Genomic DNA, 57,444 nt, shown 5'->3' with positions numbered 1-57,444 from the left:
GGCGCTCTGAGACCTAACACGAACCCTTGCCCATAGTGCGATCGCGCGGCCGGAGCCGTGGAAAGGAACGACGGGAGGTTCCTGAACCCGAGACCGAGGAAATCCGCCGAATCGCGCTCGTCGCGGTTTTCTCCGATGACGAGATCATGAATAGAGTCGTTCTCAAGGGAGGCAACGCCCTTACGCTCGTCTACAACATTGGTGGACGCACATCAGTTGACCTTGATTTTTCGATAGAAGGTGACTTCGAGGATGTCAGCGGTCTTCAGGGACGCCTCTTTGCCGCACTCACGGCGCGATTCGAGGCTGCCGGATACCACGCGTTTGACATGACGCTAGAGCCGCGACCGCGCAACCCGTCCGCCGACCGTTTGGAGGGCCGCTGGGGTGGTTACCAGGCAACCTTCAAGGTGATTCGAATACGCGACGCCGTGCGCCTTGGGTGGAGACTTCAAGATCTACAACGCCAAGCCGTTGCATTGAGTCCAAACCAGGTGCGAACGTTTAGGATCGACTTTAGCAAGTACGAATTCGTCGGCGAGAAGCTGGAACGCGACATCGACGAGTTCCGGATTTACGTCTACTCGCCAGCAATGCTGGTTGTGGAAAAGCTCCGCGCACTCTGTCAGCAGTCTCCGGCCTACGAGTTGAACACAACGCCCAGTCCGAGGGGTCGAGATTGCTACGACATCTATCAGATCATGCAAGCATTGGGGGTGAACTTGCGTGATCCAGAAACTATCGACCTCTTGCGGTACTCGTTTGACGCGAAGGCGGTGCCGCTTGTCTTGCTCCGCGACATACAAACGCAAAGGGAATTCCATCGCGCGGACTGGCAATCGGTTCGAGCCGCGGTCGCGGGAGAACCTGAGGAGTTCGACTTCTATTTCGATTTCGTGCTTGATCGCGTACTGGAACTAGAGGCCCTTGGGGTAGTAGACGCGCCACGCTGAATCGAAGTCCGGCTGCCTCATTCCATGCGCCACATAGAACTTGAACCGAACTGGAAACTGTCGAAGTAAGGCGAGTTGTTGTTCGCTGTAACCGGCCCGTGACATGAAGAAACCGATCGCCTGATGGTACGGGTATACGTGTGCCAGTTTTCTCAGCGTTGCAACGAGTACGTTGACGGAGATCCTCGAACGGGCGCGCTCAAAGGCGGCGAGCACCTGCGGCACGCCGCCCGAATAGTTTGGACGTACGACGATGTCGACAAGTGTTCGCTCAATGTTTGTGGCGGCGAGTTCCTCGCCATCGTTTACAAGAATTCGACCAACTTCAAGGCGCCCCGAACTTTTTCCGCTCAGAACGGTGATACGTCGCCCTTCGAACTCGTAGACCAGCTGCGACTCTCGCGCTGGACGAGAAAACGCCAAGTCGATGCCGCTCTGAGTAAGGCGTCCCTGAGAGGGTTTCGGAGACTGTTCCCGATTCACGTACATGACCGACGGTACCTGGTCGGTCAGATCGTGAAGCACCATCGCCGAAAGGTGCGACAGGTAGAGATTCCCGTAAAGCGAAAGCGCTACACCATACTCGGACGCGTTTCGCCACGCGTAGCGTGTCACCACGCGGCCAGACCGACTGCGCAGCCGAATGATCCGAAGGCCCTTGTCAGAAAGCGCCTCGACTAGATCGCCGAATTTGAACGACGGTCCCAATCGCCACTGTTGGCCATGTTCAAACATCAATTGGTGAAGTTGGTCCTCGGAAAGAGTCCGTCGCGGAATGCTGTCCAGGTGCTTGGCAATATTTGAAATCAACGGTGGTCTTGCCGCGAGCTTGGATTTCGCCATTCCAAGTTCCTTCGTTCCTTGCTGTAGGTATATATACTACAGCAAGGTTCGGCGACACATTTGGAAATAAAATGCTGAAACAGGGGGCTTTCTGGGTGTGGCCGCAATAAATCGCGCTGCTCGGACGCTTAGGTATATATACCTAAGCGTCCGGGGTGAGCTACACTTTCAAAAAACATGGTAGATCAGGGCAAAAACTAGAAGGTGCCGTAGGAACGATGGTATATATACCGTCGTTCCCTCGTCGTATCGTTTGCCGCTCGCGTGCACCGATGGAGGCACAACCTCCGGCACTCCGCCGCGCGGCACCTCCGCCGTGCTGGGGTGGACAAGAGCACGATCAAGGAGATCGGCGGCTGGAAGACCGATGCGATGTTCTATCGCTACGACATCGTGGACACGCAAGATCAGCGAGAGGCGCAGCGAAAGCTCGCCTTGCACCTCGGCTCCCGTCACGAAATCGAATGTGGCGGAAATCAAGACCGACGGAACGGTCCGGTAAGAGCGATGCCTTCTTCAGCCGGTCACGCACAAAACGCGCACAATCCCTCCCGCGCGCATGGAGCGTGGCCGCAGAGTCCTGCCAGTCAGATGGAAATCTCAAAGGATCTGGTTGGTAGCGCTACGGGGATTCGAACCCCGGTTTGATGGCTGAGAACCACCCGTCCTAACCCCTAGACGATAGCGCCGTCGCGGATTCTAGCAGGCGACTTCCGCGGTTGCACTCTCGTACTCGCTGCCTATATTTGGCCAAGGTCCGCCTTTTTCCGCTCACGTGGGGTGCGCTTGATCTCGGTCGCCGTCGTCCTCCCTCTTGTCCTCGCCGCGGCCGCGGGAGCGTTCGTTCTCGGGCGGCTGCAAGGCAAGCGGAGGGGCCGGGCGGCGGTCGCGCGCGAGCGCGACGAGCTGCGCGCGATCCTCGAGATCACCGAGACGATCACCGGGTCGCTCGACCTTCGCACGATCATGGGAGTCATCGTGCGCAAGGTGGGCGAGCGCGTCGGCGCGCATCGCTGCTCGATCGTCCTCGTCGACGAGGGGGCGCAGCGCTGCTTCGTGCTCGCCGCGAGCGACAACCCCGAAGCCGACATGCTCGCGATCGACATGACGAAGTATCCGGAGATCCGCCGCGCGGTCGAGACCCGCGAGCCCGTCTACATCGAGGACGTCGCGAGCGACCCGCTCCTCGAGCCCGTGCGCGATCTCCTCCTCCGCATGGGCTACCGGTCGCTCCTCGTCATGCCGCTCGTTTTCGGGAAGGAAGTTCTCGGGACGCTCTTCCTGCGCGCCAGCCGCGAGGTGCCGTTCACCGAGCGCGAGATGCGGTTCTGCCGGGTCGCCGCCGCCGCATCGACGAACGCCCTCAAGAATGCGCTCCTCTATCGCGACGCCGGGACGGAAGCGGCGCGCCACCGCGCGACCGGCGAGAAGCTCCGCCGCGTCCTCGACGGCACGCCGGACGTCATCGTGGCGGTCGACGCGCGCGGCATCGTCACCGAGTTCAACCGCGCCGCCGAGGACCTCACCGGGATCTTCGCGCGCGAAGCGGTGGGACGGCCTCTTGCCGACATCGTTCCGGATGCGGCGCCGCACGCGGCGACCGGCAGGAAGGGACGCGACCTCCTCCTCACACGGCCCGACGGCGAGGAGGTCGAGATCCACCTCCTGAGCGCGGCGCTCCGCGATCCGAACGGAGGCACGGCCGGGCACGTGCTCCTCGGGCGCGACGTGACCGATCTTCGCCGTGCGGAGCGCAGCCTCGCTCAGGCCGATCGCCTCTCGAGCCTTGGCGAGGTCGTCGCCGGCGTCGCGCACGAGCTCAACAATCCGCTCTCGGCGGTCCTCGGGTATGCGCAGCTCATCCAGGGCGATGAGCGGCGCGAGGATCTCGACCGCGACCTCGGGCGCATCGTCGAGTCGGCGCGGCGCTGCCAGAAGATCGTCGTGAACCTGCTCTCCTTCGCGCGCAAGCACCGGGCGGAGAAGAAGGCGCAGGACCTCGCCGCCTGCGTCCGCAAGATCATCGACCTCAAGACCTACCACCTCCGCGCCTCGAGGGTCGACGTCACGCTCGAGACGGCGGAGCCGTTGCCGCTCGCCCTCTTCGACTTCCATCAGATCGAGCAGGTCGTCCTCAACCTGATCAACAACGCCGAGCAGGCGATCGAGGCGACCGGCGGCCCGGGGCGGATCACCGTGCGCCTCACGGCGACGGCGGACGAGGTCGTCCTCGAAGTGGAGGACAGCGGGCCCGGGATTCCGCCCGCGGTCCGCCATCGCATCTTCGATCCGTTCTTCACGACGAAGGAGGCCGGCAAGGGGACCGGGCTCGGCCTTTCGGTCTCCTACGGAATCGTCGAGGAGCACGGCGGGAGGATCGCGCTCGCGCCCGAACAGCCGGGACACGGCGCGCGCTTCACGATGACGCTGCCACGCGCGTCGGGACCGATGGCCGCCGCCGAGCCGGCCGCGCACCCGCCCAGCCGCGCTCTCGCGGGGCGGCGCGTGCTCGTCGCCGAGGACGAGCCGTTGATCCTCGACCTCTTCTCACGCGTTCTGCAGCACGACGGTGCTCTCGTGACGACCGCGCGCGACGGTGAAGAGGCGTGGAGCCGAATCCTCGAGACCGACTTCGATCTCATCGTCGCCGATCTGCGCATGCCGCGTCTCGACGGACGCGCGCTCTACGAGCGGGTCGCGGAGGAGCGTCCCTCCCTCCTGCGCCGGTTCGTCTTCGCGACCGGCGATCTCGTCCGCCAGGAGAGCCTGCGCTTCCTCGAGGGTCTGCCGAACCGGATCCTCGCCAAGCCGCTCGACGTCGACAACGTCCGGGACGTCCTCGTCCAGGCCATCCGCGCCGGAGGCACCGCTCGCGCGGCCAGCTAACGCGGCACGGCTCGGTTCTCGCTCTCGAGCGCCGCGATCGCGGCGCGCATCGCCTCGGTGAGCGCCGCGACCTCATTAGAGGGGACAGCTTCCGAAACTCTGCTGTCCGAGTTTCGGAAGCTGTCCCCTCTGAGAGGCGGCCCGACGCGGATCGTGATCGGGACGAAGCGCGGCCATTTCGCGTAACGCGAGAGCGCTTCGTAGCTCCCGTGGATGTGCATCGGGACGACCGGCACGTCGAAGCGGCGGGCAAGGACGGCCGCCCCTTCGTGGAACGTCTTCATCTCGCCGTCACGTGAGATGCCGCCTTCCGGAAAGATGCCGACAAGGCCGCCGCGAGAGAGGACCTCCGCGATGCGCCGGTACGAGCGCACCATGCTCCGCCCGCCGCCGACCGGGATCGTGCCGAGCCAGCGGAGGGCCCACTGGAGCTGCGGCTTCGCGTAGAACTCGCGCGACACGAGCCAGCGTACCGGCCGGCCGCACCGCGCGCTGATGAGGAACGGATCGAGGAACGAGGCGTGGTTCGAGAGGACGATCGCGGCGCCGCGGTCGGGAAGATGCGGCCGCCCGACCATCCGCAGATGGAAGCCGGCCGTCAGGACCGGAGCGAACGCGACGCGGAGCGCGACCGAGGTGGCGGCGAGCCGTGCCTCGGTGAGCGTCACTCCTCGTCGTCGTGCGGGAACAGCTCGCGCTCGAAGAGCGGCGCCGGACGGACGCTCGGCGACGCGATCGGGTGCTCGACCGGGATCGCGATCGGCATCGCCAGAGGATCGGGCGCCGGCTTCGGACCCGGGGTGATGCGCTCGGGAGCCGTGGGCGCGATTCGCACGCCGGCGTGATCGTCGCGCGTCGTCGGCCGCCTCGAGATCGTCGCGCGCGAGGGGGCGGCGATGGTCTTCTTTGCGACGGCTTTCTTCGCGACGGCTTTCTTCGGAGCCGCCTTTTTGGCGGGCGCCTTCGTCGTCTTCTTGGGGGCCGCTTTCTTCGCGGACTTCTTCGGCTTGGCGGCCTTCTTGACGGCCGTCTTGGCGGCCGCCTTCTTCGCCGCCTTCTTCATCGCCTTCTTCGCGGCTTTCTTGGCCGCCTTCTTCGCCTTCTTCTTTGCCATGGGATTCTCCGTAGACAGGGCGGCGATTATAGCCGCCCGACCCGCACGCCGTAGCGCGCCTGGAGCGCGGGCACGAGGTAGTTCTTGACGGCCTCCGCGAGACGGTACTTCGGTGCGTGGCCCCAGTCGCGCCGGGCGCGGGAGTCGTCGACGCTCTCGGGCCACGTGTCGACGATCGCCTGGCGCCACGCGACCGGCTCGAAGACGATCTCGGCGTCGGGGTAGTGGGTGAGGACCGCGTCCCTGATCTCGGCCGCGGAGGGGCTGAACGCGCCGATGTTGTAGACCCGCGTCGTGAGCTTCGCCGCCGGCGCGGCGTCGAGCCGGAGGAGCGCGCCGACCGCGTCCGGCATCGTCATGAACGGCATCCGCGTGTCCGCGGAGACGAAGCAAGCGTACGGGTGGCCCTGGGCCGCGGCGTGGATCATCTCGGGCGCGTAGTCGCTCGTGCCGCCCGACGGCAGGGTCTCCGCGGAGATGAGCCCGGGGAAGCGGATCGCGCGGAAGTCGAGCCCGGGCGTCCCGTCCTTCCGTGCGCGTGCGGTGAAGTACGAGCCGACCATCTCGTCGTAGAGCTTGTTACAGCCGTACATGCCCGCGGGCTGGTTCCACTGATCTTCGGCGACCGCCCCCGCGCGCGCCTTGGCGGCGGCATCGGGCAGGCCGTAGACGGCGATGCTGCTCGGGAAGAGGAACCGCACGTCCACCCCGGACTGCCGCGCGCGCTCGCGCCCGAGCCGGAAGAGGTCGAGCGTCGCGCCGACGTTGATCTCGTGCGCGAGATCGGGATCGCGCTCCGACTTCGAGGAGAGGAGCGCCGCGAGATGGAAGACGACCTCGGGGGGATGCTCGCGGAACAGGCGCGTGAGGAGCGCCGAGTCGGCGACGCTTCCCGTGACCGCCTCGGCGCAGAGCGGCCGCAGGCCTTCATCGAGCGGATTGAGGTCGAGCGTGACGAGGTCGTACCCGGCCCTCGTGAGCTCGGGGAGGAGCAGATGTCCCATCTCCCCGCCGGCCCCGGTCACGAGTGCGATCCGCCCCGCCATGCCTCAAGAGGATAGCAGCGGAACGAGGACCGCCGTGCCCCGGAAACCGTCCCCCGCGAGCGCCGCCAGCGCCTCGTTCGCCTCCGCGAGCGGGAAGCTCGCGACGCGGGGACGGAGAGGAATGGCGGCCGCCTCGCGGAGGAGCGCCTCGCCGTCGGCCCGCGTGTTGGACTCGACGCTCGTCAGGGTCTTCTCGTGGAAGAGGTGCGGCCCGTAATCCATCGCCGGGATCGGGCTCATGTGGATGCCGGCGAGCGCCACCGTTCCTCCTTTGCGGAGAGCGGCGAGCGCCGGCGGCACGATCTCGCCGGCCGGCGCGAAGACGATCGCCGCATCGAGCGCGACCGGCGGGACGTCCGTGGCGCCCCCGACCCACGCCGCGCCCAGCTCCTCGGCCGCCGCCCGGTGGGCCTCGCCGCGCGTCGCGACGTAGAGCGAGCATCCGCGCGCCTTGGCGAGCTGCGCGACGATGTGCGCCGAGGAGCCGAAGCCGTAGAGGCCCAGGCGGCCACCGGCGGGTACGCGCGAACGCGCGAGCGCCCGGTAGCCGATGATCCCCGCGCAGAGGAGCGGCGCCGCCTCGTCGTCGGCGAACGCCGCGGGGATCGCGTACGCGTAATCTTCATGGACGACCGCACGCTCGGCGTACCCGCCGTCGGCGTCCCATCCGGTGTAGAGCGACCGCTCGCAGAGGTTCTCGGCGCCCATGGAGCAGAAGACGCACGCGCCGCACGTGGCGTGCAGCCACGCGATCCCGACGCGGTCGCCGAGCTTGAAGCGCATGGCTCCGTCGCCCGCGGCGTCGACGCGTCCGACGACCTGATGCCCGGGTACGAGCGGGAGCCTGTGCGGCGGAAGATCACCCTCGATCACGTGCAGGTCGGTGCGGCAGATGCCGCATGCGGCGACGCGGACGACGATCTCGTGCGGGCCGGGGAGGGGATCGGGGAGGCTGCGCGGTGCAAGAGGCTTGGTCGCGATGCCCGCCTGGCGGTCGAGCACCATCGCGTTCATGGCTGGGGAGCAGGGATTCGAACCCCGATTCTACGGTCCAGAGCCGCATGTCCTACCATTGGACGACTCCCCAGCAGGACCTCGGCACTATACCAAACCGGCTGAAACGAGGTCGAGAAGCCGCCGCATCCTTCCGAGCGCGCGCTCCCGACCGAGCAGCTCCACGACCTCGAAGAGGCCGGGGCTCGCCGTGCGGCCGGTCACCGCAAGGCGCACGGGATGGATGAGCTGCCCGGCCTTGAGCCCGCGCTGCTCCGCGAGGGCGCGGAGCGAGCTTTCCAGCGCCGCCGCGGACCAGTCCGGAAGGGCCTTCCACTCGTCCGCCAGGGCGCCGACGGCCGCCGGATCCTTCATGTGCTTGCGCACGCCGTCGGCGTCGTAATCCAGCGCGTCGTCCGCCACGAAGAAAAAGCGAGCGTCTTCCGCGATCGCGGCCAGGGTTTTCACGCGGGGCTGGAGCAGGGAGAGGATTCCGCGCAGCCGGGAATCGTCCCCCGGGGCGAATCCCGCATCGACGAGCCGCCGTCGCGCCTCGGCCTCGAAGGCGGCGCCGCTCATCTCGGCGACGTAGAGCCCGTTCAGCCATTCGAGCTTCGCGCGATCGAAGACCGCTCCCGACTTCCCGACGCCGCCGAGGTCGAACGCGGCTCGGAGCTCGTCGCGCGTCATCTTCACCCGCTCGTCGCCGGGGTTCCAGCCGAGGAGGGCGAGGAAGTTGAACATCGCGTCGGGGAGGATCCCTTCGTCGCGGTACTCGAGGACGGAGGTCGCGCCGTGCCTCTTCGACAGGCGCTTCTTGTCCGTCCCGAGGATCAGCGGCAGGTGCGCGAACGTGGGCGGCTCGTTCCCGAGGCCGCGGTAGATCAGGATCTGCTTCGGCGTGTTCGAGATGTGATCGTCGCCGCGGATGACGTGCGTGATCCTCATCGCCACGTCGTCCGACACCACCGAGAGATTGTAGGTCGGCGTTCCGTCGGAGCGCAGGAGGATGAGATCCTCGATGACCTCGTTCGGGAACGACGTCGCGCCGTGGACACCGTCGTCCCACGCGGTCGCGCCGGGCGGGACCTCGAGGCGCACGACGAACGGCTCGCCGGCGCCGGCACGGCGGTCGGACTCCGCGCGCGGGATGCCGAGGCAGCGCCGCGGGTAGATGTAGCCGCCGCCGGCCTTCTCCGCGGCCTCGCGCTCCGCCTTGAGCGTCGCCGCGTCGCAGAAGCAGCGGTACGCCTTGTTCTCATCGAGGAGGCGGCGCGCGTCGGCGACGTGCTGCGCGCGATGCGCCGTCTGGAAGAACGGCCCCTCGTCGGGAGCCATGCCGAGCCAGGCCATCCCGTCGAGAATCGCGCGCACGAGCTCTTCAGACGAGCGCTGCTCGTCGGTGTCCTCGATGCGGAGCACGAACACGCCGCCGTGATGGCGCGCGTAGAGCCAGTTGAAGATCGCCGTCCGCGCGCCCCCGACGTGCAGGTATCCGGTCGGGCTCGGCGCGAAGCGGACCCGGACGCTCACGACCCCTTCTTCTCGATCTTGGCCCACGTGTCCTTGAGCGTGATCGTGCGGTCGAAGACGGGAGCCGACGGGGTCGACTCGGCGTCGACGCAGAAGTAGCCGAGGCGCTCGAACTGCACCGTCGTCCCCGGCGGAAGCGCCGCGGTCGCCTTTTCGACGTACGCGCCGGAGAGCGTGACGAGCGAGCCCGGATTGAGGTGCGCGCGCCAGTCCTTCCCGTCGCTCTCGTCGTTCGGGTTCTCCGCGGTGAAGAGCGACTCGTACAGGCGGACGGACGCCTGCACCGCGTGCGCCGCCGAGACCCAGTGGATCGTTCCCTTGACGCGCCGTCCGTCGGGAGCGGCGCCGCCGCGGGACGCGGGATCGTAGGTGCACACGATCGTGTCGCCGTTCACCCCGGTGCACTTCACGAGATACGCTCCGCGCAGCCGCACCTCGTTCCCCGGGAAGAGCCGGTGGTACTTCGGCGGCGGCGTTTCCCGAAAATCGTCGTCGTCGATGTACAGCTCGCGCGAGAACGGCACGCGGCGCATGCCGGCCGAGGCGTCCTCGGGGTTCACCGCGACCTCGAACTCCTCGACCTGGCCTTCGGGGTAGTTCTCGATGACGAGCTTGCGGGGCCTCAGCACGCTCATGACGCGCGGCGCGCGCTTGTTGAGATCCTCACGCACCGCGTGCTCCAGAAGACGCACGTCGACGATGCTGTCTCGCTTCGCGACGCCGATGCGCTCGCAGAAGGCGCGGATCGCCTCCGGCGTGTAGCCGCGCCGGCGCATCCCCGAGAGCGTCGGCATCCGCGGATCGTCCCAGCCGGCGACGTGCCCCTCCTGCACGAGGAGGAGGAGCTTCCGCTTGCTCATCACCGTGTAGGTCAGGTTCAAGCGGGCGAACTCGATCTGTTGAGGCTTCCCCTTCGTCGGGCAGTTCTTGACGACCCAGTCGTAGAACGGGCGATGGTCCTCGAACTCGAGCGTGCAGATCGAGTGCGTGATCCCCTCGATCGCGTCGGAGAGGGGATGCGCGTAGTCGTACATCGGGTAGATGCACCACGCGTCGCCGGTGCGATGGTGCGACGCCTTCTTCACGCGGTAGAGCGCCGGGTCGCGCATGTTGATGTTCGGCGACCCCATGTCGATCTTCGCGCGGAGGACGCAGGCGCCTTCGTCGAACTCGCCGCGCTTCATCCGCTCGAACAGATCGAGGCTCTCGGCCGCCGGACGATCGCGGTACGGGCTGTTCTTCCCCGGCTCGGTCAGCGTGCCGCGATGCTCGCGGATCTCATCCGCGGAGAGCTGGTCGACGTACGCGAGGCCTTTCTCGATGAGCCCGACCGCCTGGTCGTACAGGGTCTGGAAGTAGTCCGACGCGTAGTAGAGGCGGTCGGCCCAGTCGAAACCCAGCCAGCGCACGTCCTTGATGATCGACTCGACGTACTCGACTTCTTCCTTCGCCGGGTTCGTGTCGTCGAAGCGGAGGTTGCAGGTGCCGCCGTAGTCGAGCGCCAGGCCGAAGTTCAGGCAGATCGATTTCGCGTGGCCGATGTGGAGGTAGCCGTTCGGCTCCGGCGGGAAGCGCGTCGCGACCTTCCCGCCGTGCTTCCCCGTGCGGTTGTCCTCGTCGACGATCTGGCGGATGAAGTCGCGATACCCGCCGGTCTCGATCTTGGCGTCTGTTCCGTCCACGGCACTCGTCCCCTGATTGGCGGTGAGGGAGGGATTCGAACCCTCGGAACGGGTGTAAGCCCGTTCAACGGTTTAGCAAACCGTCCCGTTCAGCCACTCCGGCACCTCACCGGAGACGTGTCCCCATCAAGAAAGCCGATGAAGCGGGGGATTCTACTCCAGACGTCAAACCCGCCTTCGAGGTTAGGATCCGCTCGATGATGCGCCGAGTTGCCGGACCAATCCTCGCCGTGATCGCCGCGGCGATACCTCCGGCGCGGGCGGGGGAGACGAATCCCAAGCCCAAGGGTCCAGGCCCGACGGACTTCTTCAAGATCGAGGAAAAGTCGGATGTCGAATACGACGCAAAGCTGACGTCGGCGCTGAAGAACATGGGGCCGGAGGAGTTTGCGGACGCCTTCTGGCCGGAGCACTCGAAAGGCCTCGTGCACCCCTACATCAGGAGAGCGGGCGGAGCCGTGTCGCTCATCGAGCTTCCCGTCCCACCGGCGGAGGCCGCCGCTCTGGAGGCTGCAGACTCGGCCTACGAAAAGAAGGACTACCAGGCTGCGCGCGAGGACTACTTCGAAGTCCTGAGAAAATTCCCCGACAGCTATCTCGCCCATCTCCATCTCGGTGACACGTACTCCGGCCTTGGCGAACGCGAGAAGGCGCTCTCCGAGTACCGCCAAGCGATCAAGCTCAACCCTGACGACCACGCCGGATACACCTCGGTGGGACGTGAGCTCGCCAGGCTCGGCAAGAAGGACGACGCGATCGCAGCATGGACACGCGCCCTCGCGCTGCGGCCGCACGACGAGTCGACCCTGGCCCTCGCAGCGGAGTTTGGGATCGCGCGGCACGCCCCGGCATTTCGACCGAAGGCCTACGTTCGTAAGGAGAACGACGTCATCGTGAGTTATGTGCCGGGAGATGCTCCGGGGGAGGAATACGCGCACTGGTATCGCTGGGCGGCCTGCAAAGCGGTTTGGCTGGGAGAACCCGAGTACGCCGCCGCGCACCGAAGCACAAAGAAGGGTTGGACCGGGGAAGAAGACATCGAGTGCATGCTCAATCTCCTGGTGGCGTACAAGGTTCACCTCGAGCACGGCAACGGAAAAGGCACGGACCCCGAGCTCGACCGGCTCCTTCCCCTTCTCGACGACTTGCTCTTGAGGGAGTTCGTGGTCTACGAAATTGGTGCGCGTTACTCTCCCGATATCGTGCTGATGCTTCGCAATCCCAAGCTCGACATGGACGCCTACGTTCGCAAGTACGTGCTCCATTGAACCAGCGCTCGGACTCGTACGAAGGCATCTCCCGGCACTACGACGCCCACGGCTGGGATTGGTGGGCCGGGACACGCGGCGGCCGGCTGATTGGTCTCCTGAAGGAAAACGGTATTGCTTCTTCAGCCGCGATCCTCGATGCCGGGTGCGGAACGGGAACGCTCGCGCTGCACCTCGCCGCAGCCGGCTACCGCGTGACCGGCGTGGATCTCTCGCCGGCGATGATCGAGGCGGCGAAGGCGAAGGACCGGAAAAACGAGGTCACCTGGACGACGGGCGATCTGACCGCGCTGGATCTCGGGGCGACGTTCGACGGGGTCGTGAGCGTCTGCGACGTGCTCAACCATCTCGATCATCTCGATCAATGGGAGAAGGCTTTCGCGTCGATGCGTCGCCATCTCCGTCCGGGAGGACTCGCCGTCGTCGACGCGATCACGTGCATGGGACTGACGATGCTCGAGAGCCAGAGCGTGCAGGAGCGCGATGGGAAGACGCTGATCCTCGCGTGCATCTGGGAGCCGTCGTCGCGGCGCTCGACGCTCAAGATCGTCTCGTTCGCGCCGAGCGGCACGAGCGGTCTCTTCGAGCGCCGGGTCGCGACGATCACGGAATGGGGGCAATCGGTCGAGGAGATCATCGAGCGCGCGCGCCGCGGCGGCTTCGCGAGCGTCGAGCGTGTCTGGCCCACCGCCTCCGATCCGGAGCAGGAGGAACGGCTCACGCTCATAGCGCGCGCCTGAGGTCGCCCAGATAATCGAAGGATGCTCCGTCGTGTCGCGCTGCTCGTGATCGCCATCGCCTCGTGGCGCTCGATCGCAGCGGAGCCGGTCGCGGTGCGCCATGTCGAAGGTCTCGTCCACGGCTTCCTCGTTCTCCGCGACCTCGACGGCAAGGCGATCGCCGACGGCGATCTCGTCCAGGTCGCGAAGGGGCATCGCGTCACGACGAGGCTGAGCTTCCGCTTCAGGGACGGCTCGCTTCACGAGGAGACAGCGGTCTGGAGCGAGAACGGTCACTTCCAGCTGATCAGCGACCATCTCGTCCAGAAGGGCCCGACCTTCCCACGGAGCGTCGATCTCTCGATCGACGCGGCGAACGGCAAAGCCGAAGTCCACTACACCGACGGTGACGGGAAACCGAAGACCGATTCAGATCACTTCAAGACGTCTCCGGATCTCGCGAACGGTCTTGTCCTCGCGATGCTCAAGAACGTCGGCCCCGAGACACCGCTCAAGTCGTTCTCGTACGTGACGGCGTCACCTAAGCCGATGATGGTGACGCTCCAGGTCTCGACCGTCGGCCGCGAGAAGTTCACCACGGGTGATCTCGCCCGCACGGCGATCCATTACGTCCTCAAGGTCGACATCCCGGGGATCAAGGGAGCGCTCGCGCCGATCGTCGGCAAGCAGCCGCCCGATCTTCACGTGTGGATCCTCGACGACAACGCGCCGGCGTTCCTGAAGGCCGAGCTCCCGCTCTACTTCGGCGGGCCGATCTGGCGGATCGAGCTGGCGAGTCCGAAGTGGTAGCCGGACATTGAAGTAGCGCTCAGTCCGGCAGTACGATTCCGACAGCATCACAGAGGTAACCCATGAGATTGATCGGAATCGGCTTGGTCGCTTTCGCGATCTCTGTCGCACCGGCGCTGGCTCTCTCGCCGGATGACGCTAAGGCCGCGGCATCGAAATTTGCCACGCTGGCCGGCGCATCGAAATTTGAAGAAGCCGCGCAGCTCCTGGTCGGCGACGACGCCGCGAACGTCAAGTTTCTCAAAGGCTACTGGGGAAAGGTCACTGATGCGGCCGGGGCGTTCGTGGCCGCGCATCAGGCTGAGGTGAAGGGACCTGACGCTCAGCGCAAAGTGAGAATCGACCTGGAGTTCCAGAGCGGATCGCACTACATGATCCTCGAGTTCACGGACGACAAGATCTCGAAGTTCACGGTGATGGATCTGCTGTAGTGGCGGAGGGGGCGGGATTCGAACCCGCGGCGCCCTCGCGGGCGCGGCCGCTTTCAAGGCGGCTGGATTAAACCACTCTCCCACCCCTCCGAATGCCAGGCTATGAGGCGGAAGTCGCGGCGAGTGTAGCAGTTGCCGCGGAGGCAAATTCGGCGGTGTGGCGCCCGTGCGGGGGGTTATTCAGGTAGCGGACCGGGCGGTGTGTCCGTTTCGCCGGAGGCGTAGGGGAGCCAGTCTTGCGAGAGCGTTTGTCGCTTCTCTTTGCCGTGGACCATTGCGGCGTTCGGCGTCGCACTATCAGAGTCGATTACCCACTTCCCCTCCTGCTGGGCATACGTCACACGGTAAGGCGTCAGCTCGACATAGATCTCTCCCGCACGATCGCCGAAGGACCGCCCGTAGATCTCGATGGTCCCGACGAACGGTGACACGAGGCTGTCGGTTCGCCTTAGATCAATTGCGTAGCGCGTCAACATCCCGTCGAAGCCGCCGATCACCATGATGCGACCAACGAGCATTCCACTTCTACGTCCGGCTCTCGTCAGGAGCGAAGAGAACTCGCTCTGGATCCGCGGTGCCTCCTTCGCAGCGAACGCCTTGAAATCCGCGAGAATCGCCGCGTCGTCTGCCGCTACGCAAAGCGTCGAGAACGCGACGATTGCGAGCGCAATCAGAATGCGAACTCTCATGTTGCTCCCCGGCCCCTTTCGTGGCAGTCCTCAAGTACGCGACAGACGTCTGCGTCCGCCACCACCGACCTCGTGCGATCCTTCGGATGCTGTCGGACTGGGCGCGGGTCGTCGATCACGTGCTCGCCGGACGTGGAAGTTCTGACGTCTTCATCGTGACCTCTGCTCCGTCGCTCAGGTACTGACGGGGTTTCCAAGCTGGTCGGATTCTACTGTCCTCCCCGGACAGTTCGGATGAGAAAAGCCCGGTGTGAGAAGTGCCGGGCTTTCAACGTGTCCGATGCGATTTCAAGGCGGCTGGATTAAACCACTCTCCCACCCCTCCCGGGGGCGATGCGCTCCATGCCGTCCATGAACGGACGCAGCTTCGGCGGGACCGTGACGGAGCCGTCGGCTTCCTGGTAGTTCTCGAGGATCGCGACGAGCGTTCGTCCCACCGCGAGGCCGGAGCCGTTCAGCGTGTGAACGAACTCGGCCTTGGCGCCTTCCTTCGGGCGGAACTTGATGTTCGCGCGGCGCGCCTGGTAGGCCTCGAAGTTCGAGCACGAGGAGATCTCGCGGTAGACGTTTTGCGAGGGGAGCCAGACCTCGATGTCGTAGGTCTTCGCGGAGGCGTTGCCGAGGTCGCCGCCGCAGAGCGCGACGGTGCGGTGGGGGAGGTCGAGGCGCTGGAGCACGACCTCCGCATCTTTCGTGAGCTGCTCGAGGGCGGCGTAGCTGTCGTCGGGCTTCGCGAAGCGGACGAGCTCGACCTTGTCGAACTGGTGCTGGCGGATCAGGCCGCGCACGTCTTTGCCGTACGAGCCGGCTTCGCTGCGGAAGCACGGCGTGTAGGCGCAGTAGGCGATCGGCAGGGCGTCGGCGTCCAGGATTTCTTCGGCGTGGATGTTCGTCACGGGCACTTCGGCCGTCGGGACGAGGTAGTAGTTTCCGGGCTCGACCTTGAAGAGGTCTTCCTCGAACTTGGGGAGCTGGCCGGTGCCGAAGAGCGACTTCGCGTTGACGATGAACGGCGGCAGCACCTCGGTGTAGCCGTGCTCCCTCGTGTGCAGGTCGAGCATGAAGTTGATGAGCGCGCGCTCGAGCCGGGCACCGGGGCCGGTGAGAAGGGCGAAGCGAGCGCCGGTCATCTTCGCGGCGCGCTCGAAGTCGAGGATGCCGAGGGCGGCACCGAGGTCCCAGTGCGCCTGCGGCGTGAAGTCGAACTTTCTCGGCGTGCCCCACGTGCGGACGACGGCGTTGTCGTTCTCGGTCGCGCCTTCAGGGACGCTGGAGTGCGGGATGTTCGGCAGGCGCTTCATCAGCTCGGCGAGCGCCTCCTCGACCTTCGTTCCCTCGGCCTCGAGCGTGGCGACCTTCTCGCCGACCGCCTTCATCTCGGCGCGCAGCGCCGCTGCGTCGCCGCCGCTCTTCATGATCTGTCCGATCTCTTTCGAGCTCTCGTTGCGCTTCCGCTTCAGGCCCTCGATCTCGACGAGGAGGGCGCGGCGCTTCGCGTCGAGCGCCTGGAGCTCGTCGAGCGCGGGCACCTGGCCGCGCTTCTTGAGGCCTTGGGCGACCAGGTCGGGCCGCTCCCTGAGGAGATGAAGGTCGAGCATCGCTCGGGGGCTCCGTGCACGGGGAAATCGGGCCGTGCAAGCGGGAATTCTAGCAAGTCGCGATGCTATGATCCGCGCCTTCGATGGACAAGCTCAGAATCGTCGGCGGACGCAGCCTCGCCGGGCGTGTCCAGGTGGCCGGGGCGAAGAACGCGGCCCTCCCGGCCCTCGCGGCGACGCTCCTCACCGATCAACCGGTCGAGGTCGCCAACCTCCCGCGCGTGCGCGACGTCCGCACGATGCTCCGCGTGCTCGAGCAGCTCGGGGCGGACGTTTCCGACGGCGGCGGCGGGACGGCGACCGTCCATGTCCGGAAGCTGCAATCGTTCGAGGCGCCGTACGATCTCGTCAAGACGATGCGGGCGTCGGTCCTCGTGCTCGGCCCGCTCGTCGCGCGCTACGGCAAGGCGCGGGTGTCGCTCCCCGGAGGCTGCGCGATCGGCGAGCGCCCGATCAACCTCCACATCGACGGCCTCCAGAAGATGGGGGCGTCGATCACGATCGAGCACGGTTATGTGGAGGCGCAGGCGTACCGGCTTCATGGCGCCGCGATCACCTTTCCGTTCAAGACCGTCACCGGGACCGAGAACCTGATGATGGCGGCGACGCTCGCCGAAGGGACGACGCATCTCAGTAACTGCGCGCGGGAGCCCGAGATCGTCGACCTCGCCGACCTCTTGAACGCGATGGGGGCGGAGGTCAAGGGCGCGGGGAGCGGCGACATCGTCGTCGAGGGCGGGAGGCCGCTCCACGGCGCGACGCACCGCGTGATCCCCGATCGCATCGAGGCGTCGACCTACTTGTGCGCCGGTGCGCTCGTCGGCGAGTCGGTCGAGGTCGCGGGCGCCCGGGCCGACCACCTCGAGGCGGTGCTCCAACAGCTCGACGCCGCCGGGGTGCGGGTCGAGCCGGCCGGCGACGCCCTGCGCGTCAAGCGCCCCGAGCGCCTCGTCGCGCGCGACCTCAGAACGAGCCCGCATCCAGGATTCCCCACCGACATGCAGGCGCAGTACATGACGCTCATGACGCAGGCGACGGGCGCTGCGCTCATCGCCGAGACGATCTTCGAGCGCCGCTTCATGCACGTCGGGGAGCTGCAGCGCATGGGCGCCGACATCCGGATCGACGGCCGCTCGGCGGTGGTGGTGGGGCCGACGCGCCTCACCGGCGCGCAGGTCATGGCGACCGATCTCCGCGCCTCGGCATGCCTCGTCCTCGCCGGCCTCGCCGCCAATGGCGCGACGGTCGTCGATCGCGCCTACCATCTCGACCGCGGGTACGAGTCGATGGAGACGAAGCTCTCGGCTCTCGGCGCGTCGATCGAGAGGATCCGATGACGACGTCATGCATCTTCTGCCGCATCGCGGCCAAGGAGGTCCCGTCGACCGTCGTCCACGAGGACGACGAGGTCGTCGCCTTCCGCGACCTCGACCCGCAGGCTCCGACGCACGTCCTCGTGATCCCGAAGCGGCACATCGTTTCTCTCGATCACGGAACGGCGGAAGACGCGCATCTCCTGGGACGCCTGATGCTCGTCGCGAAGGAGGTCGCCGCGAAGGAGGGCCGAGCGAACGGCTACCGCGTCGTGACGAACGTCGGCCCCGCAGCCGGGCAGACGGTCCTCCATTTCCATCTCCACGTCCTCGGCGGCAGGCCGATGACCTGGCCTCCCGGATAGATGGAGCGCCGCGCCGGCGTCCTCGTCCACCCCACGTCGCTCGCCAAGGGCGATGGATCGCTCGCCGAACCGGTCCGCTCGTTCCTCGCGTGGGCGCAGGAAGCCGGCGCCGGCGTCTGGCAGGTGCTGCCGCTCGGACCGCCGGGGCCTGGCGGCTCGCCTTACAACACGCTCTCCGCGTTCGCGGGCGACCCCGGCTGGTTCGGCGATCAGGCGTCGGTCGACGCCGAGCGGCTCGCCGCCTTCGAGCGCGAGCACGCGTTCTGGCTCGACGACTGGAGCCTCTTCGCCGCGCTCAAGGAGCGCCACCCCGGCGTGCCGTGGATGGCGTGGCCGGCGGAGATCCGGCGGCGCGAGCCCGCAGCGCTCGACGCGGCGCGCGGGGAGCTCGGGGACGCGATCGCGCGCCACCGGCGCCTCCAGTATGTCTTCTTCGCGCAGTGGCGGGCCCTCCGCGAGGAGGCGAAAGGGCGCGGGATCGCGATCCTCGGCGACGTGCCGATCTACATGGCGCAGGACTCGGCGGACGTGTGGGCGCACCAGGATCTCTTCATGCTCGACGCCGAGGGCGCGCCGCTTCGCGTCGCCGGCGTTCCGCCCGATTACTTCTCGTCGACGGGACAGCTCTGGGGGAATCCGCTCTATCGATGGGATCGTGCGCGCGAGACCGGCTACGCGTGGTGGATCGCGCGCCTCCGTCACGGGCTCGCCCTCCACGACGCGCTCCGGCTCGATCACTTCCGCGGGTTCGCGGGCTACTGGTCGGTGCCCGCCTCGGCCAAGACGGCGGCCGACGGCGCGTGGGAGACCGGGCCCGGCCTCTCGCTCTTCGAGGCGGCCCGCGCCGCGCTCGGATCGATGCCGTTCGTCGCCGAGGACCTCGGCGTGATCACGGAGGACGTCGTCGAGCTCCGCCGCGCCCTCGGCCTTCCGGGGATGCGCGTGCTCCAGTTCGGCTTCGACGATCCGGCGTCCGAGCATGCGCCTCACCGCCTCGTCAAGGACACCGTCGTCTACACCGGCACGCACGACAACGACACGGCGCGCGGGTGGCTCATGGCGCAGGACGAGCGCGCGCGGCGGCGCGTGCTCGACTACGTGGGCGGGACGGCGGACGAGATCGCGTGGACGCTCGTCCGCGTCGCGATGACCTCGGTCGCCGATCTCGCGATCGTCCCGCTCCAGGACCTCCTCGGTCTCGAGTCGGCCGCGCGCATGAACACTCCCGGCATCGTCGACGGCAACTGGCGCTGGCGCGCCGCCGACGGAGCGCTCACGGCCGATTTGGCCGCTCGCTTCCGGCGCCTCGCCGAGATCTCCGGCCGCCTGGCCTGACGAGCACCGGCTGCTAGAATTTCGCGCTCCAGGAGGTCCTTCATGGACAACCCCGTCCTCGTGAGCGCCGTTCGCACGCCCATCGGCAGGTTCTTGGGCGCCCTCTCCTCGATTCCCGCGACGCGCCTCGGCGCCATCGCGGTACGCGAAGCGGTCGCGCGGGCGGGCCTTTCGCCCGAGCAGGTCGACGAAGTGATCATGGGGAACGTCGTCGGCGCGGGGCTCGGCCAGAACCCCGCGCGCCAGGCGGCGATCTTCGGCGGGATCCCGGACACCGTGCCGGCGCTCACCGTCAACAAGGTGTGCGGGTCGGGATTGAAGGCGGTCGTCCTCGCGGCGCAAGCGGTGAAGTGCGGCGACGCGGAGATCGTCGTCGCGGGCGGCATGGAGTCGATGTCGAACACGCCGTACCTGCTCAAGAACGCGCGCGCCGGCTTCCGCATGGGCAACCAGACCGTCCTCGACGCGATGATCCACGACGGACTGTGGGACGCGTACAACGACTACCACATGGGGAACACCGGCGAGGTCGTCGCGGAGCGTTGGAAGGTGACGCGCGCCGACCAGGACCAGTGGGCGCTCGAGAGCCACCAGAAGGCGGTCGCGGCGATCGACGCGGGGATGTTCAAGCGCGAGATCGTCCCGGTCGAGGTCCCCGGGAAGAAGGGCGCGACGATCGTCGACACCGACGAGGGCCCGCGCCGCGATTCGACGATCGAGGCGCTCCGCGCGCTCAAGCCGGCGTTCAAGAAGGATGGCACCGTGACCGCAGGGAACGCGCCCGGCGTGAACGACGGCGCCTCGGCGGTGGTCGTCACGTCGAAGGCGACGGCGAAGAAGCTCGGCCTGACGCCGCGCGCGGAGATCGTCGCCTACGCGTCGTCGGGGCTCGCGCCGGAGCTCGTGATGATGGCGCCCGAGAAAGCGGTCCGCATGCTCTGGGAGAAGACCGGCTGGACGGCGGACGCCGTCGACCTCTACGAGTTCAACGAGGCGTTCTCGGTGCAGCAGGTCGCGCTCCAGCGCGTGCTCGAATTGAACCCGAAGAAGCACAACGTGCGCGGCGGCGCGGTTGCGCTCGGGCATCCGATCGGCGCCTCGGGGGCCAGGATCCTGACGACGCTCCTGCACGCGCTCGAGGATCGCAAGGAAGAGAAGGGGATCGCGGCGCTGTGCCTCGGCGGCGGAAACGCCGTCGGCATGGCGATCAGGAGGCTCTCATGAAGATCGAACGGCTCGGCGTCATCGGCGCCGGACAGATGGGGAACGGGATCGCGCACGTCGCCGCGGCGGCGGGGATCGCGGTCACCATGCGCGACATCGAGGAACGCTTCGTCCAGAAGGGCCTCGAGACGATCGCGAAGAACCTCCAGCGCGGCGTGGACAAGGGGAAGATGACCGGCGCCGAGAAGGACGCGACACTCGAGAAGATCTCCGGCACGACGCGGCTCGAGGATCTCGCCGACTGCGACTTCGTCGTCGAGGCGGCGGTCGAGAAGCTCGACGTCAAGCTCGAGCTCTTCGGGGCGCTCGACAAGATCGTGAAGCCCAAGGCGATCCTCGCGACGAACACCTCGTCGCTCCCCATCACGCGCATCGCGGCGGCGACGAAGCGTCCGGAGAAGGTGATCGGGATGCACTTCATGAACCCGGTGCCGGTCATGAAGCTCGTCGAGGTCATCCGCGGCCTCCAGACGACCGACGAGACCGCCGCGACGACGAAGGTCCTCGCCGAGACGATGGGCAAGACGCCGGTCTTCTGCCGTGATTTCCCGGGCTTCGTCAGCAACCGCGTCCTCATGCCGCTCATCAACGAGGCGATCTTCTGCCTCCACGAGGGTGTCGCCGACGCCGCGTCGATCGACACGATCATGAAGCTCGGCATGAACCACCCGATGGGCCCGCTCACGCTTGCGGATTTCATCGGGCTCGACACCTGCCTCTATATCCTCGAGGTGCTCCACGAGGGGCTCGGCGAGGCCAAGTACCGGCCGTGCCCGCTCCTCCGGAAGTACGTCGAGGCGGGCTGGCTCGGCAAGAAGAGCGGCCGGGGTTTCTACGATTACACGACCGCCGGAGCCGGAGCGTCGGCCTGATCCTCGACATCGCGCTCGCCGTCGTGAGGCGCGGCCGGTCGGTGCTCGTCGCGCGGCGCGCCGAGGACGTCCATCAGGGCGGCGCCTGGGAGTTTCCCGGCGGCAAGGTCGAAGAGGGCGAGGAGCCCGAGGCGGCGGCGCTTCGTGAGCTCGAGGAAGAGACCGGGCTCCAGGCGAAGGCTGCCGAGCCCCTCTTGATGTTCGTCCACGACTACCCCGATCGCCGCCTCCGCTTCCACGTCTTCCTCGTCGACGATCCCGGCGGTGAGCCACGCGTCGACGGCGGCAGGCCGTACGCGTGGGCCGACCCCGCCTCGCTCGACGCGCTCGGCATGCCCGAGGCGAACCGCGCGATCCTGAAAGCGCTGCGCTGGCGAATCGCGTGAGCGAGCCGCAGACGGTCTTCGCCGTCGGCGAGCGTGACCGGGGGAAGCGCCTCGACCTCTTCATGCACGAGCGCATCCCGGGCCTCTCGCGCGCACGCATCCAGCGCGCGATCGAGGAGCGCGTGATTCTGTCGTGGGGGGTGAGGCCTCGGGCATCGACACCCGTGCGTCCCGGCGGCGAGGTGCGCATCGGCTATACGCCGATCGTCGAGGAGCTGCTCGATCTCGAGATTCCGGTGCTCGCGCGCGGAGACGGCTGGCTCGCGGTCGACAAGCCGGCGGGGATTCCGGTCCATCCGGTGAACACGGTCCGCGAGAACACGATCATTCGCATGCTGCGCCGTCAGGAAGGCTGCGAGGAGCTGCGTCTCGTCCACCGTCTCGACCGCGAGACGTCGGGCGTCCTCCTCGTCGCAGAAGACGCGGGGGCCGCGAGCACGCTTGCGACCGCGTTCGAGCGCGGCGAGGTCCACAAGGAGTACGTCGCGATCGTGACGGGCGAGATCGAAGGCGACGAGGGGACGATCGATCGTCCGATCGGCGAAGTCGAAGGGCGCAAGGTGTTCGTGCGCCGCTCGGTGGTCGAAGGCGGCGAGCGCGCGGTGACGCGGTGGCGCGTGGAGCGCCGGCTCGGCGGCGCGACACTGCTGCGCCTGTTCCCGGAGACCGGACGCCGCCATCAGCTCCGCGTCCATCTCGAGGCGATCGGACACGCGATCGTCGGAGACATCCTCTACGGGCGGCCCGATGCGGACTATCTCGATCTCGTCCGTGGGGTCCGGGACGCGCGGCGCGACGAGGGTGGCCCGACGCGCCATCTCCTGCACTGCGCACGCATCGTCGTCGGCGCGATCGATCTCACGGCGCCGCTCCCGGACGACGTATCTTCTCGCTCGCGATGACGCGCGACATCGGGCCTCCCTCCGCGATCGGCACGTTCTCGATCGTCCGCGAGATCGGGCGGGGCGGGATGGGGGTCGTGTACGAGGCCGCCGAGACGGAGACCGGGCGCCGTGTCGCGCTCAAGGTCGTGCGCGGCGAGCAGTTCGTCGACGAAGCCGTGCTGCGCCTCTTCCGGCGTGAGGTCCAAGCGCTGGCACGGCTCGAGCACGCCGGGATCGCGAGCCTCTACGCCTCGGGACGCACCGACGACGGATTCCACTACTTCGCCATGGAGCTCGCGTTCGGCGAGGCGCTCGACGCCTGGCTCGCATCGAGGCCCGATCCGCCTTCGCGTGAGGAGATCGAGAAACGCCTCGGGCTCTTCCTCGAGATCGCGGACGCCGTCGCGTACGCGCATCAACGAGGCGTCCTCCACCGCGATCTGAAGCCGTCGAACCTGGTCGTGACGATCGACGGGCACGTCAAGGTCCTCGACTTCGGCCTCGCCCGGATCACCGACGTCGACCTCGTGCGGGCCACGCAGGCGACCGAGCTCGGCACGCTCCGCGGGACACTCGCCTACATGAGCCCCGAGCAGCTCGCCGGCGATCCCGACCGCGTCGACGCGCGCGCCGACGTCTATGCGCTCGGCATCGTCCTCCACGAGATGCTCGTGAAGGCGCACCCGTTCGATCTCGAGGAGGTCCCGGCGTTCGACGTGCCGCGCGTGCTGCGCGACGAGCCGCCCCGTGCGCTCCGGAGCCTGTGGAAGGCACCGTGGCGGCTCGATCCCGATCTCGCGACGATCGTCGGCACGGCGCTCGAGAAGGACCCCGACCGCCGCTACGGCTCGGTCTCGGCGCTCGCGGACGACCTGCGCCGGTTCCGCGCGGGCCAGCCGGTCCTCGCACGCACGCCGAGCGCGGCCTACCAGCTCCGGAAACTCGTCGTCCGGCACAAGGTGCCGTTCGCGGCGCTCGCCCTCGTCGTCGTGCTCCTCGCGGGATTCGGCATCGCGATGACGGTGGTCGCTCGAAACCTGGTCGCCGAGCGGAACCGCGCGAACCAGGAGGCACGCGCGGCACAGCGGGGCGCGAAGGTCCTCTCCGAGCTCGTGCGCGCGGACCTGACGTTCGGGATCTATTCCGACCGCGTGCTCGATCCGCAAGCGGTCGAGCGGCTCGTCTCGTCCCTCGAGACACGCTGGCCGGATCGACCGGAAGCGACGGTGAGCCTGCTCGAGCACGTCGGCGCCGCGCTCGCGACCGCGAGCCTCTACGACCCGGCGATCCGGTGTCTCACGCGCGCCGTCGAGATCCGGAAGGACGTTCTGCGCGACCCGGATTGGGAGGCCTCCGCGCGCACGATCAGCCTTGGCGAATACCTCGTGATCGCAGGACGGCTTCGCGAGGCCGAGGCGATCTTCGCGTCGGCGGCCGCTCGGGCGCGCTCGCGTCCCGACACGCGGCACGACGATCTCGGCTACATCCTGGAGAACCTGGGCTGCGTGCGGCGGGACCTCGGCAAGCTCGACGACGCGGAGGCGCTGATCCGGGAAGCACTGGCCCTGTACGGATCGTCGAAGCCGAACTGGCTTCCGTACGTCGCCTCCGCCCACGACAGCCTGGGAACCCTCTACCTCATTCGCGGGGATCTCGAGCGCGCGGAGGCGGAGCAGCGGGAGGCGCTGCGTCTGCGAAACGCCTATCAGCCTACCGACATCAACCACATCCGCGGCGTCTACATGCTCGGTCTCGTTCTCGTGAGACGAGGGCGGACCGCGGAAGCCGCGCCGCTCCTGGAGGAAGCGCTCGAAAGCCGGACGATCTTGTTCGGTGACTCGAGCGCCGACGTCGCTCCGGTCCAGGACGCGCTCGGGGAGATGTACCTGGCCGACGGGAAGCTCGAGCGTGCCGAGGAGGCATTGACGAAGTCGCTCGCGGCGTTCGATGCGAGCCTTCCTCCGGACAACCCCGCCCGCGCCGCCGCGCTCGTCCACCTCGCCGAGCTCCGGCGCCGGCAGGCGCGGACCGCGGAGGCCAAGGAAGCATTCGAGAAAGCGCTCGGCATCCGCGAGCGTGTCCTCGGGGACGAGCACCCCGACACGGTGCGGACCCGCGAGGCGCTCGCCGGGCTATAATCCGCGGCCCGGCCTCCTCCCGCGAGCCCCACATGAATCCGGTCGTCCGCCGCATCCTGGAGCATCCGCTCCTCGGCCCCAAGGTCGCCCATCATCGACGTCTCGACGGATCCGAACCCCGGTACGCGGCGACGGAGCGCCCGCTTCCCCGGGAGATCGAGGAGGCCCATCGTGCGCTCGGCGCCGAGAGGCTCTACGCGCACCAGGCGGCGGCGCTCGATGCCGCGCGCGCGGGGGAGAACGTGCTCGTCGCGACGCCGACGGCGTCGGGCAAGTCGCTCGTCTTCGCGCTCCCCGCGATCGAGGCCGCGCTCGGCGACCCGCCGGGGACGTCGCTCTTTCTCTACCCCACGAAGGCACTCGCGCAGGACCAGCTCGCTACGCTCCGCGCGCTCGCCGCGGCGACCGGACGCCTCCGCCCGCCGACCTTCGAGATCTACGACGGCGACACGCCCGACGGCATGCGCCGCAAGATCAAGCAAGACCCGCCCGACGTCCTCATCACGAACCCCGACATGCTCCATGCGGGGATCCTCCCGTACCACGCCGACTGGGCGCCGTTCCTCGCGCGCCTCCGCTACGTGGTGCTCGACGAGCTCCACGTCTACCGCGGCGTTTTCGGCGCCCACGTCCACCACATCGTGCGGAGACTGCGGCGCCTCGCCGCGCTCCACGGGGCGTCGCCGTCGTTCGTCGCGGCGTCGGCGACGATCGGGCGCGCCGACGAGTTCGCGGCGTCGCTCGCGGGGGTGCCGTTCCGCCTCGTCGACCGATCGGGCGCGCCTTCGGCCGCGCGGGACGTGATCGTCGTCAATCCGGTCACCGTCTCGCCCTACACGGCCGCGGTGCGCGCGGTCGTCGCCGCGGCGCGGGAAGGAGCGCGGACGATCGCGTTCACGAAGGCGAGGCGCGTCACGGAGCTGCTCCACACGTGGATCGCGCAGGAGGCCCCCGAGCTCCGCCGCCACGTCGCCCCGTATCGCGCGGGCTACCTTCCCGAGGAGCGGCGCGCGATCGAGAAGAAGCTCTACTCCGGCGAGCTGCTCGCCGTCCTCTCGACGAGCGCGCTCGAGTTGGGCATCGACGTGGGCGGGCTGGACGTCTGCGTGCTCGTCGGCTATCCGGGCTCGCGCACGTCGACGTGGCAGCGCATCGGCCGGGTCGGGCGTGAAGGGCGCGACGCGCTCGTCATCCTCATCGCGCTGCCCGACGCGCTCGATCAGTACCTGGTCGCGCATCCCGACGAGCTCTTCGACGGCGCGTTCGAGCGAGCGGTCCTCGATCCATGGAACCCGGTCGTCGCCGGCGCGCACCTCGTGTGCGCGGCGGCCGAAGAAGCGCTGACCTCGACGGAGGTCGATGCGCTCGATCCGCGCGGCCGCGACCTCGTCCGGGACCTGACGGCGGCCGGCCGGCTCGCCAAGGATGCGGAAGGGCGGCGCTACGTTTCCTACCGGAGGCGCCCGCAGCGCGAGATCAGCCCGCGCAGCGCCGGTGCGCCCTACGCCATCCTCGAAGCGGGGCGCGGGCGCATGCTCGGTACGATCGACGCGATGCGCGTCTGGCACGAATGTCATCCGGGCGCGATCTACCTGCACGCCGGCCAGTCGTACGTGATCGACGCCCTCGAGGCGGAGCACAAGCGCGTGATCGCGCGATCGGTGCGCGCGGACTACTACACCGTCGTCCTCGGCGAGAAGGAGACGGAGATCCTCGACCGGCTGGAGGAGCGCGCGCTGCCGGTTCCCGGCGGCGCGATCTCCGTCGGTTTCGGCCGCCTGAAGGTGACCGTCCGCATTCGCGAGTATCAGAAGAAGCGCCTCTTCGGCGGCGAGGCGATCGCGACCTATCCGCTCGACGCACCGCCTTTGATGTACGAGACGACCGGTCTATGGATCGAGATCCCCCCGGCGCTCGCCACGGCGTTCGCCGCCGACGGTCTGCACTTCATGGGAGGGCTCCACGCCGCCGAGCACGCCGCGATCGGGCTCTTCCCGCTGCTCGCGATCGCCGACCGTGGCGACGTCGGCGGGATCTCCTACACGATGCACCCGCAGATCGGGGGGCCTGCGATCTTCCTCTACGACGGAGTGCCGGGAGGCGCGGGGCTCGCCGAGCGCGCCTTCCGCGACCTCGAGACCCTCCTCGCCAAGACGCGCGAGGCGATCGCCGCGTGCCCGTGCGACGCCGGCTGCCCCGCCTGCATCCAGTCACCGAAGTGCGGGAACGGCAACAAGCCCCTCGACAAGGCCGGGGCGACACGTCTCCTCGCGATCGTGCTCGGGGACGAGGCCGTCGACCTCGACGATACGTCGGTGCCCGTTCCGGTCGCTCCGCCGATCAAGAAGCACGGGATCACGCGCGCCGTCCCCACGCCGGCCGTCTCGGGCGATCGCGTGCTCGTCTTCGATCTCGAGACCCAGCGCAGCGCCGACGAGGTCGGCGGCTGGAACCACGTCGCGAAGATGGGGCTCGCTCTCGCCGTCGTCTTCGATGCCGCAGCGCGGTGCTACCGGACCTATTACGAAACCGACGTCGAGCGGCTTCTCCTCGACCTCGCCTTCGCCGATCGTGTGATCGGATTCAACATCGACCGGTTCGATCTCGCGGTCCTCTCGGGGTACACCGATCGCGACCTCGGACGCATCCGGACGCTCGACCTGCTCGGCGTCATCCATGACTGCGTCGGCTTCCGCGTCTCGCTGGGCCACCTCTCGGAGGTCAACCTCGGCGAGTCGAAGGCGGGGGACGGCCTCCAGAGCCTGCAGTGGTGGAAGCAGGGGCGCATCGACCTCATCGAGCAGTACTGCAGGAAGGACGTCGACGTGACGCGACGCCTCTGGGAGATGGGCCGTGCGCAGGGTTACCTCCTGCACCGGGACAAGTTGGGACGGACCCTCAGGATTCCGACGGCGTGGTCGTGAGGCGCTTCCTCGTCGCCGCCGTTCTCCTGTGCGCGGCCTGTGGCGCGAGCGACCCGTCGGTCATGACGCCGGTGCCGCCGCCCGCGTCGTGGGCAAGGGACATCGCCACCGATCGCCTCGCCAAGGACGAGACGTTCCGGACCGACGCGGACTCGCCGCTGCCGAAGGCGGCGCGCAGCGCGTTCAAGGGGCTCCCGTACTACCCGCTCGATCCGTCGTGGCGCTACGGCGGGATGCTCGAGCCGTACGAACACCCCGAGCGGATGACGATCGTCACGACGACCGGCGAGGCGCGGCCGTGCGAGCGGTGGGGCCGCGTGCGGTTCGAGCGCGACGGCCGCGTGCTCATGCTCCAGGTCTACCGTCTCCTCGATCTCCCGGCGCGTCCGGGGGGCGCCGGCCTCTTCCTCCCCTTCAAGGACGTGACGAGCGGCAAGGAAACGTACGCCGCGGGACGCTACGTCGATCTCGAAGGGGACGAGGGCGGGCCGTACACGCTCGACTTCAATCGTGCGTACGACCCGTCGTGCGCGTACGGCGAGCCCGAGCGTTTCCAGTGCCCGCGGACGCCGGACGAGAACACGCTCGACGTCGCGGTCGCTGCGGGGGAGCGTGGCCCTGCGCATGAGTGATCGCGCGATCTACCTCGTGGGATTCATGGCGGCGGGGAAGTCGACGGTGGGACGCGCGCTCGCTCACGATCTCGGCTGGGAGTTCGCCGACACCGACGCGATCGTCGAGCGCGAGCGCGGAACGACGATCGAGACGATCTTCCGCACCGAGGGCGAAGGCGCGTTCCGCGAGGCGGAATGGCGCGCGCTCCTCTCGCTCGAAGGTCGCAGCAGGCTCGTCGTCGCGACCGGCGGCGGACTCTTCCTCGGCGCTCCGCATCGCGCGTTCATCCGCGCGAACGGCGTCTCGTGCTGGCTCGATCTCCCGCTCGAGGTGGCGCGGGCGCGCGTCGACGATCCGTCGTCCCGTCCTCTCCTGGCGCTCGCGGATGCGCTCGATCGCCGCGCGTTCTTCGAGCGCCGCCGCGCCGCTTACGCGCTCGCCGACGTTCATGTCGATGCGTCATCCGGAACGGCGTCCGAGGTCGCGCGCGCGGTCGACGCACGACGGAGATCGTTTTTGTATTGATTTTTTCTAGCAAAAGTGCATACTGCGGTTCGTGTTTTCCCACCTTTGGAGGATGTTTCGATGACGAAGACCGAGTTGATCCAGGCCCTGTCCGAAGCGGCAGGCTCCGATCGCAAGAGCGCGAAGATGTTCCTCGAGGGGCTGACGACGGTCGTCGAGAAGACGATCAAGAAGGGCGGCGAGGTCCCCATGAAGGGCCTCGGCAAGTTCAAGGTCGTCAAGCGCAAGGCGCGGATGGGCCGTAACCCGGCGACGGGCGAAGCCATCAAGATTCCGGCCAAGACCGTCGTTCGCTTCACGGTCGCCAAGGCTCTCAAGGACCTCATCAAGAAGAAGTAAGCGTTCTCACGTGCGGCTCGTTTTCACCGCGGCCGCCGTCACGACCGCTCTTGCGATCCCCGGCCTCGCTGGGGCCGGGGATCCGCAACTCCAATTCGAAATACGACCGAAGGTGCCGGTCGTCATCGATTCCGGCGGGCGCCGCGATACGCTCCTGGCGCTCGACGTCCACAACCCTTCCGACCGTCCGACACGCATCGAAGGCCTGCGCCTCCTCTATTTGGAGGGGACGTCCGTCGTCAAGACGGTCGACGATGCGAGCGCCCTCTTCGTCGATGCCGGACTCCTCTCCGATCCCAAGATCGACGCCGGCGAGGCCCAGTCGTGGGCGGGGATCTGCTTGGCGCCGCCGACGGCGGCGACCGACCGCGTTCGCTTCGAGATGCGTCTCGTCCAGCGGCGCGGACTCCACGCCGTTCGCGCGACGCAGGCGCTCGACGTTCCGCTGGCGGCGCCCGAGGTTCTGCCGTCGATCCTCGTTCCGGTGCGCGGGGCGTGGCGCGTGACGCAAGGGCACGCCTGCGGCACGAGCCATCGGATGTCGCCGCTCGGCAGCGAGTTCGCCTGGGACCTGGCGGCGGTCGACGCGACCTCCAGTCGCGACGTCGTCGCCCCGGTGGCGGGACGCGTCGCCTTCGCCGTCGGCGACGTCGAGGACAATGCGGCCGGCGGCGAGATCCGCGCGAAGAGCTACTCGTCCGCCCTCCGGCACCCGCTCTGGTTCTTCGGGAACTACGTGGTGATCGACGCCGGCACGAGCTTCGTTCTCCTCGCTCACCTCCGGAAGGGATCGCTCGCGGTGAAGGCCGGCGACACGGTGCGCGCCGGCGACGTCGTGGGCTATGTCGGCAACAGCGGGAACACGAGCGCGCCCCACCTCCACGTCCAGGTCATGAATCGTGCCGACCCCAGCGACCCCGACGTCGCGGGCGTGCCGGCGAGGTTCCGCGACTACGTCGAGGCGACGGCGCGCGTCGACGGCAAGGAGCGCGAGTCGGTCGTCCGGAAGGTCGCGGCCGGCGACCCGCCCGAGGGATCGGTCATCCTCTCGGTGGCCGAAGCGGCGCCGTCTCGCTGATCGCGTCGGCGGCGATGTCCGTGCGGTGCAGCTCCAGGTCCCAGCGAATGCGGGCCACCGCTTCGTAGGCGCGATCGCGCGCGCCGGCGATGGTGTCGCCGAGGGCGGTGACGCCGAGCACGCGGCCGCCCGCCGTGACGACGCGCCCCATGTCGTCGATCTCGGTCCCGGCGTGGAAGACGGCGACGTCCGCGAGGCTCGCCGCCTCGTCCAGCCCTTCGATCGGAGAGCCCTTCGCGTAGCCGCCGGGATAGCCGCCCGCCGCCATGACGACGCACACCGCCGCCCGCTCGGAGAAGCGCGCCCGCATCCCGCGGAGCTCTCCGCGCGCCGCGGCGGCGAGCAGCTCGAGCCAGTCGCCGTCGAGGCGCGGCACGAGGACCTGGGTTTCCGGATCGCCGAACCGCGCGTTGAACTCGAGCACCTTGGGGCCGGAGGCGGTGAGCATGAGCCCGATGAAGAGCACGCCGTGAAACGGCGCGCCCTCCTCCGCGAGGCCGCGGATCGTCGGGATCGAGATCCGCTCGCGCACCTCGGAAGCCGTCCGCTCGTCGATCCACACCGAGGGCGAGTACGTTCCCATGCCGCCGGTGTTCGGACCGCGGTCGCCGTCGCCGGCGCGCTTGTAGTCCTGGCACGCGGCGAGCTCGAGCGTCGTCGTGCCGTCGGCGAGCACGAAGCACGAGGCCTCGCGCCCCGAGAGCATTTCCTCGACGACGACCCGGCGGCCCGCTTCTCCGAACGCGTGGCCGGAGAGCATCTCCGCGGCGGCGGCGATCGCGGTCGCCGGGTCCTGGGCGATCACGACGCCCTTGCCCGCGGCGAGACCGTCGGCTTTGACGACGAGCGGATACGCCGCACCCGCGAGATATCGCCTCGCCTCGTCCGCATCGTCGAAGATGTGGAACCCGGCGGTCGGGATCCCGTGGCGCGCCATGAGCTCCTTCGCGAACGCCTTGCTCCCCTCGATACGCGCCGCGGCGGCCGACGGACCGAATACGTCGAGCCCGGCATCGCGCAGTCGATCGGCGAGGCCGCCGCACAGCGGCGCTTCGGGTCCGATCACGACGAGGTCGTAGCGCTCGGCGATCGCGTGCGCGGCGAGGGCGGGTACGTCGTCGGCCGCGATCGGGATCCGGCGCGCGAGACGGCCGATCCCGGCGTTGCCGGGCGCGGCCGAGAGCGAGGTCAGCCTCGGGCTACGCGCGAGCGCCCACGCGAGCGCGGCCTCACGACCGCCTCCGCCCACGAGGAGGACGTTCATCGAACGATCAGTGGCAGCCGCAGGTGCCGGAGCCGCAGCCGCCCGAGGCCGCCTTCTTGCCCTCGGGCTTGTCGCCGCCGCCGTCCTTCGACCCGCCGGAGCTTCCGCCTTCATTCCCGGAGCTCGACTTGCCGCCGCCGTAACCTTCGGAGTACCAGCCGCCGCCCTTGAGCTGGAACGCGGTGCGCGAGATCAGCTTCTCGAGCTTGCCGCCGCAGAACTCGCACTCGGTCAGCGGCGCGTCGCTGAGCTTCTGGAGCGCCTCGACGGTGCGGCCGCACGACTGGCACCGGTACTCGTAGATCGGCATGACGTGGGGATTGTGGGATTCCGAGCCGGGGCTGTCAAGAAAGCCCATCGACTCACTTGCCCTTCCCGGACCCGCGGCCACCCTTGCCGAAGTACGTCGCCAGCGCATCGGAGAGCGAGGCCGCCAGCCGGTCGCGATCGGCGGCGTGGGCCAGAAGCGCGGCATCGTCGGCGTTGTTGAGGTTCACCATCTCGACGAGGACCTTCGCCGGGACCGCGTTCCCCTTGAGCACGGCGGGAAGCCAGATCTCGCCGCCGCGGATGACGCGATCGCGCACCGGCTGGAACGGCTGCACCGGGAGATCGTCCTTCTTGAGGTCCTGCACGATCGCGCCCGCGAGCTTGCGCGAGACCGCCTCCGAGCGGAGCCGGTCGCGCTGCGAGAAGCTCACGCGCGGCATCTCGCGCACCTCCTTGAACTGGAGATAGGTCGGGTCGCTCGAGCCCATCGTGCCCTTGCGGTAGGTCGATCCGGGGACGTAGACCATCGCGCCGCGGAGCGACGGGTGGCGCGCGTCGGCGTGCAGCGAGAGGAAGACGATCTTGTCGGGGTCGGTGCCCGCCTTCACGAGCTTGCGGAAGAGGGAGTTCGCCAGGTACCAGCGGAGGTTGACCGCCACCGCGGTCTCGCCGTCCTCGGCCGCGAGGAACGCCGGGCTCGTCAGGACCGTGCGCTTGCGGTTCGGCGCGATCGCGTCGCCGCTCGACGGCACCGCCCCGCTCACCGGATCGTCGAGGGTGAGATAGACCTTCGCGGCCGTCTTCGCCTCGAGGTCGCGCTTCAAGCGGCTCGCGACGTCGAAGACGTAGTCGTGCTCGAAGAGGCCGTGGCCGGTCGTGCCCGGGTCCATGCCGCCGTGCCCCGGGTCGACGATGACGACGACCCCCTTGAGCCCGCGCTGGATCGGCTTCTGCGGCCGCTCGACGAGCTCGCGCTGCACCGCGGCCGCCTGTTTCTCGACGGTCTTCCGGCGGGGATCGTCCCGCGGGAGGAACTCCGGCTCGAGCGCGTCCAGCGGGATGCGGATCTCCCAGCCGGCGGGGATGTCGGTGACGTCCTTGATCCCGCTCCTGCGCGCGATCGTCTTCGCGACGGCGTCGACGTCGTCGGGGGCGACGCGCCCGGTGTAGCGGAGGACGACCGCGGAGTAGAGCGCCTCTCCCGGCTTGATGACGTAGCTCGCGTACTCGCCCTCGTCGTCCTTCCCGTAGGCGAGCGCGACGTCGTCGCCGGCCGTTCCACGTCGAAGCGCGCGATCGAGCATCGCCGCGGGAATGCGCACCTGCTGCCCGCGCGAGAGCTCCGGGGAGTCGAGCGCGTTCGCCACGAGGAGCTCCTTGAAGCGCGCGCCATCCCCGGTGAACCACGAGGCGACCTGCCAGAGGCCCTCGTCGTAGACCGGCAGCGCGCTCGACTTCGCCACGTGGATCCAGTCGTCGCCCTCGAGCGTGTCTTGCGGGAAGACGTTGCGGAGCACGAACGCGCGCTTCGAACCGGAGAGGAGGGCGAGCGGCACGCGGTAGAACCCGTCGGAGGAACGGCCCGACGGTTTTTTCAGAGAGACGAGGAGCAGCTCGACCTGAGCCGGCGTCCCGGCCGCGCGCTGCGCAACCGCCTCCGCGGTCTCTCCCTCGCGCGGGCGGACCTCGAGAACGAGATCGCGTCCGCCGTCCAGGCGGACGCGGAACTCGCGGCTCAGCGTGAGCACCTCGCTCGGCGCGGTCGCCGCGGGCGCCGCTGCCAGCCACGCCGCGGCCACGAGGAGCGGCCACGCCATCGCTAGAAGTCCGGCGTGATCTGAAAGCGGTAGCCCGAAGGAGGCGTGCCCACGGTCGCCGGAACCGGCGTCGTCGCCCGCCGCGTGGCGACGATGCGCTGCGTCCGGTCGACCTTCACCGGCCCGTCGGCGCCGGGGATGAGGCCCTTGATCTCGGCGCGGATCGTGATGAGCTCGCCGTCGATCGACTCGGGTACGAGAACGAGCCGCAGGTTCTCGTCGTTCGCGCCGGACCCCAGCCGGAACTCGTAGGCGACCGATTCGCCGACGAACGAGTGCAGCTCGTTCGTCTGGAGCACTTCCGAGTGGTCGCCCGCGACCCCTTCGACCGCGACGAGGAAGCGCACGGGATCACCCGGAGGCGCGATCGGACCCGCGACCGCGCGATCGACCCGTTCGCCGTGAAGGGTGAGCACGAGCCGCCGCGCGCCGTCGCCGAAGATCTCGAACAGCCCGCTGCCGCCGTCCGCGAAGCTGAGGTCGCGTGTCGCGCGCGCGGGCCCCCGGCCCGTCGGCGTGACCGTCGAGGAGCACCGGAGGGTGATCTCGCCGTCCTCCCGGCCGGTGGGCGCCAGCGCGACCGTGAGACGTACGTCGAGCGCGCCGTCGCCCCAGGGCACCCTCAGGTCGATGATCTCCGGCCGCCGGGGACCGACTTCGGCGTCCTTCGTGATGCCGGTCGCCTCCGCCGGACCGTCCCCGACGGCGATCGCCTCGAGGTGGAGAAGGGCATGAGACTCGACCGAAACCGGCTGCAGCGCGAAGAGGGCCCCACTCGCGAGGAGGAGGACGGCGGGGACGCACGCGAGCCGGAGGATGCTCACGGCGCGTATCTTATAGAGCGGCGGGCGGTTGACAACATTCCGGCGCCGAACCTACACTCGAAACGCCGCCGGGGCCTCCCGCAATGTGGCGGTCCGGGCGACGGAAGGGGGCGCCATGGTCATGCACCGGTCGGCCGCCGCGGCCCTGCTCCTCGCGCTCATCGCTCTCTCGACACCGGCCCACGCGTCGGCCTCGCCGTCAGCGACCGTATCCGGCGACGTCAAGGACGAGCTGGGGCGCGCGCTCGCGGGCGCCGAGATCCTCGTCCTGTCGCCCGATCGCGCGGCGGCGGCGGCGAGCACGCTGTCGAACGTCAACGGACGATTCCTCGTCGATCATCTCGTCCCCGGGGTCTACCGGGTGGCGGCGCTCAAGTCCGGCTACGTCGCCGCGATCGGAATCGTCAACACCTATCTGCGCTCCTCGGTCGAGCTCGTTCTCCATCCCGTTCCCAAGGTCGACGACCCCCGCGCCAAGGCCGTTCAGGACGACATGTCGTGGGCGCTTCGCGTCCCGCCGAAGAGCGTGCTCGAGCATCTCGATCCGACGCCGCTCGTCGCGTCGAACGAGGCTGCCAAGGAGAAAGCGTTCCGCCTCCCCGACAGCATCCGGGGGCAATTCGAGCACGTCGTCGCGCTCGGCGCCTTCCGGCCGGACGGAGGCGGCCCAGCCTCGTCGCTCCAGGGGAACGAGACGCGGATGCAGTTCGCCGGAAACCTCGGCGACAGCGGCGCGATCCAGGTCGCCGGGCGGCACGGCAGTCTCGACTCCTCCGGCGATGTCCCGGCCGCGGCGGCGGTGAGCCGCGCCGCCTCCGATGTCGACGTCGATGTCTCGTACGACACCGGCGACGACGCCCGCCTCGCGATGCGCGCCTTCTACTCGACCGGCGATCTCGAGGTCGGCGAGCGGCCCGGCGTCATGAATCAGGGCGCGCGGCAGGGACAGCGCTCCTGGGGCTACGAAGGGCAGTGGCACAAGCAGGTCGACGGCACCTCGCGCGTCGCCGTGCAGGTCGGCATCCACGACGCCAGCCTCGATCTCGTGCGGAGCAGCGCCGAGAGCTTCGATGAGTCGCTCCGCGGTGCGTCCAACCGGTCGATCGGCGCCGAAGGGCAGTACGAGAGCCTCGCGGGTGACCACCATCTCCTGAAGTTCGGCGTGCGCGCCCAGGTCATGGACCTCGCGGCACCTCTCGCGCGGAGCGGCCGGGTCAGCGGCTCGTTCCCGATCGAGGGGCCGACCGGCTGGAGCCTCCTCATGGATGCCGAGGATCAGTGGTCGCTCTCGGGCCCGATCGCGATCATCTACGGCCTCGCGTACCGGCAAGGGTTCGACGGTCCGTTCACCGCCAGCGCCACACCGCGCGTCGGGGCATCGTGGACGAGCGGCCGCTTCCGCGGCCACGCCCAAGTCGAGTACCTGGCGACCGAGGACTGGAACGGCGGCGTCGCGCCTGCGAGCAGCTCGGCCGGCGTTCCGGTCGGCTACGAATTCGAGCTGCAGGCTCCCGTCACGCGCTCGGTCACGCTCCGCGGAACCGCGTCGTCCGTCCCCCTGCGCGCCAATGTCTGGAAGGACGAGGGGGACGCGAAGGACCTCCAGGATCTCTACGTCAGCGACGGTGAGGCCGCCGACCAGTTCGTGGCGTTGGCGCTCGAGCGCACCGCGGGGACCACGACCGTCACCTTCCGCGTCGCGCAGGGACGCGCCGAGGGCATCCTCGCGCCGGCGCTCGACCCCGACGTTCCGGTCCTCCTCCTCGCCGAGCGCACGCTGAGCTACCGGTCGGTCCGCCTGGGGACGCTCGCGTCGCGCACGGGGTCGTCGCTCTCGCTCGAGTACCGCGACATCGCCGACCAGGCCGCAGGCTCGCCGCTCGCGCAGGAGTCGCTCCAGACGATCGAGGCTGAGTTCGCGCAGCAGATCGCGCGGCTCGCCAGCGGGCGCGCGACGTGCCGCCTGCTCATCAGCGCGCGGAGCGCCCTCGGCCCGGGGCCGCGGTCGCCCGACGCCGATCCGTCCGAGGCGCGGCGCTTCGCCGCCCTCTATCAGCGCCTCGGCGCGGGCGTCTCGCTCGCGTTCTGAGAGATCGACGAGGACGCATCACGTGAGCCGACGCTCGCATCGCCTGAGATGGGCCGCCTTCGGGGCCGCGTCGGTCGTCCTCGGCATGTTCGGTCTCGCGGCGCTCGGACGCCGCCTGGCCGAGCGCACGCCGTTCACCGGGGTCGAGTGGGTGCAATCGGCCCGCGGCCCGGCGGTGCTCGTGGTCGAGCAGGGAAGCCCGGGTGCGTCCGCGGGGCTCCTTCCGGGTGACGTCGTACAGTCCGTGAACGGGGTCGCGCCGCGCAGCGTCATCGGGACGATGGACGCGCCGTGGCGGATTCCGGCCGGCGGCCGGCTGGCGCTCGTCGTCGAGCGGAGCGGCGCGACGTTCGAGACGTCGCTCCAGCCGGTTCGCCGCCGGGCGGCGCCCCGCCTCTACGCCTATCTCGCCGCCGTCGGGCTCGCGTGCTTCGCCTCGGGGCTTTTCATCGTCCTGCGCTGGCCGACGGTCCGCGGGGCCTGGGTGTACGGCAGCCTCGGCCTCGCCATGTTCGCCCGGCTCGTCTTCAGCCAGACAGGCGCGGCCGACACCTTCGACTGGGCGGTCCACTGGATCGACGAGGCCGCCGCGGCGATCGCGCCGGCCCTCCTCGTCCATCTCGCGTGGGGGCTCGCGCGCTTCGAGGGCGCGGCGCGCCGCGCGGTCCTCTCGTTCACGTACGCCGTCTCCGCTGCGCTCTTCGCGGCGGCCGTCTGGATGGAAGGGCTCGGCGGCGCCTACCGTTTCGAGGACCCGGTCGCCGCGGTCACCGGCCTCGACCGCTTGGGGATGGCCTTCCTCGCCGCCGCGGTCGCCTTCGCGACGCTCACGCTCGGCCTCTCGATGGCCCGCACGACGTCGTCGCTCCGCCGGAGCCAGATCCGCTGGATGCTCTGGGGCCTGGGCGTCGGGTTCGGGCCGTTCACCGCCATCTACGCCGTGCCGTGGGCGCTCGGCGACGTGGGGCCGTCGTGGAGCGAGCTCGGCGTCCTGTCGCTCATCGTCGTCCCCGCCGCGTTCACCGCGGCGATGGCCCGTTACCGCCTCCACGACCTCGATCTCATCCTGCGGAGGAGCCTCGCCGCCCTCGCGCTCGCCGTCGTCACCATCGCGACGTATGCGGCGGCGCTCGCCGGCTTGAGGCGTCTCGTCGTCGACCTCGAGCTGCCCGAGGCGGTGCTCGGCTTCCTCGCGGCGCTCCTGACCGCCATGCTCTACCCGCGCCTCCGCACGTGGATCCGCGTGGCCGTCGACCGCGGGTTCTACCGGGCCCGGTACAGCGACCGCGCGACCCTGCTCGAGTGGAGCCGCGAGCTGACCGCCGAGACCGATCTCGCCTCGCTCGTCGAGCGGCTCGAGGCGCGTGTCCGGGAGACGCTCGCGGTCCCCTCCGCGGTGGTCCTCGTCCGGGGCGCGGGCACACGGTTCGAGAGACCGGGTCCGGCGGGCGCTCGCGCGACGGTCGAGCTGAAGCGTACGGTGCTCGATCACCTCGAGCGTCATCCGTCCTACGCGCTCGACGCATCGGGCCTTCCCGGCATGCCCGAGGCGCGCCACGTCTTCGGCATGAAGGTGAAGGGGCGCGTCTCGGCGCTCCTCGCCGTCGCCGAGCGCGGCGCGTTCGAGTCCCCGCTGTCGAGCGAGGATCGCGACCTCCTCGCGACGCTCTGCGCCCACGCGGCGGCGGCGGTCGAGGCGGCCCGGCTCGTCCTCGACGTGCGCCAGCACGCCGCCGAGGTCGAGTCGCTCAAGGCGCTCCAGGAGCGCATCCTCGAGAGCAGCGGCGTCGGCCTCCTCCTCGTCGACGCGGACGGCCGAATCCGCGCGTGGAATCGGCGGCTCGAGGAGATCTACGGCCTCCCGCGCGAAGAGACGCTCGGCCGTCTCCTGAGCGAGGTCTTCCCGCTCCACACGATTCGCCGGATCGAGCGTGAGCTGGCCGCGGTGGGGCCCGGGGTCGAGGCGCGCATCTACCGCCACGCCCTCGTCAACCACGCCGGCGAGCGCATCGTCGTCAACGTCGCGCTCTCGCCGCTCGCGGCCGACGACGGCGATGGCGCGCGCGTCGCGACGTTCGACGACATCACCGCCCGCGTCAAGCTCGAGGAGCAGGTCCTGCAGCAGGAGCGCCTCGCCTCGCTCGGCCTCCTCGCCGCCGGGGTGGCGCACGAGGTCAACACGCCGCTCACCGGGATCTCGAGCTATGCGCAGATCCTCCTCGAGGACCTCGCCGCGGACGATCCGCGCAGGAGCACTCTCGAGAAGATCGAGGTGCAGACGCGGCGAGCGTCGTCGATCGCGAACTCGCTCCTGAACCTCGCGCGCCCCGAGCGCTCGACGTTCGAGATGCTGCCGCTCAACGATGCCGTGCACGAGGTGATCAAGCTCTTCGAGCCGCAGATCCGCGACAAGAAGATCACGCTCCGCGCCGACCTCGGGCCCGACCTCCCGGACGTGCGGGGCCACCGCGGCAAGCTGCAGCAGGTGCTGCTCAACCTCCTCTCGAACGCGCGCGACGCCGTCGAGGGGGGCGGGCACATCACCGTGCGCACGGCACGGCGCGACGACCGCGTCGTGCTCGAGGTGCAGGACGACGGCGTCGGGATTGCCGACGAGGACCTGCCCCACATCTTCGACCCGTTCTTCACGACGAAGGGACGGGGCAAGGGGACGGGGCTCGGCCTCTCGATCAGCTACGGGATCGTCCGCGAGCACGACGGCGCGATGCTGGTCGAGAGCGTTCCCGGCGAGTTCACACGTTTTCGCGTCGACCTGCCGGTCCGCGCGACGGCCCAAGCGCTCGCCTGACCCCTGCTAGAATCGCCTCCGATGTCGAGTGAAGCCGCGGTCACGACGTCGGCCGGCCGCATCCTGATCGTCGACGACGAGCCGGTGGTCACGGACGTGCTCGGCACGCTCCTCCGCAAGGAAGGGCACGACGTCCTCACGGCGGCCGATGCGGAGGCCGGGCGTGCGCTCCTCGACGCCGAGGGACCTTGGGACGCGGTCCTCCTCGACGTCATGCTCCCGGACGCCGACGGCCTCGAGGTCCTGCGCTGGATCCGCAGCCGCGACGCCGATCTCGCCGTCCTCATGATCACCGCCTTCGGCACCGTGGAGAACGCCGTCGCCGCCATGAAGCTCGGCGCCTTCCACTACCTGACGAAGCCGTTCAAGAACGAGGAGGTGCGCCTCCTCGTCGCTCAGGCCATCGGCACCACACGCCTGCGCACCGAGAACAAGGACCTGAAGCGCGCCCTCGAGCAGCGCTACCGCTACGAGAAGATCGTCGGCAAGTCGCGCGCGATGCAGGAGGTCTACCGGTTCATCGACCAGGTTGCGCAGAGCCGCGCCACCGTTCTCATCTACGGCGAGAGCGGCACCGGCAAGGAGCTCGTCGCGCAGGCGATCCACCGGCGCAGCACGCGCGCCGACCACCCGTTCGTCGTCGTCAACAGCCACAGCATCCCCGCCGATCTGCTCGAGGACAACCTCTTCGGGCACGCCAAGGGTGCGTTCACCGGGGCGTCCTCCTCGAAGATCGGCCTCCTCGAGGTCGCCGAGGGCGGCACGGTCCTGTTCGACGAGATCTCGACCGTCTCCCCGGACGTGCAGACGAAGCTCCTCCGGGTGATGCAGGACAAGGAGTTCCTGCCGCTCGGCGCGCTCGAGAGCCGGACCGTCGACGTCCGGATCATCGCGGCGACCAACGAGGACCTCAGGGATCTCATCGAGGTGGGACGGTTCCGCGAAGATCTCTACTACCGTCTCAACGTCATCAGCATCTCCATCCCGCCCCTGCGCGAGCGCCTGGAAGACATCCCGGTCCTCGTCGAGCACTTCCTCGCCAAGTTCAACGCCGAGAACGGCAAGAGCGTCCTCCGGGTCGCGCCGGAGGTCGTCGAGCGGTTCTTCACGTACGGCTGGCCGGGCAACGTGCGCGAGCTCGAGAACGTGGTCGAGCGGGGCGTCGTCCTCGCGCGGGGGGACGAGATCGGTCTCGACCTCTTATCGAAGGATCTCGCCCAATTCTCGACGATGCCGCCCATCCCGTCCCTTCCGGACGACGTGCCGTTCTACGACGCGGTGAGCCGTTACGAACGGCGCCTGATCGAGGGCGCGCTACGGCGGACCGGCGGCGTGCAGAAGCAGGCCGCGGAGATCCTGGGCCTGAAGCCCACGACCCTCAACGAAAAGATCAAACGGCTCGGCATCGTCGTCTGACCCCTGCGGAGCGATCACCGCGCGGGTTGGCGGCCCCCGGCAGCCTCTCCACCCTTTCCGGGCTAAATATTCTCCGTCAAGGAGGAGGGGGCTTTGGTTGACGGAAACGCGCCGTCGGTGCTACATAGACGCGCGCTCGAACGATATCTTCGTGGGCGGGGCGCGGGTGCTGCGGCACTCGAAAGGGGCGTTCATCGTTCGGTCCGGGGGCGGGCGCGAGCTCTTCCCGGTTGTTCAGGCGGAGGGGTCATCCACATGAAGCTGCGGGCGCTGTTTGCCACGCTCGCCGTTGCGGCGTTGACGGTCACCGTCGCGTCCGCGCAGGCGACGGGCGGGCTCAAGATCCGTGTCATCGACAATGCCGACAAATCGCCGGTCATCGGTGCCGCGGTCACGCTGAGCAACACCAACAAGTACGTCGCCACCACGTCGGTCATCACGAAGCCCGACGGATCCGCGATCTTCCCGGTTCTCCGCGTCGGGTCAGGCTACGTCATCCAGGTCATCATGGATGGCTACGCCGGAGTGCGTCAGGATCTCGAGGTCCAGAACGGGCAGATGAAAGAGTTCGTCATCGCGCTCGTGCCCGAGCACGTCGAGAAGGTCACCGTCATCGGCGAGAAGCAGACGATCGATCTCGACAACAACGAGAACTCGACGAAGTTCTCGTCCGACTTCATCGCCGACCTGCCGGTCGCCGGGCGCTTCTACCAAAACGTCATCGCTCTGGCGCCCGGGGTCCAAGATCCGAACGGCGACGGCAACCCGAACGTCAACGGCGCGCGCGACCGCGACTTCAAGACGTCGGTCGGCGGCGTCAGCAACGTCGATCCGCTCACCGGCCAGTTCCTGAACCAGATCAACAGCGACTCGATCGAGGACCTCACCGTCATCACGTCGGGCGCCGGCGCCGAGTTCGGACGCGCGCAGGGTGGGTTCGCGACGATCATCCAGAAGCAGGGCTCGAACGACTTCGAAGGTATCTTCGGGATGATCTACAGCTCGAAGAAGCTCGACGGGAGCGGCTCGACCGGCATCTCGAACAGCCAGTTTCCGGACTTCTACCGCTATGACCCGTCCCTCCAGGTCTCCGGACCGATCGTCCGCGACAAGCTCTGGTACCGGCTGTCGGAAGAATTGGTCAAGCGCGAGGACCCGGTCATCCTCGGGACCGGCGGTAGTGTGGCGACGACCGGCACGACGCGCGTGTCGACCGACAACCAGCTCACCTGGCAGGTCAGCAACAGGAACAAGCTGGCTTTCACTTTCCGCGCGGACCCGCTCCAGCAGACGAACTTTGGAGTGAGCTTGCTCGTTCCGGTCGAGTCGAGCGTCGACCGGAAGTTCGGCGGCCCGACCTACACGCTCACCTGGACGGCTCCTTACTCGCCGAGCCTCCTCATCGACTCCACGGTCGCCTTCCAGGACACCCACCTCGACCTCACGCCGACCGCCGCGGGCGTCCCCAACAACTGCCATACGCCCGCGTACCTCGGCAACGCGCAGTGCTTCGATTTCAGCTCGGGGAACTTCAGCGGCTCATCGAACCAGGAATGGCACGACTCCCGCCAGCGCCTGACCGTTCGCAGCGACGCGACGTACTTCAAGGGCCGCATGTGGGGGATGAACCATCAGTTCAAGTTCGGATTCGTCGTCGAGAACGAGCGCTACTTCAAGAACCTCGTGCGGACGCCGAACTTCACGACGTTCGTCGGCAGCGATCCGAACAACCCAGGCCATATCGGCACTTACTACACCGTCGCCGCGTCGGTCGACCCCAGCAGCGACCAGACCGCGACCGGGACCAACTGGGGGGTCTACGGCGAGGACGTGATTCGCCCGATATCGAACCTCTCGATCACGCTCGGCGTGCGGATCGAGCAGGAGAACCTCCACGCGCAGGGGTACGAGCCGTTCGATCCCCAGGCCGAATCCACCGCCTTTCTAGCCGCGACGGCGGGGTTGACGAATCCGGATCAGGCGTCGGTCCCGATGCAAAACGCTTTCGTCGCGTACGAGGACATCCAGGGCTCCCTGAACGCCATCGCGGGCCAGTTTCCGGGCGCGGATTTCCAGTTCGGGGCCTACACGACGCAGCTCGCCTTCTGGAAGAAGTTCCGACGCCCCGCGGACATGAACATCAACAACACGAACATCGCTCCGCGGCTCTCGATCGCCTGGGACCCCTGGAACGACGGAAAGAGCAAGTTCTCTGCGTCGGGCGGCAGGTACTACAACAACATCCCGCTCATCATCCCGACGGCGGAGAGCGAGCCGGTCATCGTGACCTTCGACGCGTTCGCGCCCGCGGGCGGTGGCTCGACCGGGACGACGGCGATCACGTACGTCCCCACGTTCAGCTTCTCGACCGTCGACCGCAACATCAAGACGCCGTACCAGGACGAGTACTCGATCGGCTTCGAGCGGAACCTCTGGCAGGAAAGCACGATCAAGGTCAGCTACATCCACCGTAGCTTCAAGAAGCAGCTTCAGGACATCGACATCAACCAGATCCCGGGCGACTATGGCCGCTGCCTCGTTCCGCTCGGCACCGGGCAGCCGACGTTGGCCCCGAGCCCCGGGACCGGCCCGATCATCGATCCGTACACCGGCCAGACCTACCAGGACACCGATCCCGGGATCGGTGACGGCCGCCTCGACGACTGCACCGGCCAAAACGTACAGGCGACGGTGCCCAATTCAGACGGGGGAAATGGCCACGGCACGGCGACCGTCGAGCGCCCGGACGGCGTTCCCGACCTCTATGTGTTGAACCCGGGCTGGGGGAGCATCTTCCAGATCGGCAACTACAACCATTCGCAGTACGACGGCCTCATCCTCGAGTTCGTCCGCCGGCAGTACAAGAACTGGCAGATGGAGGCGTCGTACACCCTCTCCAAGGCGACGGGCAACGGCGAGGACTTCAACCAGGCCCTCGGCGATGACCGCTCGACCCTCGACGCCGAACAGGGTTACCAGTCGTTCGACGTCCGCCACTCGGTCAAGTTCAACGCGACGACCGTCACGCCGTGGGGCTTCCGCCTCGGTGGCGCCGTTCAGTGGCAATCCGGTCTCCCGTACTCGATCCTGATCCGCCGCATCTCCTCCACGACGGCGCTCCCGATCTATCTGTCGCCGTTCGGTCAGCAGTACACGCGCGTGCGGATCGCGTACCCGACCCATCACCGCAACGATCAGCGGAATCAAGGCTACTGGAACTTCGACACGAAGTTCGTCAAGGAAATGAATCTCGGCAAGGGGATGAACCTCCAGCTCACCGCCGAGATCTTCAACCTGTTCGGTGAGAACACCTATCGCATCTACAACGACTTCACGAACAGCGGCCAGCAGCTGAACGGCACGAACGACGGGACGCGCGCGTTCGGCCGGCAGTACCAGATTGGGATGCGCCTGGCGTTCTGATCGTCGCTCGCTCGTACGTTTCCGGAGGCCGCCTCAGGGCGGCCTCCGCCGTTTCGAGGACGTCGCATGGTGCCTCGGTTCGGGCGGCTCCTCTGCCTCGTGGCGTCGCTCGCGATGCCGCCGGCGGCGGCCCATGCGTCCCCGGGCCCGCCGCCCCTCAAGACGTGGCGTGACGGGCCGGCGCGGCTCCTCCTGAAGGACGACGAGTACCAGAAGTTCGGAGCCATCAAGACCGACGACGAGCGCCGGAGCTTCATCGATGCGTTCTGGAAGGGTCTCGCCGCGGCGCCCGATGCGGGCGGTCGCGATTTCAGGGCGGACTTCGAGGAGCGCGCGGCGGTCGCCGCCCAGCGGTTTTCGACGATCGAGCAGAGCGGGTGGAATACGGTGCGCGGCCGGGTCTACATCCTCCTCGGAGAGCCCGAGACGATCCGCCTCGAGTCGGGAGGCATGAAGGCGGTGGAGAAGGAGGTCTGGGTCTACCCGAGCTCGCCCGGGGCGCAAGGCGGGCTCGAGGTCGCCTTCTACCGCTGCGGCGACGGCACCTACCGGACCGATCCCGCGTGCGACCCCGTGCACGACACCTCGTCCGTGTCGTTCGACTGGGAGCGGCACGACACGCTGCGCAGCCTTCGGCTCCTGCATCCCGACGTTTCGTTCGAGGGGCTCGAGCACATGCTCATCGAGACGCTGGCCTCGCTGCCGCGCGAGTCGACGCCGTCGAGCCTGACCTCGAACTCGCCGGCCGCGAAGGACGACGCCGGAGCGACCCCGTCGGCGGACGACGCCCTCGACGTCGAGCCGTACTACTTCCGCGCGCAGGACGGGACGGTGCTCGTCTTCCTCACGCTCGAGATGCACGACGACGACCCGGCCGCCCAGGCCGGTCGCTACCTCGCGGCCGCATCGTTCGAGCGGGTCGACGGGCGCGGGGCCAAGGTCCGGGGCGCCGCCGTCCACACGACCCCGCTCGACCGCGTGGCCCGGGACGGCCGGGCGCCGATCTTCTTCGGTCGCGCCTACCTCGAGCCGGGGAGGACGTACGCCGCGCGCTACGCGCTCCGCGACGAGACGCGGAACGAGCTCCTCGTCCGCCGCGGCGAACTCACCGTCCCCGATCTGAGCACCGGTCTCGCGGCCAGCTCGCTCGTCCTCGCAGAGCAATTCGGCCCGGCGCACGACGGGTCGGAGCGCTACCGGATCGGATCGGAGGAGGTCGTTCCCCGCGTCGGCGCGACGTTCCGCCGGAACGAGCTGCTCCGGGTCTACCTCCAAGTCTACGGAGCGGCGCTCGACCCGGAGAAGCACGCGGCGCGCGTCGACGTCGTCTACCGCTTCGAACGGGTCGTCGACGGCACACGGAAGAAGTTCCGCAAGCCTTACTCGGTCCGCGAAGCGGCCGGCGCCGCGATGGGCCTCGCGCTGCCGATCGGCGACTGGCCGGCGGGCCCGTACCGCGTGCGCGTCGACCTCCACGACCGCGTCTCGGGTGAGCGCGTCAGCGCGGACGGAGCGTTCACCGTCATCGAGTAGAATGCGCCGTTATGCGCGTCTACAACACGCTCACGCGTTCGGTCGAGCCGCTCGTGCCCGGCGAGCCCGGCCACGTCCGGCTCTACACCTGCGGCCCGACGGTCTACGACTTCGCCCACATCGGGAACTTCCGCACCTACGTCTGGGAGGACCTGCTCCGGCGCGCGCTCAAGTACCTGGGGTTCCGCGTGACCCAGGTCATGAACATCACCGACATCGAGGACAAGATCATCGCGAAGGCGATCGCCTCGGGGAGGTCGATCGGCGACGTCACCGAGCCTTTCATCCGCGCTTTCTTCGAAGACCTCGACACGCTCGCGATCGAGCGGGCCGAGCATTACCCCCGCGCGACCGATCACATCCCCGAGATGCTCGCGATCGCGGCGACGCTCAAGGACAAGGGGCTGACATACGAGAGCCAGGGGTCGCTCTACTTCCGCATCGACGCGTTCCCGGGCTACGGGCGCCTGTCGAACCTGGAGAAGCGGGAGATCAAGGTCGGCGCCAGGGTCGACAGCGACGAGTACGACAAGGACGACGCAAGGGACTTCGTGCTCTGGAAGGGACACCGCGAGGGGGAGCCGAAGTGGGACGGGCCGTTCGGCCCGGGCCGCCCGGGCTGGCACCTCGAGTGCTCGGCGATGAGCATGAAGTACCTCGGCGAGAGCTTCGACCTCCACACCGGCGGCGTGGACAACATCTTTCCCCACCACGAGAACGAGATCGCGCAGAGCGAAGGCGCGACCGGCCGGCCGTTCGTCCGGACGTGGATGCACGCGGCGCACCTCATGGTCGACGGCGAGAAGATGGCGAAGTCGAAGGGGAACTTCTACACACTGCGCGACCTGATCGCCCGCGGCCACGACGCGCGCGCGCTGCGCTACCTCCTCCTGACGACGCACTACCGCACGCCGCTCAACTTCACCTTCGACGCCCTCGCCCGCGCCGCCGGCGAGCTCGAGCGCCTGGACGCCGTTCACGCCCGGCTCGGCGAAGCGGCCGCTGCCGGGGACGACGGCTTCCACTTGGAGTTCGACGCGCGCGCGGATACGATCGAGCGTGAGATCAAGGACGCCCTCGCCGACGATCTCAACGTCAGCGGCGCGACGGGCGCTCTCTTCCGCCTCGTCCGCGAGACGAACGCCGCCCTCGACCGCGGGGAGCTTCCCGGGGGGAGCGTGGCCTCGCTCAAGGCGCGCCTCGCACGCATCGACGAGGTCTTCGCCGTCCTGCCGCGGGGAGGTGAAGCGCTCCTCGACCCGGAGGTCGAGGCGCTGGTCGCCCAGCGCACCGCGGCGCGGAAGTCCAAGAACTTCGCCGAATCGGACCGGATTCGCGACCTCCTGGCAGCCCGTGGCATCGTTCTCGAGGACACCCCGCAAGGGGTGCGCTGGCGGCGCGCGCTCGCCGGCCCCCTCTCGGACTAAACCCCCGGGGCCCGGCCACCGGTCGAACGGTACGGGAAACGTGGACGACGCGAGCGCATCGCCGGCCCTCGAGCGCGAGCTCATCGACCGGAGCCGGCGCGGCGACCGGGCCGCGTTCGATGCGATCGTCGTCGCGCATCGCCTCACGGTCTACCGTGTGGCGCGCCGGATCCTCGGGTCGCACGAGGCGGCCGACGAAGCGGCGCAGGAGACGTTCGTGAGGGCGTGGAAGTCGCTCGGCCAGTTCCGCGGGGATGCGCGCCTCTCGACGTGGCTCGTCCGGATCGCCCTCAACGTGAGCCGCACCCAGGTCGCGGCGCGCCGCGCCGAAAGCTCTTTGGACGAGGCCGAGCTGATCGCCGACGGCGGAGAGAGTCCCGACACCGCCGCCGAGCGCGCCGAATCCGGGCAGCGCGTGCGCCGCGCGGTCGCTGCGCTGCCGCCGCGGCAGCGCGAGGTCGTCCTCCTCAAGGTCTTTTCCGGCATGACCTACGAGGAGGTCGCCGCCGCGATGGAGCTCTCCGTCGGCGCGGTGAAGGCCCACTTCCATCAGGCGGTTCACAATCTCAAGCGCCGCATGAGCGCGCTCGGAGTGGAGCGATGAGCCGGATCGACTGCGAGCGATTCTCCACGCTGCTGGCCGAGCTTCTCGCCGAGGCGCCGTCCGGCCCGTCGGATCCGCGCGCCGAGGCGATCCGAGAGCACGCGCGCGCCTGTCCGGCGTGCGCGGAAAGCGCCGACCTCGTGGCACTCGCCGTCACGCCCGCCGGCCGGCGCGATCCGATCGACGACCCCGGTCCCGCGTACTGGGATGATTTCGGGCGGCGCCTGCACGGCCGCCTCGGCGCGCGCTTCAGGATCGGGCGCGTCGCCGTCCTCGCCGCGGCGGCGGCGGCGGTCGCTGGCGCGATCGTCTGGGTCGGGATGGCGCGGCACGATCAGGCCCCGGTCGCGGCGGCCGGCGGTTACCCATCCGCAACGTCCGCTCCCGCCGTGGCTCTCGACGACGCGGCCGCGCCGGACGAGGATGCCTCCGTCGACTTCGGCGCGCCGGAGCCCTTGGACGCCTACGCCGACGACGATGCGGGCGGGTTGTTTCCGGCCGTCGACCAGCTGAGCAAGGCCGAGCAGGAGCGCCTCGTGCGCCGCCTCAAAGAAGAGGAAGCTCGCGTGAAGCGGAGTGCGACATGAAGCTGAGACCCGTTCTGGCCGCCGTGGCGATCGCCGCCGGTGTTTTCGCGACGGCGCGGGCCCAAGACGAGCGACCGGCCGCCGAGCAGATGCGACGGCTCTTCGCGGCACGCCTCAAGGCCGACGTCGGCCTCGACGACACGCAGGTGGCGACGGTTCTCCCGAAGATCGAGGCGCTCGAGAAGGCGCGGCGCGACACGGGGCGCGAGCGCCGTCGCCTCGTGCGCGAGCTCCGTCAGGGGATCGAGAGCGGGATGCCGGACGCCGATCTCCAGCAACGCCTCGACGCGCTCGACCGGCTGGGACAGGAGGGCGAGCGCTCGACGCGCGCGGGCCTCCAGGAGGTCGATCGCGACCTCACGGTTCCCCAGCGAGTGCGTCTGCGCTTCCTCCTCGTTCAATTCCGCGACGAGATGCGCAGGAGCATCCAGGACGCCGGCGGCATCCACCGGCAACGGCGCTCGCCGCCCGCCGGGCCGCCCCCCTGAGCACGCCGCGCACCCTCGGCGCGGCGGGGGAAGACGCCGCCTGCCGCTGGCTCGCGCAATGCGGCCTCGACGTCGTTGCCCGAGGGTTCCGGTCGCGCTACGGCGAGATCGACGTCGTCGCCCTCGACCGAGGAACGGTCGTCTTCGTCGAGGTGAAGACGCGCACCCCCGGTGGGATCGCGCCGCCCGCCGACGCCGTCACCGGCCTCAAGCGGCACCGCCTCGTGCGGACCGCCGCGCTCTGGCTGGCGCGCGCGCGAGCCGGCGAGAGCCCTTGTCGCTTCGACGTCATCGAGGTCGAGCCGCGAGAGGGGCGTTGGCGGATCCGCCATCGCCGCGACGCCTTCCGCCCGGGCGATTGACGGTCGTCCCGCCGTCCGATATCCTCAGCGACTTGCCGGGCGGCTTTCGCCCGAAAGGCGGGAATAGCTCAGTTGGTAGAGCACGACCTTGCCAAGGTCGGGGTCGCGGGTTCGAGTCCCGTTTCCCGCTCCAGACTGCTCATCGTCCTCCTCGCGCTCTGCGCGATGCGTCCCGCTCCCGCGGCCGTGCCGGGACAGGCGCTGACGCCCGGCGACGTCGTCGTTCCGATCAAGGCGAAGACCTTGGACGGAGGCGACACCGAGATCGGCTGGAAGCCGGCCAAGGCGACCCTCGTCAACTTCTGGGCGACGTGGTGCGCGCCCTGCAAGCTGGAAATGCCCGAGCTGCAAAAGATCGCGGAGGCGCGGAAGAAGGACGGCCTGCGGGTCGTCGGCGTCGTCGTCCTCGATCAGGCCTCGGCGCCCGAGATCAAGACGGTCGTTCACCAGACCCAGGTGCGCTACGACATCTTCTGGGGCGGTCCGCCGGCCGAGGCGGCATGGCGCGGGATCGGCCTCCTTCCGACGACCTATCTCGTCGACCCGATGGGGAAGATCATCCGGAAGTACGTCGGCACGAACCCGGACGAGCTGGCGGCCGTCAAGAGGGACATCGACGACTTCCTCGCCGGCCGGCCGCTCGGCGATCCCTACCTTCCGCCCCCTGAGCCGGAGCCCGTCCGCAAGACCGGGAGGCCCTGAGGCGCCGGATCGGGGCGATGGCGCTCGGCGTGGTACGACGAGCGTACGAGCGGGCCCGACTCGACGTGCAGGAAGCCCATCGCGAGCCCTTCCTCGCGGAACCGTGCGAACGCGTCGGGGTGGGCGAAGCGCGCGACGGGAAGGTGCGTCGCGGTCGGGCGAAGGTACTGGCCCAGCGTGACGACGTCGACCCCCGCGGCTCGCAGATCGCGCATCGTCTCGAGGATCTCCCGGTCCTCTTCTCCCATGCCGACGATGATCGACGACTTCACACGGAGGGACGAGCGCTCGCGGTCGCGCCGCGCGGCCGCCGCGCGCAGGAGCCCGACGCTCCCGGCGTAGCTCGACCCCGGTCGCGCCGTCTTGTAGAGGCGCGGGACCGTCTCGACGTTGTGCGCGAAGACCGACGGCCCTGCTTCGAGCACGACGTCGAGCGCCCCCGGCTTGTTCTTGAAATCCGGCGTGAGCACCTCGACGGCACAGGACGGAGTGCGGTCGCGCACCGCGCGCAGGACCGCGGCGAAGTGGGAGGCCCCGCCGTCCGGCAGGTCGTCGCGATCGACGCTCGTGATCACGGCGTGGGAGAGACCGAGGCGCGCCACGGCCTCGGCGAGGTGCGCCGGCTCGTCGGCGTCGACGCCGGGCCTCGGCCGCCCGCTATGCACGTTGCAGAAGCCGCACGACCGCGTGCAGGTGTCGCCCAGGATCATGAAGGTCGCGGTGCCGGCGTTCCAGCACTCGTAGATGTTCGGGCAGCGCGCCTCCTCGCAGACGGTGTTGAGGCGTAGCTCGCCGACCATCGAGCGCAGGCTGCGGAACTTCTCGTCGGTGCGCAGCGTGATGCGCAGCCACTCGGGGCGGCGTTCGTGCGGCGAGCCGCTCACAGCAGCGACTCGTCGAACTCCTGGAGGCCCTTCTTGACCATGGCGAGGAACTGATCGGCGACCGCTCCGTCGACGATCCGGTGGTCGTACGACATCGACATGTACATCATCGAGCGGATCGCAATGGCGTCGTCGACGACGACCGGCCGCTTCTCGATGCCGCCGAGGCCGAGGATCGCCACCTGAGGCTGGCTGATGATCGGCAGGCCGAAGACGCCGCCGAAGATCCCGGGGTTCGTGATCGTGAACGTCCCGCCGGCGACCTCGTCGGGGACGAGCTTCTTCGTCCTGGCGCGCTCGGCGAGATCGCCGACGCGCTTTGTGAGACCGGCGAGCGACAGCTCGTCGGCGTTTCTCACGACGGGCACGATGAGGCCCCAGTCGAGCGCGACCGCGATCCCGATGTTGAGGTCTTTCTTGTAGACGATCTCGTCGCCCTCGACCGATGCGTTGATGACCGGCCACGCGCGGAGGCCGTCGCAGACCGCCTTCACGAAGAACGGCGTGATCGTGAGCTTCGTCCCGTGCCTCTCTTCGTACGTCGCCTTGTATTGCGCGCGCAGCTTGACGATGCGCGTCATGTCGACCTCGAAGACGGAGTGGACGTGCGCCGAGGTGCGGCGCGATTCGATCATGTGCTCGGCGATCTTCTTCCGCATCGGCGACATCTGCTGCCGCTCGACGCGCGCGCCGGACGAGAAGGTGACCGAAGGTGTCGGCGCGGGCGCGGGCGCGGGAGCCGCCTTCGGCGCCGCGGCGGGAGCCGGAGCCGTCCTTCCACCCTTCGCGATGAAGTCCTGAATGTCTTTCTTCGTGACGCGGCCGCCGGCGCCGGTGCCGGGAACGCGTGACGGATCGATGCCGGCCTCCTGCGCGATCTTGCGGACGACGGGGGAGATGAAACCGCCGCCTTCGTCGGAAGCCGGGGGAGCCGCTGCGGGTTTCGCCTCCACAGGCTTGGGAGCGGGCGCTGGCGCCGGAGCAGGCGCCACCTTCGCCTCCGCGGCCTTCGGTGCCGAGGGCGTCACCGTCGCACCGGCGTCGGTCTCGAGCACGGCGACGACCTGGTTCACCGGCACCGTCTCGCCGGCCTGGTTCTTGATCTCGACGAGCGTCCCCGCCGACGGCGACGGGATCTCGGCGTCGACCTTGTCCGTGGAGATCTCGAACAGCGGCTCGTCGCGGCCGACCTTCTCGCCGAGCTGCTTGATCCAGCGGGTGATCGTGCCCTCGGCGATCGACTCGCCCATCTGCGGCATGACGACGTCAACGCGCATCGGAGTCTCCTTCAGATGTGGATCGCGCGGCCGTGGACGGCCAGCGCAGCCTCTCCCATCGCCTCGGCCAGCGTCGGGTGCGCATGGATGGCGTGGAAGAGGGAGGCCGCGGTGGCCTCGAGGCTGACGGCCGCGACCGCCTCCGAGATCAGCTCGGTGGCGCGCGGGCCGATGATGTGGACCCCCAGGACCTCGTCGTACTTCTTCTCACCGACGATCTTGATGAAGCCGCGGGTGTCGTTCAGGATCTTCGCCTTGCCGATGGCGGTGAACGGGAACTGGCCGACGACGACGTCGTAGCCGCGCTTTCGCGCCGCCTCTTCGGTGAGACCGACCGACGCGACCTCGGGATCGCAGTACGTGCACGACGGCACCTTGTCGTAGTCGATCGGGTGCGGGTTCTTGCCGGCCGCGTCCTCGACGGCGACGATCCCCTCGTGCGAAGCGACATGGGCGAGCGCCTGCGTCTTGACGATGTCGCCGATCGCGTACACGCCGGGCACGCCGGTGCGCATGAGCCCGTCGACCTCGACGAAGCCGCGGTCGACCTTCACGCCGGCCGCTTCGAGCCCGATGTTCTCGGTGAGCGGCCTGCGGCCGACCGCCACGAGGAGGACCTCCGCTTCGAGCTCGATCGGCGTGCCGTCCTTCGAGGCCGTCACCTTGACGCCGTCGCCCGCGACGGCGACCTTCTCGACCTTCGTCCCGGTGTGGACGCCGAGCCCTCGCTTCTTGAACGCCTTCTCGAGCTCGGCCCCGAGCGCCGCGTCCTCGATCGGGATGAGGCGGGGGAGCAGCTCGACGACCGTGACCTTCGTCCCGAACGTCGCGTAGATCGACGCGAACTCGACGCCGACCGCTCCCGCGCCGAGCACGATCATCGACTTGGGGATCGTCTTCAAGCCGAGCGCGTGATCGGAGTTGATGATCCGCTTGCCGTCGAACTCGATCCCGGGAAGCCCGCGGATCACCGAGCCGGTGGCGACGACCGTGAACTTCGTGTCGATCGTCTGCTTCGCGCCGTCGTCGGCGGCGACCGAGACCTTGCCGGGCCCGGCGAGGCTTCCGCGTCCGCGGACGACCGTGACGTTGTTCTTCTTGAAGAGGTACTCGACCCCCTTCGCGTTCACGGTCACCATCTTGTCCTTGTACTTCTGCACGCCGTCGACATCGAGCTCGCCCGGCGCGAGCTTGACGCCGAACACGCCGGCGTGCCGGGACGTCTCCAGGACCTCGGCAGCGTGCAGGAGGGCTTTGGTCGGGATGCATCCCCAGATCAAGCAGGTTCCGCCGAGCACCGGCGCCATCTCGACGACCGCCGTCTTCATCCCGAGCTGGGCAGCGCGGATCGCGGCGACGTAACCCCCGGGTCCGCTTCCGATCACCGTCAGGTCGAAGGTGGGCACGCGCGGTCTCCTCGCGAGTCTCGTGGCGGGAAATTGCGTTGGGCGCGGAACTCTATCGCCGCCCGTCGGGGGGCGTCAAGAACCCGCCGATTTGATAGGATGACGCCGATGGCCGACCCCAAAGATCTCCTCGTCCTCCACGAGCGCTATCCGGAAGGGGACGCGCGCGAGACCGCCTACACGACGCGCGTCGAGGACTTCGTCAACTGGGGGCGGAAGAACTCGCTCTGGCCGATGCCGATGGGGCTCGCGTGCTGTGCGATCGAGCTCATGGCGACCGTCGGCCCGCGCTACGACCTCGCCCGGTTCGGCGCCGAGGCGCTCCGGTTCTCCCCGCGCCAGTCCGACCTCATGGTCGTGTCGGGGACGGTCACGAAGAAGATGGCGCCGTTCCTGCGCCGCATCTACGAGCAGATGCCGGTGCCGCGATGGGTCATCGCGATGGGCGCCTGCGCGAGCAGCGGCGGGATGTACCGGTCGTACGCCGTCGTGCAGGGCGTCGACGAGATCATCCCGGTCGACGTCTACATCAGCGGCTGCCCGCCGCGCCCCGAAGCGCTCATCGAGGGCGTCCTCGAGATCCGGCGCAAGATCGAGCGCGGGGTCAAGAGCGCCGCCGAGCTCGCGGCGTCGTCGTCGACCGCCGCCTAGTCTCGCCGATGGCGGACTCCTCCGCCGGACATCCCGAGCTGCTGCGGCGCCTCGCCGGCGAGATCCGCGCCGAAGGATCGGTCTCCTTCGCTCGGTTCATGGAGATCGCCCTCCACGATCCCGACGCGGGTTACTACGCGCGCGGACCGGAGCGGCTGGGGAGGGGAGGAGACTTCTTCACCGCGAGCGACGTCGGTCCGGCGTTCGGCGAGGCGCTCGCGCGTCTCGTCACCGAGATGGACGACGCGCTCGGCCGGCCGGAGCCGTTCCGCTACGTCGAGTACGGCGCCGGGCGGGGGATGCTCGCGCGGGACGTCCTGGAAGCGCTCCCCGCGGTCGCGTCGCGTGTCGCCGCCGATCTCGTCGACGCAAGTCCCGGGATGCGGGCGGCGGCCGCGGCGGCGGTCCCGAGCGCTCGCGTCGGCGCTCACCTCGCACGCCGTGGCGGTGCGGGCGTCGTCGTCGCCGTCGAGCTGTTCGACGCCCTGCCGGTCCATCGCGTCCGGCGGCGCGGGGAAGCGCTCGTCGAGGTGCGCGTCGCGATCGAGGGCGACCGGCTCGTCGAGGCCGAGCGCGAGGCGGACGCCGAGCTCGTGGCTGCGGCGTCGCGTTACGGTTCCGCCCCGGAGGACGGCGACGAGGCCGAGGTGTGCCTCGCGCTTCCCGGTCTCCTCGCATCCCTGTCCGAGGCGATCGAGCGCGGATTCCTCGTCGTCGTCGACTACGGGCACGAGGCGGAACTGCTGCGGGCGCCCGCTCACAGGCGCGGCACCCTGCTCGCCTATCGCCGTCACGCGGTCACCGAGGATTACCTCGATCACGTCGGCGAGCAGGATCTGACCGCCCACGTCAACCTCACGCACCTCACCGACGAGGCGCGCGCGCTCGGCTTCGCCCTGCTTCGGATGACGACGCAGGACCGCTTCCTGATCGCGAACGGGATCCTGGAAGGGCTCGACGACGACTCCGGGTCGCTCGCCGCGACGAAGCGCCGCCTCCAGGCGAAGCAGCTCCTGCATCCCGGGGGGATGGGAACGGCGTTCAAGGTCGCCGTCTTCGCGAAATCCCTCTCGCCCGCACCGGACCTGAAAGGGCTTCGAGATCCGTTCGAGACGGTGGGCGGAGCGTGAGGGTCCCGGTATATTCGACGCGCTTGCGCCTCCATCGTCTGATCACAGCCGGCGCCGTCGTCTTGCCGCTCGCGTGCGGAACGGGCGGGCGCGCACCGGAGCGATCGACGGCGGGCTCGAAGATCGGGATCGAGCCGCTGTCGCAGGTCCACCTCTACGAGAACCACTCATCGTCGCTCATCGCCTGGAGGCGCGCCGGCGCGCAGGGCCGCATCGTCGTCCATCTGGACGGGCACGCCGATCTCGACTGGCTCCCGGACGCGACGATCGCGCGGATCGCCGCCGCCGACCCGGACGAGCTGCCCCACCTCGAGCTCCACCCGTACGTGCTCGACGGCACGACCCATCAGCGGTTCGCCATCTGGAACTTCCTCTATCCCGCCGCGCGCCTCGGCGTCATGCGCTCCTACGTCTGGGTCGTTCCCGACGGGACCCTTCCCGATGCGGGGGCCGCCGAAGCGCTCGTCCAGGGGCTCGTCCTCCGGAAGATGCAGAAGGTGACCCTCGACGAGGCGCACTCCCTCCACCGCGAGGGGCGCGTGATCCGGGGCACGATCTTGGGCGTCGACACGACCATCTGCGAGCTGGCCGATCTTCCGGTCTTCGACGAGCCGGTGCTCCTGGACGTCGACCTCGATTTCCTCACGACCCGCTCGGCCACGACGCAGGAGGTGACCGAGGCGCCGTGGATCGACCCGGCGTCGCTCGTGGCGCGCCTCCGGGCCAAGCGCCTCCGCGCCGATCTGGCGACCGTATCGTACTCGACGTTCGGGGGCTTCCTTCCGCCCTCGTGCCGCTGGCTCGGCCGCGCGATGACCGACGCCCTCGAGGGCGACGTCGACGCCGCGACCCAGCGCGCCGCGGTGTACGCACGGGAGGCGGAGGCACGCGTGCAGGCGCTTCCCGACGACGCGGCGGCCTGGTACGCGCTCTCGCTGGCCGAAGCGCGCGCCGGCCGCAGCGCAGAACGGGAGACGGCCCGGGCCCGCGCCGTCGCCCTCGACCCGGTTCTGTCCGACGCCGGTCTCTTCGAGGCCGACGCGCTCTTCATCAACGGACGATGGGCCGACGCGCTCGCGGCCTACCGCGACTATCGCCGCGCGCACCCGATCGGACCGTTCACCGTCTACGGGCTCCGGCGCGAGGCGAGCTGCCTTGCGCGCCTGCGCCGCGACGACGAGGCGATCGCGACCCTCCGCCGCGTGGTCGCCGAGGCGCCGCAGCACGGCGACTCGCGCCTGGAGCTCGGCGTCCTCCTTCGTGAGAGCGGCGATGTCGAAGGCGCCGTCGCGGAGTTCAGGGAGGCGCGGCGGATCCTTCCCGATCAGGGCTCGTATGCGATGGCCCTGGGGACCGGATACGCCCGCGAGGGAAGGGTCGACGACGCGCTCTCCGAGCTCGCCGACGCCGTGCGGCTCCGGCCGACCTGGGCCGCGGCACAGGCGAATCTCGGCGGTCTCCTGATCGAGGCCGGGCGGCCGGCAGAGGCCGCCGTCCACCTGGACGCGGCGGCGTTCCTCGATCCCGGCGATCCTGCGATCCGGGATCTGCGGGCGCGCGTGAAGGCGTCGGCGCGATGATCCCCAAGGACGTGCGGCCCGATACCGAGGCGACGCTGCGCGAGGCGCTCTCGCTCTGGCCGGAGCTGGCCGAACGGATCGCGCGCCAGCTCCTCATCGTCCTCCACAGCGAGGGGCTGATCTCGATCGACGCCGTCTACGGCGAGGCTCGGGCGGAGGCGGGGGAGGGCGCGGCCGCCCCGGCCGACGACAACCCGAACCGGCCGGGCGCGGCCCCGTGGAGCGCGGGCGAGCGCGTCGCCGTCAGGGACACGGTTCTCCAGCATGCGGCGGCGCTCCTGACCCCGGAGCGCGTGCAGCAGGTCGTCGACGGCGTCCGCCGGCGCGACGAAGCCGAG

The 57,444-nt window shown here is 69.0% G+C and carries 52 protein-coding genes and 5 tRNA genes (2 of these 57 running past the window's edge); 37 read left to right on the top strand and 20 right to left on the bottom strand.

The features are described 5' to 3' along the window. Both VFV19_19520 and VFV19_19515 read left to right on the top strand, forming a co-directional pair. Positions 1-36, top strand: partial view of a thrombospondin type 3 repeat-containing protein gene (locus VFV19_19520; GenBank protein HEX4826494.1) — the end only. It extends 555 nt beyond the left edge of the window; only the last 36 of its 591 coding nucleotides appear in the window; its start codon lies off the left edge, out of view; it ends in the stop codon at positions 34-36. Continuing rightward, entirely contained in the window at positions 36-953 is a 918-nt protein-coding gene (locus VFV19_19515; GenBank protein ID HEX4826493.1) for a nucleotidyl transferase AbiEii/AbiGii toxin family protein, read from the top strand. Before VFV19_19520 ends, VFV19_19515 begins: the two co-directional genes overlap by 1 nt. On the opposite strand, the gene VFV19_19510 is transcribed toward VFV19_19515, so the two are convergent. Continuing rightward, the gene (locus VFV19_19510) at positions 918-1,796 is read right to left on the bottom strand and encodes a hypothetical protein (protein HEX4826492.1); all 879 of its coding nucleotides are present in this window, start codon (positions 1,794-1,796) and stop codon (positions 918-920) included. The genes VFV19_19515 and VFV19_19510 overlap by 36 nt on opposite strands. 264 nt (positions 1,797-2,060) lie before the next feature. On the opposite strand from VFV19_19510, the gene VFV19_19505 reads away from it, so the two are divergent. After that, positions 2,061-2,444, top strand: coding sequence for a tyrosine-type recombinase/integrase (locus tag VFV19_19505; GenBank protein ID HEX4826491.1), 384 nt, complete (start codon positions 2,061-2,063; stop codon positions 2,442-2,444). Here the strand turns inward: VFV19_19505 and VFV19_19500 are convergent. Next, a tRNA-Glu gene (locus VFV19_19500) sits at positions 2,411-2,485 on the bottom strand. The genes VFV19_19505 and VFV19_19500 overlap by 34 nt on opposite strands. Positions 2,486-2,576: 91 nt before the next feature. Here VFV19_19500 and VFV19_19495 point away from each other — a divergent pair. After that, positions 2,577-4,682 (top strand): ATP-binding protein, encoded by a 2,106-nt coding sequence (locus tag VFV19_19495; protein HEX4826490.1) that lies wholly within the window; start codon positions 2,577-2,579, stop codon positions 4,680-4,682. Here the strand turns inward: VFV19_19495 and VFV19_19490 are convergent. The 8 genes from VFV19_19490 to VFV19_19455 all read right to left on the bottom strand — a co-directional run bounded on the left by VFV19_19490 (position 4,679) and on the right by VFV19_19455 (position 11,161). Then, the gene (locus VFV19_19490; GenBank protein ID HEX4826489.1) at positions 4,679-5,350 is read right to left on the bottom strand and encodes a lysophospholipid acyltransferase family protein; all 672 of its coding nucleotides are present in this window, start codon (positions 5,348-5,350) and stop codon (positions 4,679-4,681) included. The two genes, VFV19_19495 and VFV19_19490, sit on opposite strands and share 4 nt — an antisense overlap. After that, positions 5,347-5,796 (bottom strand): hypothetical protein, encoded by a 450-nt coding sequence (locus VFV19_19485; GenBank protein ID HEX4826488.1) that lies wholly within the window; start codon positions 5,794-5,796, stop codon positions 5,347-5,349. Before VFV19_19485 ends, VFV19_19490 begins: the two co-directional genes overlap by 4 nt. Before the next feature lie 26 nt (positions 5,797-5,822). Then, positions 5,823-6,842: an NAD-dependent epimerase/dehydratase family protein gene (locus tag VFV19_19480; protein HEX4826487.1), complete on the bottom strand. Its 1,020-nt coding sequence runs from the start codon at positions 6,840-6,842 to the stop codon at positions 5,823-5,825. A 3-nt stretch (positions 6,843-6,845) separates the two neighbouring features. After that, positions 6,846-7,856 carry a zinc-dependent alcohol dehydrogenase family protein gene (locus VFV19_19475; protein HEX4826486.1) on the bottom strand — a complete coding sequence of 337 codons (1,011 nt, stop codon included), beginning with the start codon at positions 7,854-7,856 and terminating at the stop codon, positions 6,846-6,848. After that, a tRNA-Gln gene (locus VFV19_19470) sits at positions 7,856-7,929 on the bottom strand. Before VFV19_19470 ends, VFV19_19475 begins: the two co-directional genes overlap by 1 nt. A gap of 14 nt (positions 7,930-7,943) precedes the next feature. Beyond that, positions 7,944-9,368: a glutamate--tRNA ligase gene (gene gltX / locus VFV19_19465; protein HEX4826485.1), complete on the bottom strand. Its 1,425-nt coding sequence runs from the start codon at positions 9,366-9,368 to the stop codon at positions 7,944-7,946. Next, positions 9,365-11,050, bottom strand: a complete 1,686-nt coding sequence (locus VFV19_19460) for a glutamine--tRNA ligase/YqeY domain fusion protein (GenBank protein ID HEX4826484.1) — start codon at positions 11,048-11,050, stop codon at positions 9,365-9,367. The genes gltX and VFV19_19460 overlap by 4 nt, the downstream gene beginning before the upstream one ends. 17 nt (positions 11,051-11,067) lie before the next feature. Further along, positions 11,068-11,161, bottom strand: a tRNA-Ser gene (locus tag VFV19_19455). Positions 11,162-11,280: 119 nt separating this feature from the next. Between VFV19_19455 and VFV19_19450 the strand changes: the two genes are divergently transcribed. The 4 genes from VFV19_19450 (at position 11,281) to VFV19_19435 (ending at position 14,278) form a co-directional block, all read left to right on the top strand. Next, positions 11,281-12,318 carry a tetratricopeptide repeat protein gene (locus VFV19_19450; protein HEX4826483.1) on the top strand — a complete coding sequence of 346 codons (1,038 nt, stop codon included), beginning with the start codon at positions 11,281-11,283 and terminating at the stop codon, positions 12,316-12,318. Beyond that, complete coding sequence (locus tag VFV19_19445) at positions 12,315-13,058, top strand: class I SAM-dependent methyltransferase (protein ID HEX4826482.1); 744 nt, start codon at positions 12,315-12,317, stop codon at positions 13,056-13,058. Before VFV19_19450 ends, VFV19_19445 begins: the two co-directional genes overlap by 4 nt. 21 nt (positions 13,059-13,079) lie before the next feature. Next, complete coding sequence (locus tag VFV19_19440; GenBank protein ID HEX4826481.1) at positions 13,080-13,847, top strand: hypothetical protein; 768 nt, start codon at positions 13,080-13,082, stop codon at positions 13,845-13,847. 62 nt (positions 13,848-13,909) lie between these two features. After that, on the top strand, positions 13,910-14,278 hold the full coding sequence (locus VFV19_19435; GenBank protein ID HEX4826480.1) for a hypothetical protein: 369 nt from the start codon (positions 13,910-13,912) through the stop codon (positions 14,276-14,278). On the opposite strand, the gene VFV19_19430 is transcribed toward VFV19_19435, so the two are convergent. The 3 genes from VFV19_19430 to serS all read right to left on the bottom strand — a co-directional run bounded on the left by VFV19_19430 (position 14,279) and on the right by serS (position 16,565). After that, a tRNA-Ser gene (locus tag VFV19_19430) sits at positions 14,279-14,368 on the bottom strand. Between the two features lie 86 nt (positions 14,369-14,454). Next, entirely contained in the window at positions 14,455-14,967 is a 513-nt protein-coding gene (locus VFV19_19425) for a hypothetical protein (GenBank protein HEX4826479.1), read from the bottom strand. Between the two features lie 302 nt (positions 14,968-15,269). Then, complete coding sequence (gene serS / locus VFV19_19420) at positions 15,270-16,565, bottom strand: serine--tRNA ligase (GenBank protein ID HEX4826478.1); 1,296 nt, start codon at positions 16,563-16,565, stop codon at positions 15,270-15,272. Between the two features lie 83 nt (positions 16,566-16,648). On the opposite strand from serS, the gene murA reads away from it, so the two are divergent. From murA to VFV19_19355, 13 genes are read left to right on the top strand one after another with little or no spacing between them, the layout of a single operon-like run. Further along, positions 16,649-17,902, top strand: coding sequence for a UDP-N-acetylglucosamine 1-carboxyvinyltransferase (gene murA, locus VFV19_19415; protein ID HEX4826477.1), 1,254 nt, complete (start codon positions 16,649-16,651; stop codon positions 17,900-17,902). Next, the gene (locus VFV19_19410; GenBank protein ID HEX4826476.1) at positions 17,899-18,243 is read left to right on the top strand and encodes a histidine triad nucleotide-binding protein; all 345 of its coding nucleotides are present in this window, start codon (positions 17,899-17,901) and stop codon (positions 18,241-18,243) included. Before murA ends, VFV19_19410 begins: the two co-directional genes overlap by 4 nt. After that, a complete protein-coding gene (gene malQ, locus VFV19_19405; protein HEX4826475.1) occupies positions 18,244-19,578 on the top strand; it encodes a 4-alpha-glucanotransferase in 1,335 nt (444 codons plus the stop codon). Positions 19,579-19,620: 42 nt separating this feature from the next. Further along, a complete protein-coding gene (locus tag VFV19_19400) occupies positions 19,621-20,802 on the top strand; it encodes an acetyl-CoA C-acetyltransferase (protein ID HEX4826474.1) in 1,182 nt (393 codons plus the stop codon). Next, positions 20,799-21,674: a 3-hydroxybutyryl-CoA dehydrogenase gene (locus tag VFV19_19395; GenBank protein ID HEX4826473.1), complete on the top strand. Its 876-nt coding sequence runs from the start codon at positions 20,799-20,801 to the stop codon at positions 21,672-21,674. Before VFV19_19400 ends, VFV19_19395 begins: the two co-directional genes overlap by 4 nt. A gap of 23 nt (positions 21,675-21,697) precedes the next feature. After that, a complete protein-coding gene (locus tag VFV19_19390; protein HEX4826472.1) occupies positions 21,698-22,060 on the top strand; it encodes an NUDIX domain-containing protein in 363 nt (120 codons plus the stop codon). Further along, entirely contained in the window at positions 22,057-22,962 is a 906-nt protein-coding gene (locus VFV19_19385; GenBank protein ID HEX4826471.1) for an RluA family pseudouridine synthase, read from the top strand. The genes VFV19_19390 and VFV19_19385 overlap by 4 nt, the downstream gene beginning before the upstream one ends. After that, entirely contained in the window at positions 22,959-25,082 is a 2,124-nt protein-coding gene (locus VFV19_19380; GenBank protein ID HEX4826470.1) for a serine/threonine-protein kinase, read from the top strand. Before VFV19_19385 ends, VFV19_19380 begins: the two co-directional genes overlap by 4 nt. A gap of 32 nt (positions 25,083-25,114) precedes the next feature. Then, positions 25,115-28,006, top strand: coding sequence for a DEAD/DEAH box helicase (locus VFV19_19375; protein HEX4826469.1), 2,892 nt, complete (start codon positions 25,115-25,117; stop codon positions 28,004-28,006). Continuing rightward, positions 27,997-28,638: a DUF1684 domain-containing protein gene (locus VFV19_19370; protein ID HEX4826468.1), complete on the top strand. Its 642-nt coding sequence runs from the start codon at positions 27,997-27,999 to the stop codon at positions 28,636-28,638. The genes VFV19_19375 and VFV19_19370 overlap by 10 nt, the downstream gene beginning before the upstream one ends. Next, positions 28,631-29,146, top strand: a complete 516-nt coding sequence (locus tag VFV19_19365; protein ID HEX4826467.1) for a shikimate kinase — start codon at positions 28,631-28,633, stop codon at positions 29,144-29,146. The genes VFV19_19370 and VFV19_19365 overlap by 8 nt, the downstream gene beginning before the upstream one ends. A gap of 60 nt (positions 29,147-29,206) precedes the next feature. Then, on the top strand, positions 29,207-29,485 hold the full coding sequence (locus VFV19_19360; GenBank protein HEX4826466.1) for an HU family DNA-binding protein: 279 nt from the start codon (positions 29,207-29,209) through the stop codon (positions 29,483-29,485). A 10-nt stretch (positions 29,486-29,495) separates the two neighbouring features. Next, positions 29,496-30,563 carry a M23 family metallopeptidase gene (locus tag VFV19_19355; GenBank protein ID HEX4826465.1) on the top strand — a complete coding sequence of 356 codons (1,068 nt, stop codon included), beginning with the start codon at positions 29,496-29,498 and terminating at the stop codon, positions 30,561-30,563. On the opposite strand, the gene purD is transcribed toward VFV19_19355, so the two are convergent. Genes purD through VFV19_19335 form a run of 4 tightly spaced genes read right to left on the bottom strand, consistent with a single transcriptional unit; the run spans position 30,526 to position 34,738 of the window. Continuing rightward, positions 30,526-31,827, bottom strand: a complete 1,302-nt coding sequence (purD, locus tag VFV19_19350) for a phosphoribosylamine--glycine ligase (protein ID HEX4826464.1) — start codon at positions 31,825-31,827, stop codon at positions 30,526-30,528. The two genes, VFV19_19355 and purD, sit on opposite strands and share 38 nt — an antisense overlap. A gap of 7 nt (positions 31,828-31,834) precedes the next feature. After that, complete coding sequence (locus tag VFV19_19345; protein ID HEX4826463.1) at positions 31,835-32,137, bottom strand: zinc ribbon domain-containing protein; 303 nt, start codon at positions 32,135-32,137, stop codon at positions 31,835-31,837. 52 nt (positions 32,138-32,189) lie between these two features. After that, the gene (locus VFV19_19340; GenBank protein HEX4826462.1) at positions 32,190-33,914 is read right to left on the bottom strand and encodes an N-acetylmuramoyl-L-alanine amidase; all 1,725 of its coding nucleotides are present in this window, start codon (positions 33,912-33,914) and stop codon (positions 32,190-32,192) included. A gap of 2 nt (positions 33,915-33,916) precedes the next feature. Beyond that, entirely contained in the window at positions 33,917-34,738 is an 822-nt protein-coding gene (locus tag VFV19_19335; protein ID HEX4826461.1) for a hypothetical protein, read from the bottom strand. A gap of 115 nt (positions 34,739-34,853) precedes the next feature. Between VFV19_19335 and VFV19_19330 the strand changes: the two genes are divergently transcribed. The 12 genes from VFV19_19330 (at position 34,854) to VFV19_19275 (ending at position 50,178) form a co-directional block, all read left to right on the top strand. Then, the gene (locus tag VFV19_19330) at positions 34,854-36,827 is read left to right on the top strand and encodes a carboxypeptidase-like regulatory domain-containing protein (GenBank protein HEX4826460.1); all 1,974 of its coding nucleotides are present in this window, start codon (positions 34,854-34,856) and stop codon (positions 36,825-36,827) included. Positions 36,828-36,849: 22 nt separating this feature from the next. Beyond that, positions 36,850-39,636, top strand: coding sequence for an ATP-binding protein (locus VFV19_19325; protein HEX4826459.1), 2,787 nt, complete (start codon positions 36,850-36,852; stop codon positions 39,634-39,636). A gap of 21 nt (positions 39,637-39,657) precedes the next feature. Continuing rightward, the gene (locus VFV19_19320) at positions 39,658-41,052 is read left to right on the top strand and encodes a sigma-54 dependent transcriptional regulator (GenBank protein HEX4826458.1); all 1,395 of its coding nucleotides are present in this window, start codon (positions 39,658-39,660) and stop codon (positions 41,050-41,052) included. 255 nt (positions 41,053-41,307) lie between these two features. Further along, positions 41,308-44,475: a carboxypeptidase regulatory-like domain-containing protein gene (locus VFV19_19315; GenBank protein HEX4826457.1), complete on the top strand. Its 3,168-nt coding sequence runs from the start codon at positions 41,308-41,310 to the stop codon at positions 44,473-44,475. Between the two features lie 66 nt (positions 44,476-44,541). Beyond that, a complete protein-coding gene (locus VFV19_19310; GenBank protein HEX4826456.1) occupies positions 44,542-46,008 on the top strand; it encodes a GWxTD domain-containing protein in 1,467 nt (488 codons plus the stop codon). Positions 46,009-46,019: 11 nt separating this feature from the next. Next, a complete protein-coding gene (gene cysS, locus VFV19_19305; GenBank protein HEX4826455.1) occupies positions 46,020-47,435 on the top strand; it encodes a cysteine--tRNA ligase in 1,416 nt (471 codons plus the stop codon). 40 nt (positions 47,436-47,475) lie between these two features. Then, complete coding sequence (locus VFV19_19300; GenBank protein ID HEX4826454.1) at positions 47,476-48,039, top strand: sigma-70 family RNA polymerase sigma factor; 564 nt, start codon at positions 47,476-47,478, stop codon at positions 48,037-48,039. Continuing rightward, positions 48,036-48,626, top strand: a complete 591-nt coding sequence (locus VFV19_19295) for a hypothetical protein (GenBank protein HEX4826453.1) — start codon at positions 48,036-48,038, stop codon at positions 48,624-48,626. The genes VFV19_19300 and VFV19_19295 overlap by 4 nt, the downstream gene beginning before the upstream one ends. Then, entirely contained in the window at positions 48,623-49,114 is a 492-nt protein-coding gene (locus tag VFV19_19290; protein ID HEX4826452.1) for a hypothetical protein, read from the top strand. The genes VFV19_19295 and VFV19_19290 overlap by 4 nt, the downstream gene beginning before the upstream one ends. After that, positions 49,027-49,476, top strand: coding sequence for a YraN family protein (locus tag VFV19_19285; protein HEX4826451.1), 450 nt, complete (start codon positions 49,027-49,029; stop codon positions 49,474-49,476). Before VFV19_19290 ends, VFV19_19285 begins: the two co-directional genes overlap by 88 nt. 57 nt (positions 49,477-49,533) lie before the next feature. Next, positions 49,534-49,609, top strand: a tRNA-Gly gene (locus VFV19_19280). Positions 49,610-49,641: 32 nt separating this feature from the next. Further along, a complete protein-coding gene (locus VFV19_19275) occupies positions 49,642-50,178 on the top strand; it encodes a TlpA disulfide reductase family protein (protein HEX4826450.1) in 537 nt (178 codons plus the stop codon). On the opposite strand, the gene lipA is transcribed toward VFV19_19275, so the two are convergent. Genes lipA through lpdA form a run of 3 tightly spaced genes read right to left on the bottom strand, consistent with a single transcriptional unit; the run spans position 50,127 to position 53,745 of the window. Continuing rightward, complete coding sequence (gene lipA, locus VFV19_19270) at positions 50,127-51,062, bottom strand: lipoyl synthase (protein HEX4826449.1); 936 nt, start codon at positions 51,060-51,062, stop codon at positions 50,127-50,129. The genes VFV19_19275 and lipA overlap by 52 nt on opposite strands. Beyond that, on the bottom strand, positions 51,059-52,354 hold the full coding sequence (gene sucB / locus VFV19_19265; protein ID HEX4826448.1) for a 2-oxoglutarate dehydrogenase, E2 component, dihydrolipoamide succinyltransferase: 1,296 nt from the start codon (positions 52,352-52,354) through the stop codon (positions 51,059-51,061). The genes lipA and sucB overlap by 4 nt, the downstream gene beginning before the upstream one ends. Beyond that, entirely contained in the window at positions 52,351-53,745 is a 1,395-nt protein-coding gene (gene lpdA, locus VFV19_19260) for a dihydrolipoyl dehydrogenase (protein HEX4826447.1), read from the bottom strand. The genes sucB and lpdA overlap by 4 nt, the downstream gene beginning before the upstream one ends. A 108-nt stretch (positions 53,746-53,853) precedes the next feature. On the opposite strand from lpdA, the gene VFV19_19255 reads away from it, so the two are divergent. The 4 genes in view from VFV19_19255 to VFV19_19240 are tightly spaced (at most 23 nt apart) and all read left to right on the top strand, a layout consistent with a single transcriptional unit that may run on beyond the window. Then, positions 53,854-54,396 carry an NADH-quinone oxidoreductase subunit B family protein gene (locus VFV19_19255; protein ID HEX4826446.1) on the top strand — a complete coding sequence of 181 codons (543 nt, stop codon included), beginning with the start codon at positions 53,854-53,856 and terminating at the stop codon, positions 54,394-54,396. A gap of 8 nt (positions 54,397-54,404) precedes the next feature. Beyond that, on the top strand, positions 54,405-55,526 hold the full coding sequence (locus VFV19_19250) for an SAM-dependent methyltransferase (protein ID HEX4826445.1): 1,122 nt from the start codon (positions 54,405-54,407) through the stop codon (positions 55,524-55,526). A gap of 23 nt (positions 55,527-55,549) precedes the next feature. Next, positions 55,550-57,106 (top strand): tetratricopeptide repeat protein, encoded by a 1,557-nt coding sequence (locus tag VFV19_19245; GenBank protein HEX4826444.1) that lies wholly within the window; start codon positions 55,550-55,552, stop codon positions 57,104-57,106. Beyond that, positions 57,103-57,444 carry the beginning of a PEP/pyruvate-binding domain-containing protein gene (locus tag VFV19_19240; GenBank protein HEX4826443.1) on the top strand. Its footprint extends 1,965 nt past the window's final position, so only the first 342 of its 2,307 coding nucleotides appear in the window; it begins with the start codon at positions 57,103-57,105; its stop codon lies beyond the right edge, outside the window. The genes VFV19_19245 and VFV19_19240 overlap by 4 nt, the downstream gene beginning before the upstream one ends.

The sequence above is a fragment of the Candidatus Polarisedimenticolaceae bacterium genome (assembly GCA_036275915.1).
Classification (GTDB): Bacteria; Acidobacteriota; Polarisedimenticolia; order Polarisedimenticolales; family DASRJG01; genus DASRJG01.
This window is presented reverse-complemented; position numbering and strand designations above follow the sequence as displayed.

Excerpts from the sequence above, each read along its gene's own strand:
- VFV19_19310 (HEX4826456.1), top strand. The coding sequence starts at position 44,542 with ATGGTGCCTCGGTTCGGGCGGCTCCTCTGCCTCGTGGCGTCGCTCGCG.
- VFV19_19330 (HEX4826460.1), top strand. The coding sequence starts at position 34,854 with ATGGTCATGCACCGGTCGGCCGCCGCGGCCCTGCTCCTCGCGCTCATC.
- VFV19_19315 (HEX4826457.1), top strand. The coding sequence starts at position 41,308 with ATGAAGCTGCGGGCGCTGTTTGCCACGCTCGCCGTTGCGGCGTTGACG.
- VFV19_19375 (HEX4826469.1), top strand. The coding sequence starts at position 25,115 with ATGAATCCGGTCGTCCGCCGCATCCTGGAGCATCCGCTCCTCGGCCCC.
- VFV19_19320 (HEX4826458.1), top strand. The coding sequence starts at position 39,658 with ATGTCGAGTGAAGCCGCGGTCACGACGTCGGCCGGCCGCATCCTGATC.
- VFV19_19340 (HEX4826462.1), bottom strand. The coding sequence starts at position 33,914 with ATGGCGTGGCCGCTCCTCGTGGCCGCGGCGTGGCTGGCAGCGGCGCCC.
- VFV19_19255 (HEX4826446.1), top strand. The coding sequence starts at position 53,854 with ATGGCCGACCCCAAAGATCTCCTCGTCCTCCACGAGCGCTATCCGGAA.
- VFV19_19275 (HEX4826450.1), top strand. The coding sequence starts at position 49,642 with ATGCGTCCCGCTCCCGCGGCCGTGCCGGGACAGGCGCTGACGCCCGGC.
- VFV19_19295 (HEX4826453.1), top strand. The coding sequence starts at position 48,036 with ATGAGCCGGATCGACTGCGAGCGATTCTCCACGCTGCTGGCCGAGCTT.
- VFV19_19290 (HEX4826452.1), top strand. The coding sequence starts at position 48,623 with ATGAAGCTGAGACCCGTTCTGGCCGCCGTGGCGATCGCCGCCGGTGTT.
- VFV19_19440 (HEX4826481.1), top strand. The coding sequence starts at position 13,080 with ATGCTCCGTCGTGTCGCGCTGCTCGTGATCGCCATCGCCTCGTGGCGC.
- VFV19_19510 (HEX4826492.1), bottom strand. The coding sequence starts at position 1,796 with ATGGCGAAATCCAAGCTCGCGGCAAGACCACCGTTGATTTCAAATATT.
- serS (HEX4826478.1), bottom strand. The coding sequence starts at position 16,565 with ATGCTCGACCTTCATCTCCTCAGGGAGCGGCCCGACCTGGTCGCCCAA.
- VFV19_19250 (HEX4826445.1), top strand. The coding sequence starts at position 54,405 with ATGGCGGACTCCTCCGCCGGACATCCCGAGCTGCTGCGGCGCCTCGCC.
- VFV19_19485 (HEX4826488.1), bottom strand. The coding sequence starts at position 5,796 with ATGGCAAAGAAGAAGGCGAAGAAGGCGGCCAAGAAAGCCGCGAAGAAG.
- VFV19_19480 (HEX4826487.1), bottom strand. The coding sequence starts at position 6,842 with ATGGCGGGGCGGATCGCACTCGTGACCGGGGCCGGCGGGGAGATGGGA.
- VFV19_19435 (HEX4826480.1), top strand. The coding sequence starts at position 13,910 with ATGAGATTGATCGGAATCGGCTTGGTCGCTTTCGCGATCTCTGTCGCA.
- VFV19_19400 (HEX4826474.1), top strand. The coding sequence starts at position 19,621 with ATGGACAACCCCGTCCTCGTGAGCGCCGTTCGCACGCCCATCGGCAGG.
- VFV19_19425 (HEX4826479.1), bottom strand. The coding sequence starts at position 14,967 with ATGAGAGTTCGCATTCTGATTGCGCTCGCAATCGTCGCGTTCTCGACG.
- VFV19_19410 (HEX4826476.1), top strand. The coding sequence starts at position 17,899 with ATGACGACGTCATGCATCTTCTGCCGCATCGCGGCCAAGGAGGTCCCG.
- purD (HEX4826464.1), bottom strand. The coding sequence starts at position 31,827 with ATGAACGTCCTCCTCGTGGGCGGAGGCGGTCGTGAGGCCGCGCTCGCG.
- VFV19_19345 (HEX4826463.1), bottom strand. The coding sequence starts at position 32,137 with ATGCCGATCTACGAGTACCGGTGCCAGTCGTGCGGCCGCACCGTCGAG.
- malQ (HEX4826475.1), top strand. The coding sequence starts at position 18,244 with ATGGAGCGCCGCGCCGGCGTCCTCGTCCACCCCACGTCGCTCGCCAAG.
- VFV19_19365 (HEX4826467.1), top strand. The coding sequence starts at position 28,631 with ATGAGTGATCGCGCGATCTACCTCGTGGGATTCATGGCGGCGGGGAAG.
- VFV19_19475 (HEX4826486.1), bottom strand. The coding sequence starts at position 7,856 with ATGAACGCGATGGTGCTCGACCGCCAGGCGGGCATCGCGACCAAGCCT.
- cysS (HEX4826455.1), top strand. The coding sequence starts at position 46,020 with ATGCGCGTCTACAACACGCTCACGCGTTCGGTCGAGCCGCTCGTGCCC.
- VFV19_19360 (HEX4826466.1), top strand. The coding sequence starts at position 29,207 with ATGACGAAGACCGAGTTGATCCAGGCCCTGTCCGAAGCGGCAGGCTCC.
- murA (HEX4826477.1), top strand. The coding sequence starts at position 16,649 with ATGGACAAGCTCAGAATCGTCGGCGGACGCAGCCTCGCCGGGCGTGTC.
- VFV19_19395 (HEX4826473.1), top strand. The coding sequence starts at position 20,799 with ATGAAGATCGAACGGCTCGGCGTCATCGGCGCCGGACAGATGGGGAAC.
- VFV19_19380 (HEX4826470.1), top strand. The coding sequence starts at position 22,959 with ATGACGCGCGACATCGGGCCTCCCTCCGCGATCGGCACGTTCTCGATC.